The 57,671-nt window shown below is 68.8% G+C and carries 49 protein-coding genes and 1 pseudogene (1 of these 50 running past the window's edge); 31 read left to right on the top strand and 19 right to left on the bottom strand.

Annotated features, from left to right (window positions below; translation table 11 throughout):
- Positions 1–247: the 5' portion of a formylglycine-generating enzyme family protein gene (locus tag NBY69_RS28470; protein ID WP_374211353.1), read on the bottom strand. 680 nt of this gene lie to the left of the window's left edge; the window shows 247 of its 927 coding nt (coding positions 1–247); its start codon is at positions 245–247; its stop codon lies off the left edge, out of view.
- An 89-nt stretch (positions 248–336) separates the two neighbouring features.
- Here NBY69_RS28470 and NBY69_RS28465 point away from each other — a divergent pair, with 89 nt between their 5' ends.
- The 6 genes from NBY69_RS28465 to NBY69_RS28440 all read left to right on the top strand — a co-directional run bounded on the left by NBY69_RS28465 (position 337) and on the right by NBY69_RS28440 (position 7,318).
- Complete coding sequence (locus NBY69_RS28465; RefSeq protein WP_250304748.1) at positions 337–906, top strand: PadR family transcriptional regulator; 570 nt, start codon at positions 337–339, stop codon at positions 904–906.
- Between the two features lie 8 nt (positions 907–914).
- Positions 915–2,669 carry a sulfatase gene (locus NBY69_RS28460; RefSeq protein ID WP_308409508.1) on the top strand — a complete coding sequence of 585 codons (1,755 nt, stop codon included), beginning with the start codon at positions 915–917 and terminating at the stop codon, positions 2,667–2,669.
- A gap of 113 nt (positions 2,670–2,782) precedes the next feature.
- Entirely contained in the window at positions 2,783–4,126 is a 1,344-nt protein-coding gene (locus NBY69_RS28455; RefSeq protein ID WP_250304746.1) for an MFS transporter, read from the top strand.
- A gap of 71 nt (positions 4,127–4,197) precedes the next feature.
- A complete protein-coding gene (locus NBY69_RS28450) occupies positions 4,198–5,400 on the top strand; it encodes a glycoside hydrolase family 1 protein (protein WP_250304745.1) in 1,203 nt (400 codons plus the stop codon).
- 473 nt (positions 5,401–5,873) lie between these two features.
- Positions 5,874–6,482 carry a hypothetical protein gene (locus NBY69_RS28445; RefSeq protein WP_250304744.1) on the top strand — a complete coding sequence of 203 codons (609 nt, stop codon included), beginning with the start codon at positions 5,874–5,876 and terminating at the stop codon, positions 6,480–6,482.
- Positions 6,483–6,835: 353 nt separating this feature from the next.
- The gene (locus NBY69_RS28440) at positions 6,836–7,318 is read left to right on the top strand and encodes a hypothetical protein (protein WP_250304743.1); all 483 of its coding nucleotides are present in this window, start codon (positions 6,836–6,838) and stop codon (positions 7,316–7,318) included.
- 337 nt (positions 7,319–7,655) lie between these two features.
- Here the strand turns inward: NBY69_RS28440 and NBY69_RS28435 are convergent, their stop codons facing one another.
- Together NBY69_RS28435 and NBY69_RS28430 are read right to left on the bottom strand one after the other, a co-directional pair.
- The gene (locus NBY69_RS28435) at positions 7,656–8,096 is read right to left on the bottom strand and encodes a hypothetical protein (RefSeq protein WP_250304742.1); all 441 of its coding nucleotides are present in this window, start codon (positions 8,094–8,096) and stop codon (positions 7,656–7,658) included.
- A gap of 838 nt (positions 8,097–8,934) precedes the next feature.
- On the bottom strand, positions 8,935–9,162 hold the full coding sequence (locus tag NBY69_RS28430) for an FCD domain-containing protein (protein ID WP_250304741.1): 228 nt from the start codon (positions 9,160–9,162) through the stop codon (positions 8,935–8,937).
- A 66-nt stretch (positions 9,163–9,228) separates the two neighbouring features.
- Here NBY69_RS28430 and NBY69_RS28425 point away from each other — a divergent pair, with 66 nt between their 5' ends.
- The 10 genes from NBY69_RS28425 to NBY69_RS28380 all read left to right on the top strand — a co-directional run bounded on the left by NBY69_RS28425 (position 9,229) and on the right by NBY69_RS28380 (position 19,366).
- A complete protein-coding gene (locus NBY69_RS28425) occupies positions 9,229–9,594 on the top strand; it encodes a flavin reductase family protein (RefSeq protein WP_250304740.1) in 366 nt (121 codons plus the stop codon).
- Positions 9,595–9,603: 9 nt separating this feature from the next.
- Positions 9,604–11,112 carry a methyltransferase gene (locus NBY69_RS28420; protein ID WP_250304739.1) on the top strand — a complete coding sequence of 503 codons (1,509 nt, stop codon included), beginning with the start codon at positions 9,604–9,606 and terminating at the stop codon, positions 11,110–11,112.
- A gap of 417 nt (positions 11,113–11,529) precedes the next feature.
- Positions 11,530–11,817 (top strand): hypothetical protein, encoded by a 288-nt coding sequence (locus NBY69_RS28415; protein ID WP_250304738.1) that lies wholly within the window; start codon positions 11,530–11,532, stop codon positions 11,815–11,817.
- Positions 11,818–11,819: 2 nt separating this feature from the next.
- Entirely contained in the window at positions 11,820–13,922 is a 2,103-nt protein-coding gene (locus tag NBY69_RS28410) for a radical SAM protein (RefSeq protein WP_250304737.1), read from the top strand.
- Positions 13,919–15,685, top strand: coding sequence for a radical SAM protein (locus tag NBY69_RS28405; RefSeq protein WP_250304736.1), 1,767 nt, complete (start codon positions 13,919–13,921; stop codon positions 15,683–15,685). Before NBY69_RS28410 ends, NBY69_RS28405 begins: the two co-directional genes overlap by 4 nt.
- Complete coding sequence (locus NBY69_RS28400) at positions 15,678–16,547, top strand: arginase family protein (protein ID WP_250304735.1); 870 nt, start codon at positions 15,678–15,680, stop codon at positions 16,545–16,547. The genes NBY69_RS28405 and NBY69_RS28400 overlap by 8 nt, the downstream gene beginning before the upstream one ends.
- Positions 16,544–17,104: a GNAT family N-acetyltransferase gene (locus NBY69_RS28395; protein ID WP_250304734.1), complete on the top strand. Its 561-nt coding sequence runs from the start codon at positions 16,544–16,546 to the stop codon at positions 17,102–17,104. Before NBY69_RS28400 ends, NBY69_RS28395 begins: the two co-directional genes overlap by 4 nt.
- The gene (locus NBY69_RS28390; RefSeq protein WP_250304733.1) at positions 17,101–17,907 is read left to right on the top strand and encodes a DUF692 family multinuclear iron-containing protein; all 807 of its coding nucleotides are present in this window, start codon (positions 17,101–17,103) and stop codon (positions 17,905–17,907) included. The genes NBY69_RS28395 and NBY69_RS28390 overlap by 4 nt, the downstream gene beginning before the upstream one ends.
- Positions 17,904–18,545, top strand: coding sequence for a hypothetical protein (locus NBY69_RS28385; protein ID WP_250304732.1), 642 nt, complete (start codon positions 17,904–17,906; stop codon positions 18,543–18,545). The genes NBY69_RS28390 and NBY69_RS28385 overlap by 4 nt, the downstream gene beginning before the upstream one ends.
- Complete coding sequence (locus NBY69_RS28380) at positions 18,542–19,366, top strand: DUF692 family multinuclear iron-containing protein (protein ID WP_250304731.1); 825 nt, start codon at positions 18,542–18,544, stop codon at positions 19,364–19,366. Before NBY69_RS28385 ends, NBY69_RS28380 begins: the two co-directional genes overlap by 4 nt.
- 40 nt (positions 19,367–19,406) lie before the next feature.
- Here the strand turns inward: NBY69_RS28380 and NBY69_RS28375 are convergent, their stop codons facing one another.
- From NBY69_RS28375 to NBY69_RS28340, 8 genes are all read right to left on the bottom strand, one after another.
- Complete coding sequence (locus NBY69_RS28375) at positions 19,407–19,811, bottom strand: hypothetical protein (RefSeq protein WP_250304730.1); 405 nt, start codon at positions 19,809–19,811, stop codon at positions 19,407–19,409.
- Between the two features lie 83 nt (positions 19,812–19,894).
- Entirely contained in the window at positions 19,895–22,936 is a 3,042-nt protein-coding gene (locus NBY69_RS28370) for a glycoside hydrolase family 38 C-terminal domain-containing protein (RefSeq protein WP_250304729.1), read from the bottom strand.
- Between the two features lie 125 nt (positions 22,937–23,061).
- Positions 23,062–24,816 (bottom strand): glycoside hydrolase family 35 protein, encoded by a 1,755-nt coding sequence (locus tag NBY69_RS28365; protein ID WP_250304728.1) that lies wholly within the window; start codon positions 24,814–24,816, stop codon positions 23,062–23,064.
- A 47-nt stretch (positions 24,817–24,863) separates the two neighbouring features.
- Positions 24,864–26,822, bottom strand: coding sequence for a glycoside hydrolase family 5 protein (locus NBY69_RS28360; RefSeq protein ID WP_250304727.1), 1,959 nt, complete (start codon positions 26,820–26,822; stop codon positions 24,864–24,866).
- A 129-nt stretch (positions 26,823–26,951) separates the two neighbouring features.
- On the bottom strand, positions 26,952–27,797 hold the full coding sequence (locus NBY69_RS28355) for a carbohydrate ABC transporter permease (RefSeq protein ID WP_250304726.1): 846 nt from the start codon (positions 27,795–27,797) through the stop codon (positions 26,952–26,954).
- A gap of 5 nt (positions 27,798–27,802) precedes the next feature.
- Positions 27,803–28,792, bottom strand: coding sequence for a carbohydrate ABC transporter permease (locus NBY69_RS28350; RefSeq protein WP_250304725.1), 990 nt, complete (start codon positions 28,790–28,792; stop codon positions 27,803–27,805).
- On the bottom strand, positions 28,789–30,066 hold the full coding sequence (locus NBY69_RS28345; protein ID WP_250304724.1) for an ABC transporter substrate-binding protein: 1,278 nt from the start codon (positions 30,064–30,066) through the stop codon (positions 28,789–28,791). Before NBY69_RS28345 ends, NBY69_RS28350 begins: the two co-directional genes overlap by 4 nt.
- 141 nt (positions 30,067–30,207) lie before the next feature.
- Positions 30,208–31,365, bottom strand: a complete 1,158-nt coding sequence (locus NBY69_RS28340) for an ROK family transcriptional regulator (protein WP_250304723.1) — start codon at positions 31,363–31,365, stop codon at positions 30,208–30,210.
- A gap of 164 nt (positions 31,366–31,529) precedes the next feature.
- On the opposite strand from NBY69_RS28340, the gene NBY69_RS28335 reads away from it, so the two are divergent.
- Complete coding sequence (locus NBY69_RS28335; RefSeq protein ID WP_250304722.1) at positions 31,530–33,638, top strand: alpha-galactosidase; 2,109 nt, start codon at positions 31,530–31,532, stop codon at positions 33,636–33,638.
- Between the two features lie 46 nt (positions 33,639–33,684).
- Entirely contained in the window at positions 33,685–34,545 is an 861-nt protein-coding gene (locus tag NBY69_RS28330) for an alkaline phosphatase family protein (RefSeq protein ID WP_250304721.1), read from the top strand.
- 323 nt (positions 34,546–34,868) lie between these two features.
- Here NBY69_RS28330 and NBY69_RS28325 read toward each other — a convergent pair whose 3' ends face one another.
- The 3 genes from NBY69_RS28325 to NBY69_RS28315 form a co-directional block, all read right to left on the bottom strand.
- A complete protein-coding gene (locus NBY69_RS28325) occupies positions 34,869–37,664 on the bottom strand; it encodes a GH92 family glycosyl hydrolase (protein ID WP_250304720.1) in 2,796 nt (931 codons plus the stop codon).
- Between the two features lie 76 nt (positions 37,665–37,740).
- A complete protein-coding gene (locus NBY69_RS28320; RefSeq protein WP_250304719.1) occupies positions 37,741–40,665 on the bottom strand; it encodes a LamG domain-containing protein in 2,925 nt (974 codons plus the stop codon).
- A 288-nt stretch (positions 40,666–40,953) separates the two neighbouring features.
- Complete coding sequence (locus NBY69_RS28315; protein WP_250304718.1) at positions 40,954–41,604, bottom strand: TetR/AcrR family transcriptional regulator; 651 nt, start codon at positions 41,602–41,604, stop codon at positions 40,954–40,956.
- A gap of 167 nt (positions 41,605–41,771) precedes the next feature.
- Between NBY69_RS28315 and NBY69_RS28310 the strand changes: the two genes are divergently transcribed.
- The 5 genes from NBY69_RS28310 to NBY69_RS28290 all read left to right on the top strand — a co-directional run bounded on the left by NBY69_RS28310 (position 41,772) and on the right by NBY69_RS28290 (position 45,628).
- Positions 41,772–41,966: a ferredoxin gene (locus tag NBY69_RS28310; RefSeq protein ID WP_250304717.1), complete on the top strand. Its 195-nt coding sequence runs from the start codon at positions 41,772–41,774 to the stop codon at positions 41,964–41,966.
- Between the two features lie 146 nt (positions 41,967–42,112).
- The gene (locus tag NBY69_RS28305) at positions 42,113–43,321 is read left to right on the top strand and encodes a cytochrome P450 (RefSeq protein WP_250304716.1); all 1,209 of its coding nucleotides are present in this window, start codon (positions 42,113–42,115) and stop codon (positions 43,319–43,321) included.
- On the top strand, positions 43,318–43,821 hold the full coding sequence (locus NBY69_RS28300) for a carboxymuconolactone decarboxylase family protein (protein WP_250304715.1): 504 nt from the start codon (positions 43,318–43,320) through the stop codon (positions 43,819–43,821). The genes NBY69_RS28305 and NBY69_RS28300 overlap by 4 nt, the downstream gene beginning before the upstream one ends.
- Positions 43,821–44,723, top strand: coding sequence for an SDR family NAD(P)-dependent oxidoreductase (locus NBY69_RS28295; protein WP_250304714.1), 903 nt, complete (start codon positions 43,821–43,823; stop codon positions 44,721–44,723). Before NBY69_RS28300 ends, NBY69_RS28295 begins: the two co-directional genes overlap by 1 nt.
- A gap of 104 nt (positions 44,724–44,827) precedes the next feature.
- The gene (locus NBY69_RS28290) at positions 44,828–45,628 is read left to right on the top strand and encodes a serine protease (protein ID WP_250304713.1); all 801 of its coding nucleotides are present in this window, start codon (positions 44,828–44,830) and stop codon (positions 45,626–45,628) included.
- Positions 45,629–45,823: 195 nt separating this feature from the next.
- Here NBY69_RS28290 and NBY69_RS28285 read toward each other — a convergent pair whose 3' ends face one another.
- Both NBY69_RS28285 and NBY69_RS28280 read right to left on the bottom strand, forming a co-directional pair.
- Positions 45,824–46,111: a hypothetical protein gene (locus NBY69_RS28285; RefSeq protein ID WP_308409510.1), complete on the bottom strand. Its 288-nt coding sequence runs from the start codon at positions 46,109–46,111 to the stop codon at positions 45,824–45,826.
- A complete protein-coding gene (locus NBY69_RS28280; protein WP_250304712.1) occupies positions 46,108–46,467 on the bottom strand; it encodes a hypothetical protein in 360 nt (119 codons plus the stop codon). The genes NBY69_RS28285 and NBY69_RS28280 overlap by 4 nt, the downstream gene beginning before the upstream one ends.
- A 175-nt stretch (positions 46,468–46,642) precedes the next feature.
- Here NBY69_RS28280 and NBY69_RS28275 point away from each other — a divergent pair, with 175 nt between their 5' ends.
- Genes NBY69_RS28275 through NBY69_RS28265 form a run of 3 tightly spaced genes read left to right on the top strand, consistent with a single transcriptional unit; the run spans position 46,643 to position 47,928 of the window.
- Complete coding sequence (locus tag NBY69_RS28275; RefSeq protein WP_250304711.1) at positions 46,643–47,485, top strand: helix-turn-helix transcriptional regulator; 843 nt, start codon at positions 46,643–46,645, stop codon at positions 47,483–47,485.
- On the top strand, positions 47,467–47,679 hold the full coding sequence (locus NBY69_RS28270; protein WP_250304710.1) for a DUF397 domain-containing protein: 213 nt from the start codon (positions 47,467–47,469) through the stop codon (positions 47,677–47,679). Before NBY69_RS28275 ends, NBY69_RS28270 begins: the two co-directional genes overlap by 19 nt.
- Positions 47,680–47,718: 39 nt before the next feature.
- Positions 47,719–47,928 (top strand): DUF397 domain-containing protein, encoded by a 210-nt coding sequence (locus NBY69_RS28265; RefSeq protein ID WP_250304709.1) that lies wholly within the window; start codon positions 47,719–47,721, stop codon positions 47,926–47,928.
- Positions 47,929–48,009: 81 nt separating this feature from the next.
- On the opposite strand, the gene NBY69_RS28260 is transcribed toward NBY69_RS28265, so the two are convergent.
- Positions 48,010–49,002 (bottom strand): GlxA family transcriptional regulator, encoded by a 993-nt coding sequence (locus NBY69_RS28260; RefSeq protein ID WP_250304708.1) that lies wholly within the window; start codon positions 49,000–49,002, stop codon positions 48,010–48,012.
- A 160-nt stretch (positions 49,003–49,162) separates the two neighbouring features.
- On the opposite strand from NBY69_RS28260, the gene NBY69_RS28255 reads away from it, so the two are divergent.
- The 3 genes from NBY69_RS28255 to NBY69_RS28245 all read left to right on the top strand — a co-directional run bounded on the left by NBY69_RS28255 (position 49,163) and on the right by NBY69_RS28245 (position 52,218).
- On the top strand, positions 49,163–49,753 hold the full coding sequence (locus NBY69_RS28255; protein WP_250304707.1) for a cysteine hydrolase family protein: 591 nt from the start codon (positions 49,163–49,165) through the stop codon (positions 49,751–49,753).
- Between the two features lie 253 nt (positions 49,754–50,006).
- Entirely contained in the window at positions 50,007–51,134 is a 1,128-nt protein-coding gene (locus NBY69_RS28250; protein ID WP_250304706.1) for a hypothetical protein, read from the top strand.
- 160 nt (positions 51,135–51,294) lie between these two features.
- A complete protein-coding gene (locus NBY69_RS28245) occupies positions 51,295–52,218 on the top strand; it encodes an MBL fold metallo-hydrolase (RefSeq protein WP_250304705.1) in 924 nt (307 codons plus the stop codon).
- A gap of 43 nt (positions 52,219–52,261) precedes the next feature.
- Here the strand turns inward: NBY69_RS28245 and NBY69_RS28240 are convergent, their stop codons facing one another.
- Both NBY69_RS28240 and NBY69_RS28235 read right to left on the bottom strand, forming a co-directional pair.
- Positions 52,262–54,499, bottom strand: a complete 2,238-nt coding sequence (locus tag NBY69_RS28240) for a LamG-like jellyroll fold domain-containing protein (RefSeq protein WP_374211352.1) — start codon at positions 54,497–54,499, stop codon at positions 52,262–52,264.
- A 205-nt stretch (positions 54,500–54,704) separates the two neighbouring features.
- A complete protein-coding gene (locus NBY69_RS28235; protein ID WP_250304703.1) occupies positions 54,705–56,096 on the bottom strand; it encodes a hypothetical protein in 1,392 nt (463 codons plus the stop codon).
- A gap of 220 nt (positions 56,097–56,316) precedes the next feature.
- Here NBY69_RS28235 and NBY69_RS28230 point away from each other — a divergent pair, with 220 nt between their 5' ends.
- Positions 56,317–56,511 carry a cupin-like domain-containing protein gene (locus NBY69_RS28230; protein WP_250304702.1) on the top strand — a complete coding sequence of 65 codons (195 nt, stop codon included), beginning with the start codon at positions 56,317–56,319 and terminating at the stop codon, positions 56,509–56,511.
- Between the two features lie 409 nt (positions 56,512–56,920).
- A pseudogene (locus NBY69_RS28225) lies at positions 56,921–57,671 on the top strand (hypothetical protein); the annotation flags it as partial.

The following is a 57,671-nucleotide window of genomic DNA, read 5'->3' as shown; positions in this document are numbered from 1 at the left end:
CGACGAACGTCTCGAACATCGCCACGGTGACCGCCGTGACGTCGATGGCGAACGGGGCGACGCGCACCGCGTGCACGGGCTGTTCACCGTCCGCCGGATAGCCCTCGTCGAAGGCGTCCCCCATGAGGAACTCGTCCCCGGGGAGGGTGACTTGGTCGTGTGCGATCGGCACGCGGGCCGGCGTGGGCAGCGATCCTGTCGAGCAGATCCGGGTTTCCGGTACGCAACATCCCATTGACGTCTCCATGACGTGAGTATATGAATTCTCACCTAGGTGAAACTGCACATAGAAATGAGGCGTCGCACACAGCCTCCGTACTCAGGGAGTCCACGTCCGTGAAGTTCGAGTACGTCCTGCTGGGCCTGCTGGCCCGTCGTCCCTACAGCGGGTACGACCTGCGCAAGTGGCTCGAGATCGAAGGGCAGTTCCTGTGGGCGCGGGCGCACCACAGCCAGATCTATCGCAAGCTCGGGCAGATGGAGGTGGACGGCTGGGTGCGGCACGAGGTCGACGCGCGCGAAGGCCGCCCGGACGCCAAGGTGTACCGACTCACGGAGCGCGGGCGCGAGGTCCTCCTGGACTGGGTGCGCTCGCCCTACGAGCCGCCCAGCCGCTTCCAGGAGATCGACTTCCTCGCGCGGTTCAGCGTCGCGGCGCCGCTCGACAAGGACGCCGCGATCCAGCTTGTCGGGACCGAACTCGACCACCGCCGCGCGCAGATCGCCAAGAACCGGGACCGCGACCGCACTCTCCTCTACGAGGACCCCGCACCCGGCCTCGACCAGGACCTCGACCGGCAGGTCCACGACGCTCTTCACATGCTCGGCGCGGCCGCCATGGACCGCTGGGTCGCCTGGCTGGAGCACACCCTGCGCAGCCTGACAGAAGGGAAACCCGTCCAATGAGGGCGATCATGGTGATGTTCGACAGCCTCAACCGGCACATGCTGCCACCGTACGGAGGGGACTGGACCCACGCTCCGAACTTCGCGCGGCTCGCCGAGAAGGCCGTCACCTTCGACAACGCGTACGCGGGATCGATGCCCTGCATGCCGGCCCGCCGCGAACTCCACACCGGGCGGCACAACTTCCTGCACCGCAGCTGGGGACCGCTCGAACCCTTCGACGACTCGATGCCTGAACTCCTCAAGCAGAACGGCGTCTACACCCACCTCGTCAGCGACCACCCGCACTACTGGGAGGACGGCGGCGCCACCTACCACGGCCGCTACAACACCTGGGAGTTCTTCCGCGGGCAGGAGGGCGACCCGTGGAAGGGACAGGTCGCCGACCCCGAGATACCCGACGACCTGAAGCGGGTGCGCTTCGGTGCCGCCTACCGCCAGGACTGGGTGAACCGCCCCCACATGGCGACCGAGGACCGGCACCCCCAGACCCTCACCTTCGACGCGGGCCTCGACTTCGTCCGCACGAACCAGGACGCCGACCGGTGGTTCGTGCAGATCGAGACCTTCGACCCGCACGAGCCGTTCTTCAGCCACCAGCAGTACAAGGACCTCTACCCGCACGATTACGAAGGACCGCACTTCGACTGGCCCGACTACAAGCGCGTCGTCGAGACCGACGGCCAGGTGGAGCACGCCCGCTTCGAGTACGGTGCGCTCCTGTCGATGTGCGACCACTCGCTCGGCCGGGTCCTGGACACCATGGACGAGCTGGAGCTGTGGGACGACACCCTGCTCATCGTCAACACCGACCACGGGCTGCTGCTCGGCGAGAAGGGCTGGTGGGGCAAGAGCGTCCAGCCCTGGTTCAACGAATTGGTCCATCTGCCGCTGTTCGCCTGGGACCCGCGCAACCGCGTCGCGGGCGAACGGCGTTCGGCGCTCGTGCAGACCGTGGACGTGGCGCCGACCTTCCTCGAGTTCTTCGGCGTCGACCGCCCCGGCGACATGCAGGGCGCACCACTCCCGGTCGCCGAGGACACCCCGGTGCGCGAGGCGGGCCTGTTCGGTATCCACGGCGGACACGTCAACGTCACAGACGGCCGCTACGTCTACATGCGGGCGCCCGCCTCATCCGACAACGCGCCCCTGTACGAACACACGTTGATGCCGACCCATATGCGGGGCCGCTTCTCGCCCGCCGAACTCGTGGACCTGGAGCTGGCCGAGCCGTTCGACTTCACCAAGAACGTGTGCACTCTGCGCGTCCCGGGCCGCACCCTCGTCAACCCGTACCACCACGGCACGCTCCTCTTCGACCTGGAGACCGACCCCGAGCAGCACACCCCGCTGGTCGACGACGCCGCCGAACTGCGCATGGCCACCTTGCTGGTGGAGCTGATGCGCACCAATGACGCCCCACCCAGCCAGTACGAACGCCTCGGTCTGCCGGCCCACGGCCCGGTCACCGAGAAGCACCTCCTGGTACGGGCCCAGTGCGAGCAGGCCGAGCGGGCCGCCCAACCGCTGCCCCGTGCCGAGGACTTCCCCGAGGGCCGTCTCTCGCTGCGTACGCCCCTCGTAGCGCTGATCTCCGACCCGGTCGCCGTCGAAGTGCTGCGCAGGCACCTACCAGGCGTCGCCGACTCCGAGCTCCTGCAGATGATCGGGGCGACCCCGCTCATCGATGTCGCCGCGATGGCGGGCGCGCTGTTCCCGCCGTCGAACCTGCGCCTGGTGGCCGAGGAACTCGCTCAACTCTGAGGCTCTTGCGGCTACTTGAGCCGGTGACGGGGTTGCCTCCCCGTCACCGGCGATTGCCCTCTCCCTCCCGCCGATCTCCCGCCAAGAAGAACGCAGAGAAAAGAGAAGGCGCGATGCCTGAGCTTAGCCAGAGCACCGTCACGCCCAAAGCCGAGGCCCGGGTCGAGGGGCGTTGGCGACAGCTGTCCCTGCTCGGCGGCACGATGCTGGTCGACAGCACGGAGGCGAGCCTGGTCAGCAGCCTCTTCCCGCTGATCCGGCAGTCCCTCGGGGTTTCGCTGGGCGCGCTGGGGATACTGACCGCCGCAGCCAAGATCGTGGGTGCCTTCACCGGCCCCTTCTGGGTGTGGGCGGCGCAGCGCTGGTCACGCAAGAGCGTCCTCGTGGTGGCCACCGGACTCTGGGGCGTCTGGGGCGTGGCCGCGGGCTTCTCGCAGAACTTCACCCAACTCCTCGTTCTCTACACCGTGTTGGCGGCGGGCTATGCTGCCGCCAACCCCATCGTCACCGAGCTGATCGGCGACCTCTTCGGCGGCTCGTCCCGGGGCCGCGCGGTCGGCGTGGTCTACGGCGCGGTCTCCCTGGTCACTGCCGTGATCGGCCCGCTCAAGGGTCAGTTGGCCGACGCCGACGACGGCTGGCGCTGGGGCCTGTGGGGCATCGGCATTTTCAACATCCTGCTGGGCCTCGCCCTCTGGCTGGGGTTCCACGACCCGGGACGCGGCGCGGCCGAGGAGCAGCTCGCCGACCTCGACCACACCACCCGCGACTGCCACGCGAAACTCACCTGGACCCGGGCGCTCTCGCTCCTCGAGATCCGCAGCCTGGTGATCCTCCTCGTCTCGCGCCTCCTGTCCGGACACCTCCTGGTGGGCACCTTCGGCGTGGTCTTCCTCGTCGACGTCTACGGCTTCAGCACCCAGAAGGCATCCATCGTGCTGCTGCCCTTCGGCGTCGGCTACTTCCTCGGAACGCTCCTCGGCGGCGTCGCCGCCGACCGGGCTACCCGGCGCAGCCCGCGCCACGGACTGGTCGCGGTTCTCCAGGCGGCCCAGTTCGTCTTCGCCCTCGTCGCCTACTTCGGCACCCAGTTCGACTACGACAGCATTGCCCTGTTCTGCGTCTTCTTCGCACTCATGGGCGCGACCCAGGGCATCAACCCGAGTGTCAACCGCCCCATGATCATGGCCATCACTCCACCCGAACTGCGCGGCGCCGCGTTCGCCCTCTACATCTCCATCGTCGAGGCGATCGCCTGGGCCGCCTACAGCCTCGGCGCCGGCTTCCTCGGCGACGCCGTCGGACTGCGCACGGTCTTCCTGTGGGTCCTCGTCGTCCTGATGCTGATCAACGGCGCGTTCCTGACGCTCCTTCACCGCTCGTACGCCGACGACGTGGCCCGCATCCAGCGGGAACTGCACGCGCGCCGCGAACAAGCCCTCGACCCCACTGCCTGACGCGTGCCGGGGGGCCACTGCCCCGCGGCGATCGTTCCCACACACGGCCACACAGAAGAGAGAACCAGCTCATGACAGAAGCGCGACGTCTGCCCGAGGGATTCCTGTGGGGCGCCTCCACCGCCGCCCACCAGATCGAGGGCGGCAATACCAACAGCGACTGGTGGGAGTTCGAGCACAGCGGAATCCCCTACGTCAAAGAACCCAGCGGTGACGCCTGCGACAGCTACCACCGCTGGCGCGAGGACATGGACCTGCTGGCCGAACTCGGCTTCACCGACTACCGGTTCAGCATCGAATGGGCCCGCATCGAACCGGCCCCGGGCGAGTTCTCGCACGCCGCCATCGCCCACTACCGGCGCATGGTCGAGGGCGCCCGCGCACGGGGCTTGCGTCCCATGGTGACCCTGCACCACTTCACCGCACCCCGCTGGTTCGCCCAGCGCGGCGGCTGGGCCGCCGCCGGATCGGACGAACTCTTCGCCCGCTACCTCACCGCAGCCGCACCCATTTACGCCACGGACGTGGCACACGTGTGCACCATCAACGAGCCCAACATCCTCGCCGTCATGGCAGCCGCCCAGGCCGCCCTCGCCTCAGGGCAGGCGGTCAACTTCGCCGAGGACCCGCCGGCCCCCGACGAGGCCACCACCGAAGCCCTGATACGGGCGCACGCCCGCGCCGTCGAAACGGTCAAGTCCCTGGCACCACCGGTGAGTACCGGCTGGTCCGTCGCCAACCTGGTGTGTCAGCCCCTGCCCGGAGCCGAGGATGTCGCCGCGGCATTCCGCCACCCGCGTGTGGACGTCTTCCTCGAAGCGGCCCGCGGTGACGACTGGCTCGGAGTGCAGGCGTACACGCGCACACTCATCGGCCCGAACGGTCGGCTGCCCGTACCCGAGGGCGCGGAACGCACCCTCATGGGCTGGGAGTACTATCCGCAGGCGCTCGGCCATGCCCTGCGGCACAGCGCTTCCGTCGCCACCGGTACGCCGCTGATCGTCACCGAGAACGGCATCGCGACCGCCGACGACGCCCGCCGGATCAATTACACCACCGGCGCTCTGGACTCCCTGGCCGCCGCGATGCGGGACGGCATCGACGTCCGCGGCTACTTCCACTGGAGCGCCCTGGACAACTACGAATGGGGCCGCTACGCGCCGACCTTCGGCCTGATAGCCGTCGACCGCGAGACCTTCGTCCGCACCCCCAAGCCCTCGGCCGCCTGGCTCGGCGCCATCGGCCGCACCCGCGCGCTGCCCGGTACGGCGTGAGGGCATTGAGCGGGCGCGGCGGCAGCCACACAGTCGGACCGGAACGGGGAACGGGCGTGTCCAGATCTTCGCCGGAGGGGGCCGGTGCCACAACGCTCGGCTCGTCCTCGACGTGGGCGTTGTTTGCGCATGTTTTGTTCCACATGTCTCGCGATGACGCATCATGTGGAGTGCGTTGCCATCCTTGAGCCGGTCACAAAGGGCGCCTGACCTGCGGTTTCGCCGAGTGTGCATTATGTGCGCTGTGGGCGTTACGGGCGATATCTTGACGCATATTCGACGCACGTGAGGCCCTTCTGACGCACGGTTGACGCACATCGGCCCAAGATCTGACTGTTCGTCAGGTGTGTGAAAGCCGCCTCCGCGCCCGGATGACTTGGTGCTCGGAGGCGGCTTTCGCGTACTGACAGAGAGACGCGGGGCGGACTTGGGCATCGCCCTCGCCCTGAACCTGGGAATGCCACACTCATCCCATGGCTGAAGGCGACACGGATTTCTTCCCCGGCTGCGGCCCCGCCAGCAGGATCGCCGTCTCCCTCACCGTCGGAACCCTGCAGGCTATTCGTGGTCGGGTCGGCAAGCGTGGCGTATCTGCGTACCTCGAAAGGGCCGCACAGCGCCAGGTCGAGCGCGACAGCTTGAACGACCTGATCGCCGAGTTCGACCAGGCCAACGGCCCGGCCGACCCCGAGGTCGTGGCTGTCAATCGAGCCAAGCTCACCTGGAATGCTCCCTCAACCGAGACCAGGACAGCCACGTTACCGGCGCCCTCATCTTGGACAGCGAGGGCTTGGCGCCGCTCAGCGGGCACAACACCATCCGCACGGCTCGTGTGTAAGGCGAAGGCGCCCTTGCGCCAATGGCTTGCTGTGGAGTGGGACGAGAAAGACTTCCCTCGCGGAAATAACCCTGCGGTCCGCGACGTCGCCGTCTGGCATCGTGGTCGTGAAGGGGGAGTGGTGGAGCTGAAGCTGTTCAACACGAAAGGTGGCCTAATCGAGGCAATGCCGCATCTTGCTGAGGTCGAGGCAGATGTGCGGGCCCTCATCGAGGCGCACATGGACACGCCCTGCCGCAAGTAGAGGAACACCTCGGCTGGATCCGGGAGTCGAGCCTGGCCCGGGCAGTGACCGGCCGCCAGATCTGGGAACGCAGGGCCGACCTATACCCGAGCCTCCCCACAGACCTCGGCGAGACCCTCCTGGCTCGCTCATGTGAGAGCCGGGAGGGGTGGAGGGACGTTGGTTCCCGAAGGCCCTCAGATGTCCCGGAATTGTGAAGCTGCTGCTCGCGCACGAGCTGCGCAGCGAGGCGCTGCGCATCCTCATTCCCGCGGTCACCGCCTACACCGCTCCAGTTCCTCAACGAAGGTGAGGGAGACAGCGTCCAGCTCGCGGGCAGTCAACTTCCGGGCTTCGACCCGGTGGAGCTGGCCGTGACGGGCGGCGTGGGCTGGCTGGAGTCCCGGCGGCAACGGCCCGCGTCGGAGCGGTCGGCCGAGGAAGCCGGGGCGGCGGCCTCTCCCGTCGCGCCTCCGCGGCCTGCGGCTTCGGCGACGGGAGCCGTGCGCGATCCGGGGTGGGACGAAGTCGTCGACTACCTGGTGGAGGAGCCCGGGCTCGCCGAGCTGGTCGAGGCGCTGTTGCGCTCCGCCGTACCCGCTCCCGAGGCCGGATTCGAGCTCGGCGAAGCCGCCTGGCCCGCCGAACTGGCCTGGCCCGCCCACCTCATCGGAGTCGTCCTCGCTCCCGAGGAGGACGAAGCCGCACGCGCTGAGGCACGGGACCGCGACAACGCGTACGCGGCAGCGGGGTGGACCGTACGGACCGCGGTGGAGTGGGGCGCCGGGGAAATCTTCGGCTCTGGGCGGCTGAGGCACCGCGGTGAGGGCCGCATCAGCCGCTGCACGGGAAGCTGAGGAGACTGGCTGACCGCGACCGGCTGCACAATCGCCCCGACGGGAAGTGGCCGGCCATACGGTCGACGCCGACGCCCGTGTCGTACAGGGCGTCGGCCTCGGCGTGAAGGAATGGCGGCGGCAGCGGGACGTGCTCCAGGCCGCGGAGCACGCGCTACGTTTCCGGTTCGGCCCCGTCATGGCTGCGGCAACTGGCGACACCGACCCGAGCTGGGCACGGTCGAGCGATGTGGGTCAGCTCGTGTCAGGGCGGGTCGGTGTGGGTCAGCTCGTGTCAGGGCAGGTCGGTGTGGGCCGGCTGTTCAGCTCTGCGCAAGCGCGCGCTGGTGATTCCTGGTCAGCGGCGGCCGGTGGCCAGGGTGACGAGGAACTGGCCGCCGCCCGGCTCGATGTCGGCGGTCACCGGTAGTCCCGGTACGAGTCGGGAGAACCGGTCCACCAGCCAATCCGCTGCCTCCTGGGCGTCCCGCATGGTCGGACAACGGCCCACCATCTCGCGGCCCCCCTTGCGCTCCAGCCTCCCGGCAACGGTGATCAGCGGCGCGGGTTCGACCACGTACAGGCGGTCCGGCCAGGCGATGACCGCCTTGACCGCACCCTTGCGGGTGTTGCACGCGCGGTGCGCGAGCCGCTCGGCGACCTTGGCCTTTCGGTCGGCGGTCCGGCTGTCGACGCTGGGCCCCCGCGGGTCGTTCACCGACTCGTCGGGGTCGACCGCCTCGTCACACACCCAGCACCGCCAGCCGTCGCGCTCGGCCACATCATCAAGGAGACTCATCCGAGCAAACTAGCCTGCCCGGCTGCCACCCCGCGCACCAGGGCCCGGCAAAGTCTTGACATCGGCCAACGATGCTGCAATGCCTGTAGGCCACACGGGACCGGCGGAATCCCTCACGCGGGCAGTTCGACCGTCTGTGACATGCGGAGGGGGGCCGCGGTGGCTGCGACTACCTGCTCGGCTGTCGGCCGGTGGACTGCCCCTGGATTCGCCGGAGTTCGGCCCGGTGCGGGAGGCGCTCGACGCGCGCTCGGCCGTGGTCTTCATCCACCCCCGGTACGACGCCCTGCATGGGCATGGGGAGTGGGGACTACGGGTCGGCGCCCGCCCTCGTCGTCCGACGGAGGTGGGCGTGGCCCCGTGCCGTCTGGTGGCGGCCCGGATTCCGCTGCGCTACCCCCGGGTGCGCCTGGTCACCGCGGTCACCGGAGGCACCATCCCGCTCCTGGCGCAGCACTGGGACGCCGTCCCTGCGCGCGACCCGACCCGAGCTGTACGAGGAACCCGGCTGCGCCATGCGGCGCTTGCGGCGCTTCCGGTACGACACCAGCCTTCAGGAAGACCCTCGGATCTTCGACGTCGTACGGGGTTCGGTCGGCGTCGACCGACTGGTGCTGGGAAGCAACAACCCCCGTGCCCGTTGCCGGAGCGGTCGACTTCATCACGTCCTCGCTGCTGCTGAACGATGTGGAGAAGGCGCAGATCCTCGACCGGAACGGGGCGCAGGTTCTTGAGGGGGGCTTGCCGAGCTGAGGAGCTTGCCCCCGCTTCCCGGTTCGATCGCAGGCTTCGGGGCGTCCGGGTATCCCGGACGTCGTGAAGCCATGCGGGCCGCAGGTCAGGCCGAGGCTGCGGAGGGCGACGCGCAACGCAGCGGGTCACCGGTCGCTTCGTGCAGGGCGCCCTCGATGTGCTCACGCATCAGCCGTGCGGCGCGCTCCGCGTCATGGGCCAGGGCGGCCTCGGAGAGCTCGTGGTGCTCCGCCGCCATGCGGGCCACCGTGCCGGAGTAGTACGTGGCCACCCATCGGTGGTGGATCGTGGTCTCGTCCCGCATCCGCTCCATGATCTCCAGGATGCGTGCGGCCCCGTCACCGTCGTCACCACCGTCGAGCAGGGAACCCCCTTCGGCATGACGGTGAGCGCCTTCGCCCGCCGCGACATCGACCGGATCACCGACGCGGCCTGGGAACTCGACCAGGGGCTACCGCGACTCCCTGCCGCTCCTGGATGGCTGGTCTGCGACCTGGACCGCGCAGGGGAAGGCGGCGACCACCTGCTCCTGATCGGCACCGTCACCTCGGCCGACTCCCGTACGGCTGCACCGCTGGTCTATGGCTACCGCACCTTCGGCACGCACTCGGGCTATGCGAGGGACGGCCTGGGCACGACCGCCTTGACCTCGATCGAGTGGGAGACGACCATGAGCGGCGCCGCCGACCGGGCCATCCGGGCCACTGGTCACGGATGCTGTGCGGCAGCAACTGAGGTGAGGTGAAACGGAACCGTGACGCTCGACAGTTTCAGCGACCGCCACCACGGCCGAGCCGTCTTCGCGACGATGACTTCCGATGACCGGGCGGCGATCGGCACCGTGCGCGATGACCTCCGCGCCGCGGGCTATGACGAGGCCGGTGTCCGGGCGTTGCTGGGGATGCCGGTGCTCGACCTCCACCCCGCGGCGTTCCACCACCTCGACAAGCATGTCCTCGGGGCGGACCCTCTCGCGGCCGCGGTCAGGCTCTTCCTGCTCGACAGGGCCGTGGACGAACAGGCCGGCAGGGCCCTCCTGAGCGAACCTTCCCTGGACGTGCTGCTCTCGCTGGGGGTTCTGGACGAAGCCGACGGTGGCTTTCGTTCCCAGGTCCACATCACGTGCGTGAACGACCTCCTGCTGGCGACCGATACGGGTCGCTACTCCGACTGGTGGACCGGCGCCGACGATCTCAGTGACCGTGTCATGTACATCGGTTACGACAGTGCAGGGCTGGCCAACGTCGCGCCTCGTAGCAGGGCGAAGCGGACACTCGACCTCTGCTCGGGAAGTGGAATCCAGTCACTGGTCGCGAGCGGGTACAGCGACGAGGTCGTGGGCGTCGACATCAACCCCCGGGCGATCCGGTTCGCCCGGTTCAACGCCGCCCTCAACGGCATCGAGAACACGACCTTCGTCCTCGGGGATCTGCACGAACCCGTCTCGGAACGGGAGTTCGACCGAATCGTCTCCAACCCCCCGTTCGTGCCGGAGGTTCCCGAGGGCGCTCACCTGCTCTATCGGGACGGTGGACCGGACGGGGAACGGCTTCTCGTGCAGATCGTGTCCGGGGCCCGCCAGGTCCTGGCCCCCGGCGGGCTGATGTCCATCACGACCGACCTGTTCAACCTCGAAGATCTGCCCCGAAGGATCGGGGAGTGGCTCGGGGCCAAGGACGGCTTCGACGTCCTGGTTCTCGTCGAGCGTCAGTTCCGGGTCTGGGCCTACGCGGACACCCATGCGTCACACGCCCCGACGACCAGGGAACGGACGGAGTACGCCGCGCGCATGGTGGACGCCCTGGGTGACGCCGGGATCAGCACCGTCCACACCGGGTACATCGTCGTTCGCAGGCAGCCCGGCGGCGGTCCGCGCCCGGGGACTGTCCAGACCGTCAGCATCGCCGGCCCCGTGACGCGGCCGACGGGCTCCCATGTGGTGGACCACTTCCGGTTCCTCGACCGTGACCTGGACGGACACACGGATGGCATCCTGCGGCCGAACCCCGCCGTTCACCTCGTGTCCTCGGCGCCGCCCGGCGGTCCCGAGACTCACCAACTCGTCGCGCCCCAGGACGACTACGTGGCCGACATGGACATCAGCGACCTGACGAGGAAGCTGTGGCAGGCGACAGCCTCCAGCGACGTGCACTGGGGCGTCATCCGGGGCAGTGCGCTCGAGTCCGTCGCCCGGGAGCTCGTGCGGCAAGGCGCCCTCACTCTGGGCGACCTGCCCCCGGCCGGGGGCTCCCGCGACGACTGAGGCGGACAATCCCCGAAGCGGCATCACCTACCGGCCGGAGGCCCGATCGTTCCCTTCGGCTCCACCGCTAGGAACGGTGTTTGTTTTCGGACGATTGCGGTGGCGGGAGTACCGGTGGCCGCATCGGTCCGCACGGCTTCGCCGCCGGCTCGGCCGCCGCTCACGCCTTCACGGTCCACTCGTGACGCGGAGACGCGCGACCGGCGTGACCGGTCCGCCGGTCCGCTTGCCCGACCTTCGCGGAACTCCGCGAAGCCGCCGGAAAACTAGGCTGACTTGATTCTCTATCAACCCAAGTGGTGCAGCCAGTAAGCGACTTGACGATCAATCATGCCCTTGTGCGCTTTTTGAGGTGCTGCTATCAAGGTCCCCTGTCGCTCAGCAGAGCGACTCGGAAGGCGACAGAGAGGAAGCACCATGAGTGACGAACAGAAGCCGTCCAGCGGTGAGAAGGGCAAGAACAAGATCATCCGAACGGCTGCCGCGGCTGCCGCGACCGTCGCTGTCGCCGCCGCTGTGACGGCGACGGGTGCCACGGCCGCGTCCGCGAGCGCCCCGGCGCAGGACGGCCGGTCCACCTTCACGGTCCAGCAGCTCGACGACATGCTGGCGTCCGCGGACCTCGAGAACGCGGACAATGTGCGTGTCGTGAAGGCCCTTGAGATCGCGCCTGGTTCCATCTCCGCAGTGCAGTACGACCGCTGAGTATGACTGTCCGGATCGAGGACCTCCTGCCTCGCGCCGTCCGGGAAGTCCTCGACCGGCAGGACAAGGACTGGACATCACGTTCGGCGCACGCTTCCGGCGACGAGTCGGTCATCTACCTCACAAGCTGCGGGACGACCGACATCACTCAGCCCTACCACAGCCTCTCCTATCTCGCCGGTACGCTGGACGACTCGGGGCATTCCTACGTGGTACGGGATCTCGCCATCGAGTTCTGGCACTACATGATGTCGCCTCCGGTCGTCGAGCAGCTGCGTGCCGTCTGTGTCCGGCGGCTCGAAGCCGAACCCGAGGAGGATTCCCTCCTGCCGTTCTTCATCGACACACTCGATGACAGCCGGCGTTTCCAGCGGGCGTTCGCGACCCTCCGCGACGAGAAGGCTTTCTACGAACTCCCGGCATATCTCGATGCCGTGCGCGAACTCAGTCTGCTCCCCAGGCTGATGACCCTGCTGTCCCGTTCCGCGGTCTACCGGACGTTCAGCAGCGCCTCGCCTCCGGGCATGGAGCACGATCGCATCAACCTCGTGACCCTGCGCCGCGAGATCGAGGCCGGCTTCGGCATCGATGTCGTGGACGCCTTCTACGATCACCACGCCGACCGGATCGCGGCCATGCGCCCCGGCCTGGTGGGTCTGACGATCCCGTTCATCTCCCAGCTCGAACACTCCCTGGCCCTCGCGGCCCGCCTGAAGCGACGCGGTGTCCCGGTGGTCATCGGCGGACCGATCGCCGCGAAGTTCTACAAGTACATCGACGACGTGACCGAACTGAAGGCACTCGACTTCGCCGTCGACTACCTGGTCACCGGCGAGGGCGAGACGCCCATCAAGCGTCTGGCGGACCACTGCCAGCGGGGGGCCGAACTGGGTGACGTCGACAATCTCGTCGACGTCCGGGACCCCCGCCCGCTGAAAAGGTTCTTCTTCGAGAACGTCAATGCTCTGCCGTCCCCGAACTACGGTGTGTGGGACTACGACCTGTACGCCTCGCCGAAGCCCGGTGCGCTCTACTCGCCGACTCGCGGGTGCTACTGGAACAAGTGCTCGTTCTGCGACTACGGGCTTGCGATGAACACGCCGACGTCGCCGTGGCGTACCCGTACACCGGAACGCGTCATCGAGGACCTGCAACTCGCGTCCAAGTACTCCGAGCACTTCTTCTTCGCCGTCGACGTGCTGTCGCCGGCCTACGCCCTGAAGATCTCCGAGGCGCTCATCGCGAGTGATCTGGACATCAAGTGGATGGCCGACTTCAGGCTCGAGAAGAGCTACCGGACGGAGAACACCGAGGTGTTCGCCCGTGCCGGGTGCCTCGGCGCGGCGTTCGGGATGGAGAGCACCGACCAGGACGTCCTCGACATCATCAACAAGGGCACGGAGGTCCTCCGTCTGGAGTCGCTGGTCGGCTCGTTCGCGGATGCCGGCATCCCCGTGCAGTTGATGGGCTTCACCGGACATCCCGGGGAGACACGCCGCCAGGCCCAGGTGACACTGGACACCGCGGAGGCGCTGCTCGAATCCGCCGCGACTGTCGCGCTGGGGAAGTTCGGGCTGACCCCGGGGGCGGACATCGCTCTCAGGCCCGATCATTACGGGATCGATGTCCACTACGACCCCTCCGGCGACCCGGCCATTCCGTGGGAGCTGGACTGGAGCCACCGCGAACCGGTCGACGCCTACCCCGAGGACGACTTCGAGCACGCGCTTCGCCTGGTCAGAGGATTCCCGTACCCGTTCCTGGGTGCCACCTGCACGTTGCACAGCCTGCTGTACTTCGAGAAGTGTTCCCGGGCGCCGTTCCCCATACCGCAGTGGGGATATGCGCAGACCTGGGAAGCGTTCGACGTCATCCCCTTCTACCACTCCCACAGTGACCACAACGGAACCACGCTCTTGAGCGGACTCACAGGGCGCGCGGTCGTCCTCGAAGGCGAACGGGCGAAGCTCTTCGCGACCCTGTTCGACCGCGGTGGATGGCTGCGGATCGACGCGCGGGGAGGCCTCTCCCGGCAGGTACAGATCCTGCTCGACTTCCTGATCAAGAACGCGTTGGCGATGTTCCTGCCGGCGGAGACAACATGACACAGCCCAAGCTCCTTGTCGTCGTTCCGCCGCAAGCGGTGAGCATGCTCAACGGTCCGCCGCTGGCTCCCCTGCTGCTCGAGTACGCACTGGCGCCCCACGGTGTGGACGTCGAATTCTTCGACGCCAACCTGTGTTTCTTCGACTGGCTGCAGAGCGATGTCGTGCGGGCTGCTGTCACATCCCGGCTCAAGGCACTCACCGCCGAAGAACTCTCGCACGACGCGCTCGAGTCGGGGGACCTCACCCGGATCGGCCGGTACCTGTCCTTCCTGGAGAGCGACTACTGCCGTGGAGGGAAGATCAGTGGTGCCAGGGCGGGAGTCGACTGGAACGCCGTCCACGAACTCCTCGTCAACCCCAGGTCAGAGGTGCCCGACCCCGAGTTCCGCGACCTGTGGCTCAGCAGGGCCATGGACGAGCTCTGCCAGGAGATCCTGCGGCGCGAACCGGACCACATCGCGTTCTCGACCCTGTTCCATACGCAGACCGAGGCGGCGGCCGAGCTGTGCGGGAGACTTCGCGGCGCCGGATTCGACGGGCGGATCGTGCTCGGGGGAGCGGCGATCAAGCTGACGGACGACTTGGCGCTCGAACAGCTCATGACCGTCTGTGCCGCCGACCTCGCCTACAAGTACAGCGTCTACGGGGAATTCCCCAGCCTGGCGGCATTCGTGCGCGGAGAGTGCCGCGCCGACGAAGTGGCGAACGCGACCTACCTCGACGCGGCGGGCGCACTGCGCCATGCGAAGGCGAAGGGCGGCACCTTCCGCACGATGGTCCGTGCCCTCTCGTACGACCTGGTCGAACGCTCGGAATACCTTGAGGAGCGCATCTATCCGGTCCTGGTCTCGGAGGGCTGCTACTGGGGGAAGTGCGACTTCTGCGACTACCCGTTCCTCGCCTCCCAGGACCCGTTCAAGGTCAGTGCCTTCTTCCGGCAGGCCACCGACGTGGTGCACGACATCGGTGAACTCGTCGAGAAACGCGGGGTGTCGCGGATCGACCTGATCTCGGACGCCGTGCCGATGGGTTACTTCCGTCTGCTCGCCGACGCCGGCGCGGGTCGTCCGCGTGAGCTCGGAGCACGACTCGAATGCTCGATCCGTGCGGAACCGAAGGCGAAGGCCCACCACTTCGAGGCCATGGCCGAGTGCGGCGTCGACCTGGTGACGATCGGCGTCGAGTCGCTGGCGGACGAAGTCCTCGAAGGAATGCAGAAGGGCAACACGTACACCGACATCCTGCGGTCGATGAGGCTGGCCCGTGAGCAGGGCATCAAGGTGAAGGCCAATCTCATCTTCGATCACCCGAGGATGCAGCTGCGTCACGTCGAGGAGACCCTCGAGAAGCTCGACGAGATTCTCCAGTACGTCGAATCGCTCGGCATTCATTCGTTCGGGCTCACCCCCCACGCCCCGCTCGCGTTCACCCCCGAGAGCGCCAACCTCGTCGTGCTCAACGGCCAGAGGACCACCAACGACCACGGTGAGCATCACCTTCGGTTCGTGCGGACCGATATGACGCCCGAGCTGGAGACGCGACTGTCGGATCTGCGGACGGCTGTCGAGACGGCCGCCTATCAGCTGGAGATCGCGCGCGCCGGTGGCCGGAAGGCTCCGGATCGGCGGAAGGTCATTCGTCTTCCGTACCGGTGGGACGGCGACCGTGCGGTCAGGGACACCGTCGCGGACCTGAGCCTCAGCATCCCGGGCGAGTCCGCTCCCTTCTCGTACTTCGTGAAGGGTGGCGCCGATGGGTGAGGCGTCCGACGATCCGGACGGCACCGGACTGGTGGGTTTCGGGGGCGCAGCGGTGACTCCCCTCGGTGGGCTCGCGAGCGCCCCGTCCGCGGCGGCCTGCTTCTTCGGGGTCGATCTCGACATCTCGCGGAGGTTCGGCGACAACTCCGACGGGGCTGCCACCTTCGTCCGGCGCTGGTCCGCCCGGATGCGGCCCTGGACCCGCCGGTACCGGCCCTCTGCCATCGATGTGGGCATCCTCTCCGGCGACGCGGGCGACATGGTCCGCGGAATCTCCGAGATCTACTCGACGGTCTTCGCGGCCGGGTATGTCCCCGTCGTCATCGGAGGCGACCACACGGTCAGTTATCCGGTGGCCGTCACCGCGGCCGCACGGCACCAGGATCTGACCTACGTCTACCTGGACGCCCATCTGGACCTGGGTTTACATCTCGACGGATCCGGCGAGGTGCACAACGGTAACTTCGTGGCGGCGCTCGCCGCCGGTGGCGCCTTCCGCGAGGTGGTCAATGTGGGCGCGAGGGCCTGGACGACCTACGACGATCCCTACGGCCCCGGCGGCCCCGTCACGGTCATCCGCGACGTCGACCCGGGGGCGCTGTCCGCGCTGAGAGGCAGGAAGGTGCACGTCAGCCTGGATGTCGACGTACTCGATCCGGTGTACGTCCCGAACACGGGGAGCAAGGAGCCTTTCGGAGCCTCCCCGGAGCAGGTCAGACGCGTGATGGCCTGGATCGCGGACAACTGCACTGTCGTGAGTGCCGACGTGTCGGAGCTCGTGCCCGATCCCGCCCACCGTGAGACTGCCGAGATCGCGATGCGATGTATCCATGAACTCGTCAAGGAGCGAAAGACGCGATGAACGAGAGGCAAGCGGCCCAGGTGACCGATGCCGCCGTCGAGTTGCGGCCCCACACGTCGGCGAGCCTCGAACCGCTGCTGCGGTGGAAGAACGACGCCGAGATCCAACGGCTCAGCGACGACGGGACGCACACGTACACCCGTGAGCAGGTCGTCGCGACGCTGGAGCGCTGGATGCGTCCCAGCGACGACATCGTCCACCTCGCGATCGGGCTCGCAGGCCGTGCGGAGCCGATCGGCTTCCTCCACCTGGCGCTCATCGAACGGGCTCACCGGCGGTGCCGGCTGGGCATCGTCATCGGCGAGAAGGACCTGTGGGGGTGCGGCTACGGGCATCTGGCGGTCGTGCAGGGGGTCGACCACGCCTTCGACGTGCTCGGTCTCGACCGGATCACGGTGGAGGTCTTCGCCGACAACCCACGTTCCCTGCGGCTGTTCGAGCGTGTGGGCTTCGTACGCGAGGGCGTCATGCGGGAGAACATTCTGCGCGACGGACAGCGCGTCGACGAGGTGATCTTCGGACTGCTGCGGCACGAATGGAAGGGCGGGAAGAATTGACCAGGATCGGGATCAGCGTCTCCGACTTCGTGCCCGCTCTGGGACACCTGGACGACACCGTGTACCGGCGGGTCTCCTATGTCGAGTACGGCGGTCACCACCCGCCGGCGAACGACCCCGGCATGCGACACCTCTTCGAAGAGGGCATCGTCAGCGACATGACCCGGCACCTCGTGTCGGTCGAATTGCCCGACGTCCTCGACATCGAGGACGAGGCCAGGCTGATCGCGGAGAACCACGCGGGAACCGAGCCGCGCTACATGGTGACCGACTTCGGTTTCTGGAGGCTGGGCGGGCGAGGCGAGCGAAACCTCTGGTTCCGCCCCGCTTTGCTCGACCGCGAGGTCGCCGGACGCATCGCCCGCAACGTCCAGGGGCTGTCGGCGAAGCTGGGTGCCCCGGTCCATGCCGAGAACCCTTTCAGCCTCACCCACGGCGGCGATCTGAGTCCCCGCGAGTTCATGCAGGAACTGGCCGAGCGCGGAGCGACGCTCTGCTTCGACATCGGGCACTTCTACGCCGCGTGCGTCAACGAGGGCCTGGATGTGGAGCGGGAGGTGGACCGGGTGCCGTTCGAGGCGGTCCGGGTGGCGCACATCGCCGGATTGAGCGAGGTCGGGTACGGCGACCGGCGGCTGCTGCTCGACAACCACAACGTCCCACCGCTGGGGGGTTGTCTTGAGGTGTTACGGATCGTGAAGAAGCGCACCCCGAAGCTTGGTTGGGTGACCTACGAGGCCGAACTGGCTCCAGCAGAGGTCCAGCACCGCGGTCTCGACGCGATTGAGAGGGCAATGGCATGACCACGTCGGAAGAAGTCGGTCGCGACGTGCCGGAGGCCGACTGTTTCCGGAGTCTGGTCCGGCGGCCCCCGCACGACGAGACGACGACGGAGTACCTCGCCTGGGCTCGCCTCATGGCACAGGTCGTCGACGACCTCTCCCGGTGGGCGCCCAACTTCGCGGTGGCCGTGGCGTCCTCGTTCAGATCCCTCGACGGACTGCGGCCCTACTGCGAGTCCGGGGAGTACGAGAACGCGTACACCGAGCCCCTCGCCCACGCCGTGAACTTCGTGCGCCACTTCGTCGCACAGGAGCACCCCGCATGGTTGAAGGACCTCGCCCGCTGCGAGATGTGGTCCAGCCCCATGGCGCAGAATCTGGACGACGCGGAGCGGAAGGCCGTGAAGGAGGCCCTCGGCATCCAGGAACGAGGGGGCAAGGAGTTCGTGATCGTGGGCCACGACGTCCTGGAGACCCTCCAGCACGTCACTGGTTACCGCGACATGACATTCGTCCGGTCCGCTCCGTTGATGTGGCTGCTGCGCGTGCCGCCGCTCGACGTGACGCCCTCGCCGGATCCGCGTCCGGGCGTCGTCGTCTTCCGTCGGCACGACGACAGCGTCTCCATGTCCTACGTCCCCGCGGGGGGCGCGCGGTGATCGGCGGCGTCAGCATCGGAGTCGCCGTCGAGGCCGCATGTGATCAGTACGCACGCGGAGAAACCTCGGGAGGCTGGGTCACCGACTTCGTCGAGTACGGCGTCCACACGGCCGCCGGGGTTCCGGACTGGGTGGTCGAGACCCGGCGGGCGCTGGGCTCCGGGCTGACACTTCACCCTCTCGACATGAACATGGCCCAGCCGGAACAGGGTGCCGGACCCTGGGTGGAGTCGCTGGCGTCCCTGGTGCGGGAGCACGAGGTCACGGCACTCGTCAGCGATGCCGGCTTCTGGTACCTCGACCGGCGCCGAGGCACGTGGTTCCGTCCCCCGGACATGAACCTGGCGGCGTCACGGTGCGGGGAGAGCGCCGCCGCGATCGCGGCGGCGTGCGGGGTTCCGTTCCGGGTCGAGAACCCGCCACTGGAGTGGCTTCCGAACTCCCCGTGCCTGTGGTCGTTCCTGGACGAGGCGTCGGACCACGAAGGCGTACAGATCTGCCTCGACCTCTCGCACGTCCTGCAGTTCGAGCGCAATGTGCACGGACGCAGCCCCGTCCTGCCCCGCTCCTTCCCGTGGGAGCGGGTCGCGGAGATCCATCTCGCCGGATATGTGAGGGCCGAGTACGGGGGCCGGCCCGTGTACCTCGACCAGCATCTCGCCGACATCCCGGCGGAGGAGTACCGACTCCTGGCCCAGGTCGTCGAACTGCGCGGTACGGAGACCCCCTTGGGTATCTGCCTGGAGATGGAGCCGCGCGAGCCGGGGGCCTTCGTGGCTGCGGTCGACAACATCCACACGGCGATCGGCGCCGTAGCCTGACACGGCCGCTGCCGTCTGCTGTGCAGATCGGCCTTCGCGTTCAGCCCAGTGCACCGCCCATGGCCGCGAGGAGCAGTCCGAGAGCAACAGCGCTACAGGCCGGCGCGAGTGTGATCGCACCCCGATTGCCGGACCGTCGGGGACGTTGTCCTTGGGCGGGCGCGGCCGGGTTCTCCGTTGCGGTGTCTGTGGTGGTGTCCGTGGTGGTGTCGACCGTTCTGACCAGCAACGCGCGGCAGTGAGCTGCCAGTTCGGTCATGTTGCCGTCGAAGGGTGCGGTGGTCTCGGCGCGGGCCGGGGCGGTGGTGCCGCCTTCGAGTAGTCGGCCGGCACGGATGTGTACGTGGCGCGTTCCGCGGGCTGTCAGGCTGGTCCACTTCCCGACGTGCTCGCCGCGGATGACGGCGCCGCCGTGTTCCCGGTAGACGGTGTGCTGGCGCCACAACAGGTCGGCGGGTTGCCGACTGATCGTAAATGGGACACCGGCTGTGGCCTTGTTGCCAGAGTCGATGTCCCCCTCGAACGCGGTCAGTTACCCGCCCCGGGCCTCAGCCGCAGCGTGAGGATCTGGAACGGGCGGAGCGCCAGGCGTATCTCCCGGCCGTCCGCCTGTACGGCGTCCACGCCCTCGCCCGGGGCGGGTTCGCGTTCCAGCAGGTCGGTCGCGACCGCCGACGCCAGCGGGAAGCCGGTGGTCAGGACGGTTCGGGCGCGTCCGCCGTGGGCCTCGTAGAGGCGTACGACGATGTCGCCGGAACGGTCGTCGGCAAGTTTGACCGTCTCGACGACGACGGCCTCGCTGTCCGTGCTGACGAGCGGCCGGACCTCGGCCGAGCCGGGGAGGCTGCGCTCCGGCTGGTTGAACGCGTAGCCCTCGCGCACGGCGTCGGCGATGTCGGCGCCGATGACGAACCCGTAGCGCAGCCGGTGGTGGCCCTGGTCGGCGTCCGGGTCGGGGTAGCGGGGAGCGCGGAGCAGGGAGAGCCGGAGGGTGGTGGTGGTGCCGCCGTCGGCGCGGACGTCCCGGGTGACCTCGTGCCCGTAGGTCGAGTCGTTGACCACCGCCGCACCCCACCCCCGCTCGCCGAGATGCAGGAAGCGGTGGGCGCAGATCTCGAACTTGGCAGCGTCCCAACTGGTGTTGGTGTGGGTGGGGCGCTGGACGTGTCCGAAGGGGATCTCCGCACTGGAGTGGCCGGCCCGTACGTCGAGCGGGAAAGCGGCCTTGAGGAGCTTCTCCCTCTCGTGCCAGTCGATCTCGGTGTCGATGTCCAGACGCCGGGAGTCCTCGGGCAGGGAGACCAGCTGCTCGATGCGGGAGTCGCCGAAGGTCCGCACGATCCGGACACCGCCGTCCTCCGCCCGGACCGAGTCGGCGTCGAGGAGGTCGTGCACGGTGTTGCGGTAGAAGGCGTCGATGTCCCAGGCGTCGTACTCGTTGGGGAAGTCCTGGTGCAGTTGGAGGAGGTTGGCGGCGGCGCCGGGGGCCAGCGCTTCGCGCTCGGCCGCGATGTCGTACGCCGAGGTCACCAGGCCCCGGGCATCGATCCGGACACGGACCAGGCCGTTGTCCAGTACGAAACCGTCCCCGCAGGGGACCGGTGCGACGGGCCGGACCGGCGGCCGGGGCCGGAGCGTGGCGCCGAGGGCGGGGACACCGTCGCGGGCGAACGGAGCGGAGTTGAAGACCACGGGCAGGCTGCCCTCGCCTGCCAGGGCGCGCTGGGCGGCGTCCGTGAGCGCGCCCAGCTCGGTGGTGACGGCGGCATAGGTCTCCTCCGCCTCCCGGTGCACCCAGGCGATGGAGGAGCCGGGCAGGATGTCGTGGAACTGGTGCAGCAGGACCGTCTTCCACAGCCGGTCCAGGGCCTGGTACGGGTACGCGAATCCGGTGCGCACGGCGGCGGTCGCCGACCACAGCTCCGCCTCCCGCAGCATGTGCTCACTGCGCCGGTTGCCCTGCTTGGTCCTCAACTGGCTGGTCAGCGTGGCGCGGTGGAACTCCAGGTACAGCTCGCCCTGCCACACCGGCGCGTCGGGGTATTCGGCATGGGCCCGCTCGAAGAAGTCCGCGGGGCTCTCGATGACGACCCTGGCCGAGCCCTCCAGGTCGGCGAGCCGCTCCGCCCGCGCCAGCATCTCCCTGGTGGGGCCGCCGCCGCCGTCTCCGTATCCGAACGGGAGCAGCGAGCTGTTGGCCGCCTCCTTGTCCTGGAAGTTGCCGACGGCGTGCGCGAGTTCGGCTCCGGTGATCTCGGCGTTGTAGGTGTCGACCGGCGGGAAGTGGCTGAAGATCCTGGTGCCGTCGATGCCCTCCCACCAGAAGGTGTGGTGCGGGAACTTGTTGGTGGTGTTCCAGGAGATCTTCTGGGTGAGGAACCACCGGACCCCGGCCAGCTTCATCAGCTGCGGCATGGCCGCGTGGTAGCCGAAGGTGTCGGGCAGCCACATCTCCTCGGTCTCTACGCCGAACTCGTCGAGGTAGAAACGCTTTCCGTGGATCAGCTGCCGGGCGAGGGACTCGCCGCCGGTGATGTTGGTGTCGGGCTCCACCCACAGGCTGCCGACGGGGAGGAACTGCCCCTTCTGCGCCTTCTCCAGCACCCGGGAGTAGACCTCGGGGCGTTGCTCCTTGAGCCACGCCAGTTGCTGGGCCTGGGACATGGCGAAGAGGAAGCCCGGGTGGTCGTCCATGAGATGGGTGACGTTGGAGAGCGTCCTGGCGACCTTGCGGACGGTCTCGCGCAGCGGCCACAGCCAGGCGGTGTCGATGTGGGCGTGCCCGACGGCGGACATCCGGTGGGCGCCGGGGGCGGCGGGGGCGGCGAGCGCCGGGCGCAGCACCTCGCGGGCGGCGGTGGCGCTGCCGGCGATGTCCTGCAGGTCGACCACGTCCAGGGCCCGCTCGATGCTGTGCAGGAGCTGCCAGCGGCGCGGGTCGGCCTCGGGCAGTTCGCGCATGAGCCCCCCGAGGACGTCCAGGTCGTGGGCGAGTTCCGACACCTGCGTGTCGAAGACCGCCAACTCCAGCCGGAGCAGCTGGTACAGGGGTGCGTCCGCGGAGCCGGCTCCCGTCAGCCAGGAGGGGCGGTCGCCGGTCCGGGTGGGGATGTGGTCGTCGTTCAGGTTGGGATTGGCGGCTGCCTCGACGTAGTAGGTGAACTCCTCGCCGCCGACAGCCGGGTCGGCGACCGGAATATAGGCGTTGCGGGGGTTGAGGGCCTTCACCACGCTGCCGTCCGCCCGGTGGACCAGGCCCTCGGTGGAGAAGCCCGCACCGGTGACGTTGAAGCCGAGGTCGATGACTGCCTCGACCCGTAGACCGGCCCACTCCCGCGGGACCGTGCCGCTGATCCTGAACCAGCTCGTGGACCAGGGCGGCCCCCACCGGTGCCCGAGCGCCACGGGCTCGTACGGCGCGGCCAGGCCGTCGGACACGGAGACCGGTTCGCCCGGCGCGTTCCAGATCGCGATCTCGACCGGGACGGTACGCGCGTGGACCGCTGGCCTGATGCGCTGGTTCAGCACCCGGTCGAGCCGCTGCTCGGTGAGGCGTCGCTTGCTGTGCACGGATTCCTCCGTCGTCGGTTCGGTGCGACCGGTCGGGCCACCGGCCGGGGCGTACCGGCAGGTGGCCCGACCGGGGGGTATCGGCAGGTGGACCGGCCGGGGTGGCCCGACCGGCCGCACGGACGTCAGTCCTCGACGGGTCCCAGATCCGGGGTGCCCCGCAGCTCCACCGTGCGGGTGGTGGCGCTGTGCAGTTCGAGGACCGTGATCTCGTTCCGGCCGGCGTTCAGGACCGGTGCGGGGACATAGAGGGTGGTCTGCGGTCCTCGGGACCAGTACCGGCCGAGAGCGAAGCCGTTGATCCAGACCTGGCCCTTGGTCCAGCCGTCCAGGGCGATCCAGCCGTCGGCCGGCTGCTCGATGTCCAGGTGCCCGCGGTGGAACGTGGGGCCGACCGGGGGCGAGGCGGGATCGGACGTGGTGAAGGACAGCCCGCCGAGATCATCGAGGGGCAGCGGCCTGCTGGACCAGTCGTCCGGGGCGAGTGAGTTGACGGTGACCTCACCGAGCAGTCCCTTGCGGTCGTGCATGCCCTGGCCGTAGTTGACCCTGCCCTGGTTCTCCACCAGCACGGCCAACCGCGCGCCGCTGCGGGGCGAGTGGAAGGCGAGGCTGTGCTCGTGGCTCTCACGCTCCAGTACGCCGACGGGCTGGCCGTCGACGAAGACCTGGGCGCGGTCGCGCACCTCCGCGATGCGCAGGACGGTCGGCCCGGCCGCCGGGAGCTCCGTCTCGTACAGGACGAATCCGAAGGACTGACCGAGCTGCTCCATGATCTGCGGGCGGTCGGCGTGCACCGCGCTGCCGAGCCGGTCGCGCTGGTCCAGCAGGCCCGCGCACACGGCGAGTTCGGCGGTGGCCGGAGCGAGCTTGGGCGCGGGGGCCGGTACCGGCTCCTCGGGGACGGGCGCGTACCGGGCGATGACCTCGCGGAAGGCGGCGTACTTGGGGGCGGGGTCGCCTGCCTCGTCCAGGCACGCGTCGTAGTCGTACGAGGTGACGGTGGCGCGGTAGGTGCCCTTGTCGTTGGCGCCGTTGGTGAAACCGAAGTTGGTGCCGCCGTGGAACATGTAGATGTTGACCGAGGCGCCGGCCGCGAGCATCCGGTCGAGGTCCGCCGCGGCGTCGGCCGCGCTGCGGGTGACGTGGGTTCCGCCCCAGCGGTCGAACCAGCCGATCCAGAACTCGCTGCACATCAGCGGCCCGGACGGCTGATGCGTGCGCAGGGCGGCGAGCCCGGCGTCCACCCGGCTGCCGAGATTGACGGTGCGCAGGACGCCGTCGAGGCCGCCACGTTCCAGGTCTGAGGGCTGGTCGCAGGTGAACAGCGGCACGTCGACTCCGTGCCGGTGCAGCAGCTCCGCCAGATCCTCCAGATATGCGGAGTCGTTGCTGTAGGCGCCGTACTCGTTCTCCAGCTGTACGGCGATGACCGGGCCGCCCTGCGTGGAGAGGTAGGGAAGGACGGGCGGCAGCAGGGCGCCGAGGTACTCGTCCACCGCCTTCAGGAAGCGGGGGTCGCAGCTGCGCAGTTCGATGTCCTCGTCGGTGAGCAGCCAGGACGGCAGGCCGCCGCCCTCCCACTCGGCGCAGATGTACGGGCCGGGGCGGAGCAGGACGTGCAGGCCCTCGGCGGCGGCCAGTTCGAGGAACCGGCACAGATCGAGACCTCCGTCCAGCCGGAACTCGCCCGGACGGGGCGAGTGGAGATTCCACGGGACGTAGGTCTCGACCGTGTTCAGCCCCATCAGACGCGCCTTGCGAAGCCGGTCGGCCCACTGCTCCGGATGGATCCGGAAGTAGTGCAGCCCGCCGGAAATGATTCGCAGCGGTCGGTCGTCGAGACGGAAGCCGTCTACGGCAACCTCGAGTCGTGGCATTGCCTTGGTCTCCTCGATGATGGGGCTGATGGAACGGGTGCGGTGGGTCAGCTCAGCGGACGGCAGAGCAGCGCGTCGGGCACGCCGCCGTGGTTCCACTGCCAGGTGAAGGCGACACCGGCGACGTACTCCTTGTCGGTGCACTGACCCTTGTAGTAGCCGGGGGCCCAGTCGCTCTGGACCGAGCCGCCCGACGCGGGACGGTTGTCGCTCTTGTCGAACCAGACGTTGCGGCCGGTCAGCGGCAGCGGTGCGGCGGACGGCGCGCAGAGCAGGCCGGCCATGGCGTTGCCGCTGACGCTGTAGCCGACGGCGAAGGTGTTGTCGGGGCACTGGAGCTTGTTGTAGCCCGAGGCCCAGTCGCCGTGCGTGACGTAGCGGTCGTCATGGACGGCCACCCAGTCACCGGTGCCCTTGGCGGGCTGGTTCGCGTCGGTGCACAGCCCGCGCTTGTCGCTGCGGCCGAGGCCGATCAGACGCTGGCTGTCGGGGCAGTTGCCCTTGCGGTAGCCGGGGCTCCAGTCGCCCTGGGCGAGCATGTGGGAGGAGACGTTGTGGTCGCGGAAGTCGAGGTCGAGCATGTTCCAGTGGTCGACCTGTGCGACCGGACCGGAGACGCCGGAGGCGTTGACCAGCTTGTTCCAGTCGGCGGAGCGCCAGTCACCGGGGTCGCTGAGGCTCTGCCGCTTGCCGGTGGCGTCGTAGGAGATCAGGGCCCAGTTGTCCTGCGGTTTGCCGTTGGCGTCGGTCCATCCGACCATCGGCCAGATGGCGAAGTCGGTGTCGTTCTGGACCAGGATGTCGGTGAAGTTGTCGAACCAGGTCTTCTCCTTGGCGTCGTCCGATCCCCGGCCGGCCGCACCGAACTCGCTGATCCAGACGGGGGCGGTGAAGTGCTGGCCGGCCTGGGTGACGAACAGGGCCTCGTCGTTGACCAGTTGCTTCAGCTGGTCGAGCGGGAAGTCCTCGTACGGCCAGTCGTTGGTGTGGCCCGGTCCACTGGCGGCGCCCGTGTAGTTCGGCCCGGTGTAGCCGTAGAAGTGCGCGGCGTAGACCAGCTTCCCCGAGGCGATCAGGGTGTTGGAGAGGTTGCGGACCGGGGTCAGCATCGGCCGGCCGTAGTTCAGCCCGTCCAGCGGGATGCCCTGCCAGTTGATGCCCTCCATGATGATCAGCATGTCGGGGTCGGCTCCCAGGATGCGGGTGCCCGCCAGCTCGAAGGCCGCGTACGCGTCGTGGTCGTCGCCCATGCCCCAGTTGGGGTCGTCCAGGGTGTCGCGGCGGATCTCGTTACGCAGGTCGGCGCCGACGACCCGCTTGTTCGCCTTGTAGCGGTTCACCAGGGAGACCCAGTCGTCCTGCCACTGCTGGGCGGTCTGGCCGCTGTTCCAGCGCTCGTTGCCGTCCAGGCCGCAACAGAAGCGGTAGGTGGTGGTGTGGTTGTTGAGGATGACCGCGAACCCCTCGGCGGTCAGGGCCGCCACCACCGCGTCGTACACCTGCAGCGGGGTCTTGCCCTTGAGCTGCGGGTTGGCCGCGACGGCCGAGTCGGGCACGATCGTGGAGTCGTGCAGCATCGCGTTGGCGAACGGCAGCCGGATGCTGTTCAGTCCGAGTTCGTGGAAGTCGTCCGTGATCTGCTTCAGCGGCGCGCGGTCCAGGCCCAGCGGGATGTTGTGGGAATCCTGGTCCGCCTGGTGGTTCGCGGGGTCGTTGACGTCGCCGCTGCCCTCGTAAGTGCCCTGGGCGCCGGACCAGTTGCCGGCCTTCAGCTTGAAGCGGTTGCCGTTGGCATCGACGATGTACCGCCCGCGGGTGCTCAGCGGCCCCGTCCAGGAGGCTGCCAGCTGCGGTCCGGTCAGGGGAGTTGCGGTGCTGGTGCTGGGGGAAGGCGCTGCGACGGAAGCGGAGGTTCCGGTGAGAACGAGGGTGGCCGCGGCTGCCGTGGCGGGCAGGACGCGGGAGAAGAATTTCCTGACGGCGGGAGCCGACCTAGCGGATCTCATGCTTGTCCCCTCCAAGGGTGGGGTGGGTGTGGGGGTTGGATCTCCAGGTGGTGCGGCCCGGACCGAACGGTCCGGAGTCAGGTGGCTCCGGACCGGTGGTCCGGAGCCAGGCGCGGCTCGGTGGCTCTCTCAGCCCTTGAGCCCGCTGGTGGCGATGCCTTCGACGATGTAGCGCTGGGCGACCAGGAACATGGCCACCAGTGGCGCGATGGTCACGACGGCCCCGGCGAACAGTCCGGGCAGGTTGACGGTCTGTGAGGTGAGGAACGTCGACAGGGCGATCTGGGCCGTCCACGAGGACGGGTCCTGCCCGATGACCAGCGGCCACAGGAAGGCGTTCCAGCTGTCGATGAAGGCGAGCGCGCCGAGCGAGGCGAGCATCGCTCCGGACGACGGCAGGGCGATCCGGCGGTAGAGACCGAGCCAGCCGAGCCCGTCCAGGCGTCCGGCCTCCTCGATCTCGCTGGGGAACTGGAGGTAGAAGTTACGGAACAGCAGAACGGCGAAGGGGTTGAACAGTCCGGGCGCGATGATCCCCCACAGGGTGTTGACCCCGCCCATGGAGCCCACGACGACGAAGGTGGGGACGAACGTCACCGAGCCCGGGATCATCAGCGTCGCCACCACCAGGGCGAGCAGAACGCCCCGTCCGGGTACCGGGATCCGCGCGAGGGCGTACCCGGCGGCCGACGCGAGGAGCGTCGACACCGGGGCGGTGATCCCGGCGATCAGCAACGAGTTGCCGAGGGCCTGGCCCATGTGCAGCGCGGGGTCGCTGAAGAGCGAGCTGAAGTTCTCCCAGTGCATCGACGACGGCCACCAGGTCCAGTGCGGTGACGTCAGACCCTGCGTGTCCATCAGGGCATTGCGCAGCATCAGATAGAAGGGCGCCAGGAACACTGCCGTAAGCAGGCCGGCCAGCACGCCACGCACGGACCGGCGCAGTACCGGCGGCAGGTGTCGGGCGGTTGTCATGTTGCTCACTCCTCACCCTTCCCGAAGCCGGTGATCCGGCCCTGGATCAGGGTCACGCAGACGATGAGGGCGGTGAGCACGAAGGCTCCGGCCGACCCGAGGCCGTAGTTCTGGGAACCCATCGCGGTGTCGTAGAGATAGCCCAGCGGGGTTCGGACCGGGGCCGCCGCCCCTCCGGACTGCCCGCTGTTGAACAGGTTGTAGAACTCGTCGAACGCCTGGAAAGCGGCGATGAACTGCAGCATCAGGACGGCTACCGAGGTGTTGCGCAGCATCGGCAGGGTGATCCTGCGCAGCAGTCGCAGGCCGGTGGCGCCGTCGAGGGCGGCGGCCTCGTACATCTCCTTCGGGATGCCCTGGAGCCCGGCCAGGAAGAGCACCATGTAGAAGCCGACCTGGAGCCAGAGGCGGAGGGTGACGAGGGCGACCCAGTACAGCGGCGGCGAGGTGGTCTGCAGCCATGGTTCGACGTCCATGCCGAACCAGCCGCCGATGGTGTTGGCGATGCCGCTCGGCAACCCGTTGAACAGCGACATCTTCCACAGCAGGGAAGCTGCGACGTAGGAGACGGCAGCCGGGATCAGGAAGGCGGTGCGCAGGACGGCCCGGCCGCGCCGGATGCGGTGCACCAGCAGCGCCAGCCCCAGCGAGGCGGCGAACGTCAGCGGCACGATGAACACCGTGAACAGCAGGATCTGGCCGAGTGACTTACGGAACACCGCATCGGAGAACAGCGTCTGGTAGTTGTCCAGGCCGACCCAGTGCCCCAGGGCGATGGTGCCGCGGGCCTCACTGAGACTGAGCAGGAAACTCCAGCCGATGGCAACGTACTTGAAGAGGCCCAGGCCGATCAGCAGGGGCCCGGCGAGCAGTGCGAACGCTCCCCAGGCACGCCAGTCCGTGCGGGAACGGCGGAGGGGGGCGGTGCCCCGCGGCTCGGCCGCGGGGCACCCGACACGCTCGGGGTCAAGCGTGGATGGAGGTGCGGACGTCATGATGCGCGCTGCTTGTCGATGTCACTCTGGGCCCGCTTGGCCGCGTCGGCCAGGAGCTTGGCGGCGTCGCCCTGCCCGCTGACGATCTTCGCCGCGGCTGCGGCGAAGAGGTCGCTCACGGTCTTGTTCCAGGTGCTGGGGTTGTTCCTGCCGTACTTGGCGCCCAGTTCGACGGTCTCCTTGGCAGGTCCCTGGCTGAGCTTGCTGGCGGTGGCGGCGACGGACTTGCGTGGCGGGACGTGGAGGCCGTAGCTCTGCGACCAGTCCTCCTGGAGGTCGGTCTGCTGGACCCAGAGCCACTGGACGAACTTCTTGGCTGCTTCCACGTGCTTGCCCTTGGCGTTGACGCAGGTGCTCCAGCCACCGACGCGCACAGCAGGCTTGCCGCCGGACTTGAAGGCGGGCCAGGGCAGGACGCCGAAGTCGTCACCGAGTGCGGTCTTGATGGCGGGCATCGACCAGAGGCCGCCCCACTGCATCGGGACGACGTTCTGGGTGAGGGCCGAGGGGTCCCACCAGTCGGTGGTGAATCCGAGCAGCAGGGACTTGTCGTCGTGGAGGCGCTTGAGCCCGGCCACGGCCTCGGCGGCCTGGGCGGAGCCGAAGGCCGCCTTGCCGTCGTGGGTGACGAGGTCGCCGCCGTTGGAGAACACGGACAGGATGGCGCTGTCGCCCAGACCGTCCTGGCCGACGAACAGCCCCTTGGTCTTCTTGGAGCTCAGGGCCTTGGCCGCTTCGACGAGCTCGTCGAAGCTCTGGGGCGGGGTGATGCCGGCCTTGGACAGCGTGCTCTTGCGGAAGTAGAGCATCATGATGTCGTCGAGGGTCTTGACGCCGTAGAGCTTGCCCGCGACGGTCACCATCTCGAGGGCGCCCGGGTTGAAGTCGGACTTGGCGCTGCCGTAGAGGTCGTCCAGCTCGGCTATCTGGCCGCTCCGGGCGAAGCTCTCGCTGAAGTCGCCGATTTCGAAGACGTCCGGGGCGGCATCGGTGAGCAGGGTCGCGTTGAGCTTGCTGGTGTAGTCGCCCGGGGTCCAGGTGACCTTGACCGCGATGTCCGGGTGGGCCTTGGTGAACGCGGTGGCGTAACGGGTGAGGGCCTGCTGGGTACCGGCCTCGCCGTAGGCGTGGGACCAGACGTTCAGGGTGGTCTTCGCCCCGGAGGAGCCACCACCGGTCGGGTCGGAACTGCAGGCGACCGCTGCTCCTGCGACGAACAGGACGGATCCGCCGAGGAATCCCCTGCGGCTAAGCTTGGCTCTCTGTGCGCTCACTTCGGGTCCTTCAGATTCAGAGGGTTGGGCGTACGTGTTGTTGTCCGGCGTGGCCGGTGTCCGGAGTTCACCGTTGGCAGACGGTGGAGGACATTCGGCTGTGCCGGACACTTGGGCCGACGAGCAGGATGGTGTGCCCGGTCAGGGGAAGAGGGCCTGGATGCCGACGACGGCGGCTCCGCGGGCCCACTCCTCCCAGGGGAGCGGACGCAGGGTCAGCGGGCATTTCGCCGCTGCTTTGAAGCAGTTCGCCGCGTAGGCGTCCTTGATGTGCGGTCCGAAGAGGTCGAAGGTGTCGAGCCCCTCGCCGGTGACGACGACGCGCTCGGGACCTACGAGGTTCACCAGTGTGGCGATGCCGACGCCGATGGCGTGGCCCGCCCTTGCGAAGGCGGCCTGTGCGGTGGGGTCTCCACCACGGGCGAGCTGAACCGCGCCGTCGAAGTCCAGATCCGGTTGGCCGGTGGTGCGGCGTACGGCAGTGAGGACGGCGTCGCTGGATGCGATGGCCTCGACGCAACCGACCTGGCCGCAGTGGCACCGCGGTCCGGCCGGGTCGATGCTGATGTGCCCCATCTCCCCGGCGACTCCGTACGCCCCGGCGACCAGCTCACCGTTGATGACGATGCCGGAACCGACCCCGGCTCCGATGCAGACCAGCGCGAAGTACTCGGTGCCGATGCCTTCGCCGAACCAGTGCTCGGCGGAGGTGATGGCCTTGACGTCGTTCTCCACGGTGACGGTCAGGCCGGTCGCCGCGGCGAGGGTATCGGCCAGCGGTACATCGCGCCAGCTGGGGAGCACGGAGTAGCGAACACGCCCGCGGGGGCGGTCCACGTCGCCGGAGACCGCGATGCCCAGGTGCCGGGTGCGGGCCCGGTACTCGGGTTTCGTGTCGAGGAGTTCGGAGACGAGCTCGGCCAGTAGCTCACACACGGAGACCGGGTCGCGGTCGCCCAGAGGCCGGCTGGCGGTGGTCCGCATCTGGGCCCGCAGGTCACAGACCGCGCCGATGAGGGTATCGGCACTGATCTTCACACCGACGATGAACTCCCGGTCGGGAGTGACGGCCAGCGGGTTCACGGGGCGTCCGGCCCCTGGAGCGGTGCGCTCCGGGGGGAGCTCGTGCAGGTAGCCGTCGTCGATGAGTGGTCGTGCGGCTTTGGTCACAGCGGTCGAGGACAGCCCCGTCCGGCGGGCCAGCTCCACCCGGCTGAGCGGGCTCTCGGCCAACAGCAGGGCGAGGATGGCGGTTTCGGCCGGTGCGGTGACCAGTGGCCGAGAGTGGTTTGGAAACACGGCCGAAACCTACGATAAATAAATAACTTCGTCCAGTATTGATTTTCTTGTTCGGGCGGTTCTACGCTCTGGCCCAACTCCGGCCACTTCAAACCTTGTTCGCCGTGGACGGTTGCCCGGTCCTGGCCGACGCTCGACACCCCTCTGGAACTTCTGTGCCTCCCATGCCCTCATCCGTATCCTTCGACGCCGCCCGCGAGCTGGCGGTCCTCCGGACCCCGAACAGCGTCTACGCTGTGCGTATCGGCGCGGACGGCAGCCCCCGGCATCTGTACTGGGGGGAACAGCTCGACGCCGACGCCCTTGGTGAGCTGCTCGTGGCCAACTCGCCTGCTGCGAGCAGCTTCGAGTCGGACGCGGCCCCGGACGAACTGGCCCCGCAGACCGGTGCGCGGTTCGGGCCGGCCGGCCTCCAGGTACGGTTCGACGACGGCACCCGCGGGGCTCAGTGGTCCTTCACCGGCCACACGGCCCAGGACGGCGAACTCCGTCTGCAACTGGCCGATCGCCGGTATCCGCTGGCCGCCGAACTGTGCTATCGCGTCCGTCCCGGAAGCGACGTCGTCGAGCGCTGGGTGGAACTCACCCACACCGGCGCCGACGGTTCGGGGCCGATCACCGTGGACCGGCTGGACTCGGCTTCCTGGTCGCTGCCGGCCCTGCCCGACTACCGGCTCAGTCACCTGGTGGGCGGCTGGAACAGCGAGTTCCAGCTGAACCGCGACCGCCTCCCGGTCGCCGAGACCGTGCTCACCAGCCGCCGCGGTGTCACCAGCCACCATGCCAGTCCCTGGCTCGCTCTCGACGACGGCACCGCCGGCGAGGAACACGGCGAGGTCTGGAGCACCGCTCTGGCCTGGAGCGGGAGTTGGCGCATCACCGTGCACCGCGACCCGGTCGGCCGGACCACCTGGACCGGCGGCTTCGGCCACGAAGGGCTCAGCTGGACCATCCAGCCCGGTCAGAGCCTGCACACACCCGTCTTCGCCGGCCTCTACACCCGCGACGGCTTCGGCGCCGCCAGTCGCGCCTGGCACACCCACATCCGCGACACCGTGCTGCCCGATCCCGACCGCGACCGGCCTGTCCTCTACAACTCGTGGGAAGCCACCGGCTTCGACGTGGACGGGCCCCGCGAGCTGGGCCTGGCCCGGCTGGCCGCACGTCTGGGGGCCGAACTCTTCGTCGTCGACGACGGATGGTTCGGCAGCCGCAGCAGCGACCACGCGGGCCTCGGCGACTGGACACCCCGGCCCGAGGCGTTCCCCGACGGTCTGGGCCCGCTGTCCGACGAAGTGCACCGCCTGGGCATGGAGTTCGGGCTGTGGGTGGAGCCGGAGATGGTCAACCCCGACAGCGACCTCTACCGCGCCCATCCCGACTGGGTCGTCCACGCGCCGACGCGGGACGCCACCGAACTGCGCAACCAGCTCATGCTGAACTTCGCCCGCCCGGAGGTCGAGGCCTGGGCCCACCGCACCCTGGACCAGCTGGTGCGCGACCACGGCATCGACTGGTTCAAGTGGGATGCCAACAGGGTCGTCACCGAAGCCGGATGGGCCGGTGCCCCGGACCCCGACCGGCTGTGGATCGATCACACCCGCGCCGTCTACCGGATCATGGACCGTCTCCGCGCGGACCACCCCGGCCTCCGCATCGAGGCGTGCGCGGGCGGCGGCGGACGGGCCGACCTCGGCGTCCTTGCCCGCACCGACCAGGCCTGGACCTCCGACAACACCGATCCCGTCGACCGGATCGGCATCCAGCACGGCTTCAGCCAGCTCTTCCCCGCCCAGGCCATGGCCGCCTGGGTGACCGACAACCCCAACATCACCACCGGCCGCAGCACCCCTCTCCAGTTCCGCTTCCACTCCGCCATGGCCGGAGCGCTCGGCATCGGCGGGGACCTCACCACCTGGTCCGAGGAGGAGCTCGACGAGGCCACCGCGCTCGTCACCCGGTACAAGGAGATCCGCCCCCTGGTCCAGCGCGGCCACCAGCACCGCCTCGAAGGCCTCGGCGGAGTGACCGCCGTGCACTACGCGTCCCAGGACGACACCGAACACGCCATCCTCGCCTGGCGCCCCGCGACCCGCTACGGCCACCCGGCCCCCACGCTCGCACTTCCGGCCCTGGACCCCGCGGCCCACTACCTCGACATCGACGAGGACACCGTCCACAGCGGCGCCGTCCTGTCCGGGCAGGGCATCGACCTGCGGCTGCCCGCCGGGGACTACTCCAGCCGCCTGATCCGGCTGCGCCGCACCGTCTGACGCTCCGCCCCCTCTTCCGCACCCGAACCACGAAAGAACCGAGAACATGCCCACACCCCGTGTCCTGGTCGTCGGCATCGACGGCGTCCGCCTCGACCTGCTGCCCCTGCTGGACACCCCGCACCTCGACGAACTCGCGGACGACGGCTTCCTCGCGCCCGTCGGCATCGACGACGACACTCCGACCATGTCGGGTCCCTGCTGGACCACGATCGTCACCGGTGTCGGCGTGGCCAAGCACGGGGTCTGGGGCAACAACTTCACCGGCAACCGGCTCGGGGTGTTCCCCGACTTCACCACCCGGCTGGCCGCCGAGCAGGGGCGGCGGACCTTCGCGGCCGGCGGCTGGGAACCCCTGTTCCTGGCCCGGCAGGGCGGCCCGGTCTTCGCGGCCCCGAGCAGGCTCGCCTACATCGCCCCGCGCGAGGACACCCCGCAGGCCTGGGAGGAGTGCGACCAGAGCGTGACCGACGAAGCCGCACGGATCCTCAGCTCAGGCGAAGACCTGGACGCGTCCTTCGTCTACCTCGGCGCCGTCGACGAGACCGCCCACTACCTCGGCTGCGGCCCCGAGTACCGGCGCTCGATCGAGACCGCGGACCGACGGCTCGGACAGCTCCTCACCGCCGTACGCGAACGGCCCGACGCCCGTTCCGAGGAGTGGACCGTCATCGTGGTGACCGACCACGGTCACCGCGAGGAAGGCGGCCACGGCGGACGAAGCGCACTGGAGCGCACGGCCTGGATCGCCGCGAACGGCCCCGGCATCGACCCCTCGACCCCACCGGACAGCCTCCGGCACGCCGATGTCGCCGCCCACGTCTACGCCGCCCTGGGCATCGGGCCCGACCTGCACTGGACTCTCGACGGGGAGCCCTTCCGGTCCCTCACTCCGCAGATGGCCTGACGCCGACCCGACCCGCGATTTCCGCGCCCGTGGGATCGAATGCAGGATGGGCCGGATCTCAGCTGACCCGCAGACACGTGGGGCGTCGCCCCCGGCCGGGGCAGGCCGGGGGCGACGCCCCACGCTCCGGGGTGGCGCTCGAATCCGGCGCGAGGCGCCGGTAGTTGCCGCCACGCACCAGTCACGTGCGTGATTCGTACCGGTCCGGCGAATGGCTCAGCCGTGGATCGCTCGGGCGCCGGGCCGGTCGGCGTGGTCGGCGTTGTCGCGGTGGGCTCAGCCGGCGTCCGCGGAGGGAGCCGGCACCGGCGGGCTGCCGGACCTCACCTGTCGTACACCTCCAACTCGTCGAGCGCCCAGCCCCATCCCTCGGTGGGGCGTGTCCCGGTCTTGGCGTTCGTCCAGTCGGTGACGTCCAGGAGCACGTAGCGAGCGTTCACCGGGGCGAACGAGTACGCATGCGTCTGACCACATGTGGTCACCCCCTTGTCGGCGCAACCGGTCGTGCCCCCGGAGTCCGCCTCGGCGGCCACCGTCGTCCAGTTCTCGCCGTCCGTCGAGACCTTGAGGCTGTACGTCTTCGGGTAGTTCTCCCAGTCGGGATCGACCACCATCCGCCCGACGGACGTGGCCGCACCCAGATCGACCTTCAGGCTCCACGGGGCGCTGTCCTTGGACTGCGCCATGGTCGAGGGGTCGTTGTCGACCGCGTCCTCCACCGGCTTGCCCCAGCCAAAGGCCGACGTGCCGTTGATCATGGTGACCGGCTTGCCGAAGGCCAGGTCGGGGTCGGCGGCAGGCGGAGTCGAGGTGGCGGCCCAGGCCTGCGGCGCGGAGTTCATGGTGAACTTCAGGTTTCCGCCGTGGACCAGGTCGGCGTGGTTCAGGAAGGGCTTGGTGATCTTCCGGCCGTTGAGGGACAGCGACTGGACGTACGGCTTCGTGGCCGCTCCCGGCGCGCTGATCACCAGGGGACGGGACGTGGCGGGCAGGTGCAGCACCGCCTTGTCGAAGAACGGGCTTCCGACTGTGTACTGGCCTGAGGCGGGGTTGGCCGGGTAGATGCCGAGCGAGGAGAGCACGTACCAGGCGGACATCTGCCCGCAGTCCTCGTTGCCGCTGAGCCCGTCGGCGCTGTTCGCGTAGTTGTCATGGGCGATGCGGCGCACCTGCTCCTGCGTCTTCCACGGCTGGCCGGCGAAGTCGTACAGGTAGGCGGCGTGGTGGCTGGGCTCGTTGGTGTGGTTGTTGTGGCCGCCGGCGAAGTAGCTGTCCAGCCAGGACGCGAACTTCTCCTTGCCGCCCTTGAGGTCGATCAGCCCGGGGATGTCGTGCATGACGTCGGTCGTGTACACCCACTGGTCGCCCTCGGACCAGCCCCCGTTCGCCCAGGATCCGTCGAGGTTGCGGGCCTGCATGAAGCCCGTCGCGGGGTTGAACAGTTTCTTGTAGTTGTTGCTGCGTTCCAGGAAGAACTTCGCGTCGTCGGTCTTGCCGAGTTTCTTGGCGATCTGCGCGACCGCCCAGTCCTCGTACGCGTAGTCCAGCGTGCGGGACCCGGCCTCCGACGTGTGGTCCGCTGCGACCCAGCCGTTCTGTTTGTACGTGGTCAGGCCCGCCCTTGCCTCCACGGGTGTGCCCTGCTCGCGGTCGTGGAAGTCCAGTTCGGTGTCCCGGTCCGGCGGTGTCATCGCGTCCTTGCGCACCGCCTCGTAGGCCAGCTCGCGGTCGAATCCGGAGAAGCCCTTGGCCATGTCCTCGGCGATCATCGAGTCGGCGTTCGTGCCGACCATGATGTTGGTCTCCGTCATGTTCTTCCACATGGGGAGCCAGCCGCCCTGCTGGTAGTCCTGCAGCATCGAGGTGACCATGCCGTTGATCCGTTCCGGGGCGAAGAGCGTCAGGAACGCGTTCTCGGCCCGGTAGGTGTCCCACGTCGAGTACCCCGTGTAGCTGACGCCGGAGTGCACCTTGTCGTCGTAGGCGCTGTAGTAGCGGCCGTGCTCGGACATCTCCGACGGGTACTGCAGGGCGTGGTACATCGCGGTGTAGAAGACGGCCGACTGGTCGGGCGTCGAGCCCTGCAGATCGACCCGGTCGAGCTTGTCGCTCCACTGGGCGCGGGTCTTGCCGACGGTCTGCTCGAAGGTCTGGTCGTCGGGCACTTCGGCGGTGAGGTTGGCCCGCGCCTGGTCGACCGAGATGAACGAGGTCGCGATCCGGACCTGGACCGTCCGGGTACCGGTCGGGAAGCGCACGTACGCGGACAGGTCGGCGTCGGTGCGATCGGCCTGGCCCTCGTACTGCGTCGCGCCGGTGGCCGTACCGTGGCCGGTGAACGGGGTGTCGAACCGGGCGACGAAGTACCCCTTGAAGTTCGACGCCTTGAACGGACCGAGGTTCTTGTCCTGCCGGTCGGGGTTGTAGCCGGTGATCTCGCGCGCGCCGGGATCGACGTGCACCTGGCCGGTGATGCCCGAACGGGTGGCCTGCAGAACGAAATTGGGGGCGGCGCCGTGCGGGTAGGTCATCCGCAGGAACCCGACCCGCGACGTCCCCGTCATCTCCGTCCGGAGCGTCTGCCCCGCTCCGGCCTGCATGTTCACCGTGTAGAGCGCGGGTGAGGTGGTCTCGTCGGCATGGCTGAACGCCAGCCCGCGCTCGGCCGTGGCCGTCTTCACGGCACCGACCCCCGGCATGCCCACCACATAGCCGGAGTCGCCCATCCAGATCGCCGGCTGGTGCGTCCCGATGAAGCCCGTGATCTTTGTGTCGTCGTGGTGGTACGGGGTACGGCCGACGGAATTGTCGCGGGTCATGGGTGACCATCTGGTCATACCGAACGGCGGAGCCGTGCTGGGGATCATGCCCCCGTACTCCGTACTGCTGCCGCCGGTCGTCCCGATGAGCGGGTCGACCAGGCCGACGTTCGACACCGTGTGGGCCGCCCGGCCGGTGGCGGACGAGACCGTGCGGGCCGCCCGGCTGGTGGCGGCGAACGGAGGGGTGAACAGGGCCACGAGCGCGATCACGAGCACGACGGCCCAGGCCAGGGGCGCCGACCGGGGGAGCCGGTGGCGCGACGAGGCCCCGGAAAGACCGGGTCTGACAAGGTGCATGGCACATCTCCCTCTATGACGTTGCCGCCGGAAACCGGACGGAGTCTCTCGGTGCGGGGGGCCGTTGCCGGACGGCTCAGGTGAGCGACAGGCCTTCGGGACGGCTGGTGATCGTGTGGTTCCTGCCGTTGAGGACGACTCCGGAGAGCGTCGCGGTGATTCCCCGGGGCATCGTCGCGCTCCGCAGCTCGGCGGTGGCGTCCTCGGGGGCGTAGCCGAACAGGTCACTGATGACGGTCTGTGAGAAATTCCCGCTGGCCATGGAGTTGAACGTCTGCCATTGGTCGACCGGGGCGATGGCGGCGCGGTAGTCGGTCGTTGCGTCGGAGAGGGTCAGGGCGGAGCCGAATCCGGTGCGGCTGCCGCTCCAAGCCGCCCCTTCGATGTCGAACGCCCGGGAGGTGACCGACTCGGTGGTCTTCGTGCCGTTGCCTTCGGCGAACGGCAGGCGCAGTACCAGGGAGCTGTCGTCGGCGCCGGTGGCGGGGGTGGCGGCCCGGTACTGGGCGTCGATCTCGGCGGCCGACAGCGCCCGCGCGTAGATACGGGCCTCGTCGACGCTGCCACTGAAGCGGCGGGAGGAGTCGGCGGGGCAATTCCCCACAACCACCGGGGTGTTGGTGGAGGACGTGATGCCTCCGGTGGCCGACCGGGTGGCGTGGGCCGTTCCGTCGATGTAGATCCGGACCTGTTCGCCGTCGTAGACACCCGCGACGTGGTGCCACCCCGACGGGGGGACCGTGGTGGTGGTCAGCGTCTCGACGAAATGGCCGTCGAGGGCGAGGACGAACGAGATCGTGCCGTCGGCGCCGCCGCGGAGCGCGTAGCCCGCGTCCCGGCCGCCGTCCCAGGAGTCCTTGGCGATGATGCTGCCCTCCCAGGGGTTCTCCGGCCAGCTGGAGGGGTTGATCCATGCGGAGACCGTCACCGCTCCGGCGGGGTTCAGGGCGGGCCGGTCGGTGACCCGCACCCCCGCGTACTGGAGTAGCTCGTGGGACTGGCTGAAGGGACCGTTCCTGGTCACGCCCGCGCACCGTTCGAGCATCGACAGGAACGCCGGGTAATCGCCGAACCGGGCGAAGGTCTGGGCGGTGAGGGACGGCCAGGCGTCGTAGGCGCCGCTGGTGCCGTGGTCGGTACGGGCGACCGGCGCCTGGGAGTCGGAGAGGGACAGGGCGCGCATCCAGTCCCCGGCCAGCAGTTCGTCGGTGACGAAGCGCTTCATGTCGGTCTTCTGCTCCTCGGGCAGCGACGCGGCGAGCAGGTTTCCGGCGATGCAGAAGTCGAGGACGAAGCGTACGGCGACGGTGGTGCCGTCCTCGTGCCTGCAGTTCCAGACGCCCGTGCCGTCGACGTACAGCTTGAGGACCTCGCTGCGCAGGGCCTCGGCCCTGGCGGTGAGGTCCTCGGCGGTCGCCGCGTCGTCGGCACGGGCGAACAGGCCGGCGGCCTGCTGCATCATCCACACATTGCCCGCGTTGAACGACGCCACCTGGTGGACGTATTTCGGCAGGACCTCCATGAGGTTGTGGTTCTCGCCGTAGTCCGCCAGCGACTGTCCCTCCGGGACCAGGCGTTCCCAGTTGGTGGCGATGGACTTCAGATGCGCGAGGACGGTCCGGCCGGCGACCGTGGCCTTGAGGAAGGACGTATCGCCGCTGTAGTTCACGTAGTTGAGGACCGTCGTGAAGACACTGAGGTCGTTCGCGCTGTACCAGGGGCCGACGGTGTTGCCCGTGATCCATTCGACGGCGTACCCGACCAGGAGGTCCTTGGTGAGCCAGTGGCTGACCTTGTCCCTGAGCATCCGCGGATCGAGCAGTGCCAGGACGGCGGAGACGTACGAGGTGTCCCAGTAGTAGGTGGTCGTCACCGCGAACTCGGGCGCCGCCGTCACGTAGATGCGGTCGAGCCCCTGGAAGGTGCCGGGTCCGCCGGGCCTGCCGAGCACGGTGGAGAACTCGGGGCCGAGGTTGGTGCGCTCGCACGCCAGCACCGACAGGATGCTCATGTAGTACAGGCGGGCGACGGCGGAGTCCCCGGTCTTGGTCCGCAGGACGGGCAGCGAACCCGAGTAGTGATCGTTCCCGGGTGTGAAGGCGTCGTACCAGCGCTTCTTCCAGCTCTCGGCGGCCGTGTCGAAGGCCGCTCGGAAGGCACGCAGCGTGGTGGTGCAGGCGTCCACCACGCCGTTGGCCTCGTCGGCGTCCTTCAACGGGAGCCCTGTCGAGGTCTGGCCCACCGCCATGACGATGCTGATCGTCACCGACTTCCCGGCGGCGACCGACCACTGGGCACGTCCGCCGCCCGATGCCGTGGTGAGTGCGGGTTCCGGGGTGAACGCGAATGCGGTTACGGCCGAAGAGGCGCTGTCGGAGATCAGCAGGGTCGAACCGGAGATCTTGCGTGCGGTGAAGGTGTGGTCGCCGCCGGGCCGTGGCGTGTCCCACTCCCAATGGGCCGGAAAGGCCCCGTTGGCGATGCGCGGATCGGTGTCGACCGACACCGTGACCGGCGCCGCGGTGGGGTTGGAGACGGTGATGTGCAGCAGCAACTCGTTGCGCTCGAAGGCGAGTCGGGTCGCGGTCCGGACGGTCACCCCCGAGTCGGTGGTCGCCCTGCGCGTGATCTCGTAGGCGGACCAGCGCGACTCACCGGCCGTGACCGGGACACCGTCCACGCTCAGTGCGCAGGATTCGCCACCGTCGTCCAGATAGGGCGGAAGAGTGAAGTAACTGATTCCCAGCACATTGGGGGAGGTGCCCACGGCTCCCCAGAAGTTGCTGACCGCAGGGCAGTGCCGTACTTCCCGTGCCGACAGCCAGTCGCCGGCCAGCGAGTCGAGCTCCGGCGGCCGACCGGGCGCCGCCGAACTCCCGTCGGGCAGCGGGGGATTCCCGGTCTTCGGAGCAGGCGTGTGCGCGTGTGCCGTGCCCGCCGTGACGGCGGCGATCCCGGCAGCCGCCGAGGCGGCGAGGACGGTACGTCGGGTGGTACTCATGCCTGTGCGACTCCTTTGACGGAGGATGACGAATGACGGGGGATGACGAACCGGTCTTGCGTCTGTTCCACGTCCGCATGTCGAGGACCACCGCCGTCACCGGGCGGTACCCCCCGCGTGTTGGGAATTGTGACAACGTTGTCGAACGTGTCGCATTCTGGTGCCACTTGGTGAAGGCGTCAATAGGTTGCCGCCGAGGTTCAACTCGGCCGCCGTCTCGTGGTGTTCAGCCGTCGTAGGTCCTTTTCGCACCCGCCCTTGTTCAGCCGCGACGGCCTTCCCCGGCCCTCACTTCGCCCCGTCGACCGTGGACAGCGAGCGCGTGAGTTCCTCGACGAAGCTGTGTACGTCGCCGAGCTCCCAGACCTGGCCCCCGGTCCGGTCCAGCAGCAGGCGCCCGTGCACCGAGGACCAGACCGACATGGCAGCCGCTTCCGGCGTCTGCGTCAGCCGCATCCCCGTCTCGGCGAGCCGCGCCACCGCGCTGCGCCAGCGTGCCGCGACCCGTGCGGTCTCCTGTTCGTGCAGCGCCCGGTCGGTGAACATCACGCGGAAGCTCGACGGTTTGCGCTGGGCGAAGTCGCAGTACGCATGGGCGAGCTCCGCGAGGCGTCGGCCGGCCGGTTGGCCGACCGAGGCCACTTCGGCCCGGTCCATCTCGTCCAGCAGCTGCTCGAAGAGGCACTTCAGCGCGGCCTCCGAGAGGGCCTCCTTGTCGGCGAAGTGCCGGTAGATGGCCGGGGCGGTGATGCCCGCTTCCCGTGCCACCTCCCGGAGCGACAGGGGCATCGGCCGCATGCGCTCGTCGTCGGCGATCAGCCGGAGCATGGCCTCCAGGATCTCGGTACGGAGCCGGTCGCCCTCGCCGCGGGCGTTGCGGGGTCTGCGTTCGGCCGGTGCCGGAGCGTGCGGTGCGGGTGGGTCTGGGCTTTCGGGCATGCCTCAAGCCTTGCACAGGGGGCACGGTCGGCCGGGGTGCGCGCCAACTCCTAGGAACGGAGCCTGTCTTGTCTGGCCAACTCAGCTAAACGCATGTAAATATACGAGCGTTAACTTAATGTCGTGCGGCGGCCGACCGCCGCACGCCGCCCGGACAGGAGCCCCCCATGCGCATCACGATCGACGAAGAGAAGTGCTGCGGAGCAGGTCAGTGCGTGCTGGTCGCCCCCGAAGTCTTCGACCAGCGTGACGAGGACGGCGTCGTGATCCTGCTCGACGCCGAACCGCCGGCCGAGCAGCACGCGGCCACCCGCGAGGCAGCGGCCGTCTGCCCGGCAGCCGCCATCGAGGTCCACGCCTGACGCAGCCGCCCGGATGCGTCGTCGGCGGACCGCACGCTTCGGGGCCCCCGCCGGTCCCTCGCGACCTCCCGCGGAGCGGGAGTGCGACGCGCGAGCACCGCCTCGGCAGGCACAGCAACCCGCCCCCACAGGGAGACTTCATGAGCATGGAAAGTCCATCGCCCGAGGCGCCCGCCTTCCCCTTGCAGCGCGGCTGCCCGTTCGCCCCGCCCGAGACCGCCAGTGCGTTCCGCGAGAGCGGCACACCGCGCCGGGTGACCATCTGGGACGGCAGCGAGCCGTGGCTGATCACCAGGCACGACCAGATCCAGCAAGTGCTGGGCGCTCGTGGGGCGTTCGGTGCGGACGTCACCGACCCCGGCTTCCCCAACACCTCCAGCGCTCAGCCCACCGTCGAGGGCGAGATCTTCTTCCGCAAGGACGGCGACGAACACCTGCCGATCCGCCGCATCCTCAACGCCGACTTCACCGTGAAGCGCGCCGAGGCACTGCGCCCGCGCATCGCCGAGCTGACCGAGCAGCTCCTCGACGAGCTGGAGGCGAAGGGCGAACCGGTCGACCTCATCGAGGATTTCGCCCTCGCGGTGCCGACCGTCGTCATCTGCGAGGTCCTCGGCGTTCCCTACGGTGAGCGGCATGCCGTACACGAGTCCTCGAAGAAGCTCGTGCAGTTGAGCCTGCCCATGGAGGAGAAGCTCGCGGCCCACCAGTCGCTGCACGAGAACCTCGCCCGGAACATGGAGCACAAGCGGACCTCCCCGGACAGCGGACTGCTCTCGCGTCTCGTCAACACCCACGTCGACGAAAGGGGCGACCTCACCTTCGAGCAGGCCGTCCGGCTCGGCACCCTGGTGATCGGCGCCGGTCACGAGACCACCGCGAACATGATCGGCCTGGGCATCCTCGCCTTCCTCCGCGAGCCCGGACAACGCGCCGTCCTGATGTCGGACCCGGCGAAGTACGCGAGCGGCGCGACCGAGGAGATGATGCGCTACTGGAGCATGGTCCAGACCGAGCCCCGCCGCGTGTGTCTGGAGGACACCGAGGTCGGCGGTGTCCTGATCAGGGCCGGTGAGGGCATCATCTGCAACCTGCCGGCCGCCAACCGGGACCCCGAGGTCTTCGCCGAGCCGGAGAAGCTCGACATCACCCGTACCGACCGGCGGCACATGGGGTTCGGATTCGGTGTCCACCAGTGCCTGGGCCAGAACCTCTCCCGGGTGGAGATGCAAGAGGCGTGGCCGCGCCTCTTCCGGCGCCTGCCCGGCCTCCGGCTCGCCGTCGACGTGAGCGAACTGCACTTCCACGACGACGCACTCACGTACGGCCTCGAACGCCTGCCGGTGACGTGGTGACCCGCGAGGGCACAGGGACGGCCGGCCCCGGCGACGGGAACACCCCCGACCCGCCGGCAGACCTCGCCGAGCGCGGCCGGGCGGTGATGGCCGAGGTCATGTGCGCCGAAGTGCCCGACTCCGTGGGCGAGCCGGGCTCGCTCGGGGACCTGGCCGCCAGACACATCTTCGGCGATCTCTGGGACCGGCCGGGCCTGTCCCGGCGCGAGCGCCGCATCGTCACCCTGACCCTGCTGGCCGCGCTCGGTCAGGGCGGTCCGCACGCATCGCTGCACATCAAGGCGGCACTCGCCAGCGGTGACCTCACCGAGGCCGAACTGCACGAGATGAGCGTGCAGATGGCGTACTACGCGGGCTGGCCCCTGGCCACTTCCTTCGGCTGGGCCGTCGACGAGGCCACCGGGCGGTCCGGCACCTCCGACGCGGTGCGAGACCTGGCAACCGGCCCGGCCGGGCGCGCTACGGCCGGCCCTGACGGACAGACCGAGGACGGCCGTTGATGACCCCACGCCTGTACGACAGGACCGCCGTGGTGGTCGGTGGCGGCCAGACCCCCGGCCTTACCACCGGGAACGGCCGCGCGGTCGCCCTGGCCTTCGCCCGCGAAGGGGCCCGCGTCCTGGTCGTCGACCGGGATCTCGAATCGGCCGAGGAGACGGCCGCGTTGGTGCGTAAGGCCGGTGGCAGTGCTGTTGCGCACCGGGCGGACATCACCGTCGAGGAGGACTGCGCCGCCATCCTCACCGCAGCCCTCGACAGCCTCGGGCACGTCGACATCCTGCACAACAACGTCGGCGTCGTGCCGTTCGGCCGGACCGAGATCCTGCCGGTCGAGGAGTGGCGCCGCGGCTTCGAGGTCAACCTCACCGGCATGTGGCTCACCTGCAAACACGTCCTGCCTCACATGCGGGAGCGGGGGAGCGGGGCCGTCGTCAACATCTCCTCCATGGCCGGGCTGCTCGCCGGTGGGGACGCCATTGCCTACAGCACGTCCAAGGCCGCGGTGCACTCCATGACCCGCAGCCTGGCCCTCGAATACGCACCGCACGGCGTGCGCGTCAATGCCGTCGCCCCCGGCATGATGGACACCCCCATGGGAGTCGACGCCGTCGCCCGTGCCAGCGGCGTGGACCGGGCGGACGTGGCGGCCGGACGGGCGGCCATGGTCCCCATGGGCCACCAGGGAACCAGCGAGGACGTCGCCAACGCGGCTCTGTTCCTCGCGTCGGACGAGTCCGCGTTCATCACCCGGCGCCGTGCTGCCGGTGGACGGCGGGTTCATCCTCAGGGCGGGAACCCACTAGGACCTGTCCGGCCGGTCTTGTCGGACCGGCCCGGGGCACCCCGGGACCGGCAGGACCGGCCCAGCGCGCCGATCAGGACCTTCCGCGTAGTCCTGTAGTCCTCATTCGAGTGACAGAACTGTGCTTCGTGAGTTGGGAGTTGGTGGAGGGCTGTAGAACAGCCCTCCACGGCGGCTGAGTGCGGATGGTCCCGGGAGGGCCCGTGAAATGGTTCAGGAAGCTCGCGGTAGTCATGTCGGCCGCCGCGCTGGCGGCGGTCGGTCCGAGTATCGCGCCGGCGCAGGCGATCGTCGGAGGTGCCGACGTCCGGCGTGGCGAGTTCCCGCACATGGCGGGCCTGGTGGACAGGGGTTCCGGTCAGGTCTTCTGCGGGGGCTCGCTGATCAGCGACCAGTACGTGCTGACATCCGCGAGCTGCCTGCGGGGCAGGACACCGGCCACCACCGCTGTCCTCCTCGGTGATGTCGATACCGCGACCGGTACCGACACCCCGTACGCGCGTCTCTATCCGTCCGGGCGATGGACCGTCAACCCCGCCTTCGATGCCGCCACCGACCGTAACGACATCGCCCTCATCCGACTCGGCAGCAAGGCGGAGCTGAATCAGGGGGTGAGCCCCGTGCTGCTCGATACGAGTGGTCCCTCCGACCATGTGGGGCAGACCGCGGAGGCTGTGGGCTGGGGCACTCGCATCTTCGGCGGACCGCAGCCGACCAAGGTGCAGAAGGCCGCTCTGCGCGTCATCTCCGTGCAGCAGTGCAGGAATACGTACGGCGACAAGCTGGACGCCTCAAGCCAGATGTGCACCTTCGCCGCCAGAGCGGGCACCTGTCAGTACGACACCGGTGGCCCCCTGGTGATCCACCTCAACGGCAGGCTGCACCTCGTCGGGCTCATTTCCTACGGGCAGGGCTGCGCCGGCGGTTATCCCGACGTGTACACCCGCGTTGCCGCATACAGGCATTGGATCGAGCAGATCGTCGGCTCGCTCCCCGCCGGCTGAGGGCTGTCCCGGGCCCGCGCCGGTCAGGCGCGGGCCCGGGACGTTCAGTTCGGCCGGGCCCTCGTCGCGGTCAGGGGTAGACCCTGCCGCTGCACGGGTCCAGGCCTGCCTTGCTGAGGCAGACCTGGTACCAGGTCGCGCTCTTGCCGAAGTAGGCGTTCCCTCAGGCGCTGTTGTGGCTGCTCCGGCCCGGTGTCACAGTCCTATGCGGGTGTGGCTGCGGGCGTTGGTCAACGCAACGCGGGCGCTGAGCAGTTCGGCGGGGCTCAGCCTCCTGACCCGGTCCGGATCGGCATCCCATTCCCGGCCGCCGCCGAGCGGACGCAGCTGGAGGTACGGGCCCACCCGGCCCATGACGACGCCGACACGGCCGCGAACCGGGTCGTGGACGGTGTCGCCCACCGCCGGGGCCACCGCCGGGCCCACTGCCGGAGCCGGGCGGGGCGTGTCCGGCTCCGGCCCCGGTCCGGGGCAGTCCGTCACCGACCGGTTCCCTTCACGACGACGGCGGCGAGCGCCAGCGCGACGGGTGCGGAGCAGACCCCCAGGTGTACGAGGGCGTACCGGGCCTCCCTTCTGTGCTCGGCCTCGCGCTCCTCGTCGTGCGGGGCGGCTGCTCCGTACCCGTGGACGACGTCGTCCCAGGGGGTACGCACGTCCATGGCGGGGAGCTGGATGTCGGCCCGGCTGAGGGCGGCGGCGAGTGTGTCGCGGGCATCGAGTGCCTCCTTGGTCCTGTCCGTCTCCTCCCGCCATTCGACCGGCGGTACGGGAACGTCGGCGGCGCGGGTGAGGCTGCCCTGCGGTGTCCTGCGGGGGAGGGGCGGCCTGGGCGTCATGGTGACTTCCTTCGGTTGGTCGTAGCGCGGATCCGCTGCCCCGGCCACGGGTCGTGAACTACCGTGCGTGAGGGGCTCATTACGAGAATGGCCTGGTCGGGGTCGCGGCTCACCGACGGCAGGGGCTGTTGCCCCGGCGGGAGAATCAAGTTCCACACGTTCCACGGAGGGTGCGATGCCGACGAGGCGGACGGTCACAGGCCGCAGCAGGGAACCGCGTGCGCGGTTCGCGGAGGAGCTGCGGGTGCTGCGTACCGGGCGCGGCCAGAGTCTGCGGCAGCTGGGCGACCGGCTGGGCTGGGACTGGTCGTTGTTCGGAAAGATGGAGAAGGGCGAGACGGTCGGCGGCCCGGAGGTGGTCGAGGCGCTGGACCAGCACTACGGGACGCCGGGGCTGCTGCTGGCGTTGTGGGAGCTGGCGGTGAGTGACCAGACGCAGTTCCGGGAGCGGTACCGGCGGTTCATGACGCTGGAGTCGGAAGCTACGAGCTTGTGGCACTTCGCGGTGAGCGTGTTGCCGGGGTTGTTGCAGACGCCCGACTATGCGCGGGAGCTTCTGGCAGCGGGTGGCATCAAAGGCGAGGCTCTGGACCAACAGGTCGAAGCCCGGATGGGGCGACGGGAACTGCTGGCGGGTGAAGATCCACCGCAGTTTCGGACGATCCTGTCGGAAGCAGTGCTACGGACACCGTTGCGGGACCGGGGGCGTTGGAGGGAGCAGCTGGAGTACCTGCTGGAGGCGGGGCAGCGGGATGAGCTGACCGTTCAGGTGGCTCCGTTCAGCGTCGGGTTGCACGGCCTGACCAATGCTGACGTGATGTTTCTTCGTTTGTCCGATGGGCGTACCGTGGCCTATGCCGAGAACGGATACCGAGGTGAACTCATCGAGGAAACTGTGGCAGTTGATCGGCTGCAACGTGCGTACGATTCGGTGCGTGACCTGGCGCTCCCACCGGCCGAGTCGCGAAAGTTCATTCTGCGCATTCTGGAGGAAGTACCGTGCGATCACTCGACCTGACCGCAGCGAATTGGCGCAAGAGCAGCTACAGCAACCAGGACGGCGGCCAGTGCCTGGAGGTTGCTGACGGCTTCGCCGCTGTGGTTCCCGTGCGTGACAGTAAGAACCCGCATGGCCCCGCGCTTGCGTTTGCGACAGACGACTGGGTGTCGTTTGTCTCCGCCGTGAGGGATGGCGCGCTGGGCGCCTGCTGAGTCGCGGGAGTTCGTCTTGAGCCTGTTGGAGGAAGTGACGTGCGATCCATCGACCTGAGCACCGCGTTCTGGCGCAAGAGCAGTTACAGCAACCAGGACGGTGGCGCGTGCATCGAGGTGTCCGACGACTTCGCCGCCGTCGTCCCGGTGCGTGACAGCAAGAACCCGAAGGGCCCTGCGCTCACGTTCACGGCGGACGGCTGGACGTCGTTCGTCTCCGCCGTGAAGGATGGCGCGCTGGGCGCCTGAGACGTCGACCGTACGAGGCTGCCCCCGCTGACCAGGCAGGTCAGCGGGGGCAGTTGGCGTATCCGCCCCCTCCGACACTTCTCAGCCGGAGTTGGTCCGGAAACGGAGCCGGTACTCCGTAGGCGTCGTGTCCAGCCGTCGGCGGAACGCCCGGATGAGGGTGTCGATCGTGCCGAACCCGCAGGCCGTCACGATGCGTTCGAGGGTGACATCGGTCGATTCGAGTTGGTGGCGCGCCAATTCGACGCGCACCGACTCGATGTACGCACTCGGGGGCATGCCGAGTTCGGACTTGAAGATCCGGGTGAGCTGGCGCTCGCTGACGTGGGCGTACGCGGCGAGGTCTGCGACGGTGAGCTGTTCGCCGATGTTGCGCATGATGTGGTGGCGGAGGTCCTCTATGCGCCGGGTCGTGGAAACGGGCTCCAGGGGAACGCTGAACTGGCTCTGCCCACTCGGTCTCTTCAGGTACATCACGAGCTGCCGGGCGACGCGCAGCGCGACGGTCTCGCCGAAGTCGTCGGCGACGAGGGCGAGGGACAGGTCGAGGCAGGCGCTGATCCCCGCGCCGGTCCAGACGTCGCCCGAGCGGATGAAGATCGGGTCGGCGTCCACCTCGACCAACGGGTGTTCGGCAGCGAGCTGTTGCGCGGTCGACCAGTGGGTGGTGGCGCGTTTGCCGTCGAGCAGCCCGGCGGCGGCGAGGATGTGGGCGCCGACGCAGACGGACGTGACCCTTCGTGTCCTGGCCGCGAGTGTCCTGACCCGGCTGACCACGGTCGGGTCGGTGAGGGCGTGGACGCGGCCCTGGCTGTCGGTCTCGACCGAGCCAGGCACCAGGAGCGTGTCGATGCTCTTCGTGGACGCCTCGTCGAAGGTGATGTCGGGGAGGATGCGCACGCCCGCCGAGGTGGTGACGGGGTCCATGGTCTCGGCGGCGAGGACGACGTGGTAGCCGGTCGTACCGTCCGTCTCGCGTCCCAGGAGGGCGAACACCTCCGGGGGACCGGTGACGTCGAGCAGGTCGACGCCCTCGAAGAGAACGATCACGATGAGTCGTTCGACCGTGCTCATGAGGTCTCCGCCCGTCGGTAGAAGCGATGTCCGGATCTGCATGTTAGACGTCATTGCCGACACTCACCGCCGGTCGTAGCGTCGTGGACGTAGCTCACCGCGCGGGTGAGTCTGCGACATCCCGCATGAATCCGGCACGAAACCTGAGGCGGTAACTCCCATGGCTACGACGACTCTGCGCGAACTCAACGGGTTCGACGAGACGCCTGCGTCGCTCGCCGATGCGACCCTGATCCTGGTCGACTACCAGAACACCTACGTCGGCGGTGTGATGGAGCTGGAGGGCTGGCAGGCCGCACTCGACTCCGCAGCCGCGCTGCTGGTACGGGCCCGGACCGCCGGCGCGACGGTCATCCACGTCATCAACGACGGCGGCGAGGGCACCCCGTACGACATCCGGGCCGAGATCGGCCAGATCCACCCGAGCGTCGCCCCGATCGAGGGCGAGGCCGTCGTCGTCAAGAAGGCCCCGAACGCCTTCGTCGACACCGACCTGGGCGGGCACGTCGACGCCGCCGGTCACAAGGACGTCATCGTCGTGGGGTTCATGACGCACATGTGCGTGACGTTCACCGTGGAGGGCGCGTTCCTGCGGGGAAACCGGCCCACCGTGGTGGCCGACGCCTGCGCGACGCGGCCTCTGAAGTCGGCGGGCACCGAGCTGGCCGCCTGCCAGATCCATCACAGCGCGCTCGCGACGATCGCCGATCTCTACGGGGTCGTCGTCGAGTCCGAGAAGTCTCTGGCCTGAGCGCCGAGGCCGGGGCACCTGGTTGCTGAGCGCGGTCTCTGCCGGTCTGTCAGTTCCCACGCTGAAGGATTCTCGCAGGAGCCGCGCTCGGCCAAGTCCTGGTGATTCAGGGCGAGATCGCCCGCCAATTCCACACCCTCAACCCCACACCCCCACCCCCCCCACTAAGGAATGACCCCATGCACCACGCCGTTCATTTCCCCCACGCCATGACCGCACGCACGCCTTTCGAACCTGTACGGAGAGACAGATCATGGCCACGCGCAGAGTATTTCTCAGCAGCGCTTCCGCAGTCGGCGCCGCAACCCTTTTCTCCGCCACACCCTCGGCCGCCGCCGTTCCGGCTGCCGCGACCGTGGCGGACGCGGAGAGACAGGCACGCGACGCGATGCTGGCGGTCAACGCCGGAATGCGATCGAACTATGCCGTGCTCAAATCCGACCTGATCGCATACCTGAGTCCCGTCGTCGTCGTTCAGAACGACGCCAAGGGCGGCAAGTTCACCCTCGTTCACAACGGCACGCAGGAATCGGTGAATCCGGTCTCCGAGGTCTTCGAGCTGGCGAAGTCGATCAGCCATGTGCCGCTGGGTATTTTCTCGACCATCGCGCCGTACCTGAGCGACAAGGTCCCCAACCTTCCCCATGCCGACCGCATCGATCCGCACGACCTGAAGATGGTCGCGTTCAAGGGGACCGGTACCACGGGCTGGATCGCCCCGCTCCAGGATTTCGCCGCCACCCTCGCCACCGCCCGCCGGCAGCTCGACCAGGCGAACCTCCCGCAGGAATTGGTGACGTCGTGCACCGAACTGCTCGATGCCGCAATCACGTTCATCAATGCCTCGGTGGCGGACGAGTCACTGGACATGAAGTCGTTCGAGGACTTCTCCGGCCGTGTGTACGGCAATATCCGCACCAATATGAAGCATGCGGCCGACGCGCAGATCGCCGGTGTGCAGGACATCATGAAGAAATGGCGGGCCAAGATCGGTGAAGAGGGCTGGCAGGACCTGTACACCGTCGTGCTGTCGCAGTGGACGACGTCCGTCCTGAATCAGAATTCGATCATCATCAAGCCGTGCATGAATCCGGCCAAGGTCGATACCCACCTGATCGACCTGGCGACCGTCGAGACGCCCAAGGACCCGATCTTCGTCGCTCTGGACAATCTCGCCCGGATCGTGCAGGACAACATCGCGGCCGAGATGGTCTTCCCGGTGGACCAGGAGATAGCCGACGCGCTCAAGGGCAAGCAGGACCTGCTGTCCGACGAGATCCTGGACCAGCTCGGCGCGGTGGCCGCCGGGGCGCGAACTGCCTCTGCCACGACCGCCGGTGACGCCTGCCCGTTCCGGAAGAGGACGGCAGCGCAGGTGTGACGCGTGGCCTCCTTCGGCCGGGGGCGGTGCGGATCGCCGCCCCCGGTCGAAGGAGGCCGTCCCCGGGCGAGGGAGCCGTTCGTTCCGTCCCGTACGCCTCGGGGGCCGACCTGCCCTCGGGGCGGCCCCACTCCCCCCAACGAGAGAGCTGGTACTCCCCATGAACCGTTCGACGTTCCGCCACGCCGCATCGGCGACCGTCGCAGCCGTCGCGAGCGTGACCCTCCTCGCCGCCTGTGGCGGCAGGAGCACCGCCGACGCCGCATCGGCCGCATCGAGCCCTGGGCCCTCGTCCGCCGGCACCGGCGCGTTCACCGTGACGCACATCGGCGGCCCGACCACGATCCTGGAGGTCGCCGGTACCCGCCTGCTGCTCGACCCGACCTTCGACGCACCCAAGAAGTACAAGAGCGGCCTGCAGAAGACGCACGCCCCCGCGCTCGGCATCGACAGGATCGGCAGGATCGACGCCGTACTGCTCTCGCACGACCAGCACGACGACAACCTCGACGACACGGGCCGTGAACTGCTCAAGCACGTGCCGGTCGTGTTCTCCACGCCCGGTGCGCAGCAGCGCCTCGGCGATCACGTCACGGGCATGAAGAGCTGGTCCGCCAAGGAGCTGAAGACCGCCCACGGCACCGTCAAGGTCACCGCCGTTCCTGCCCTGCACGGTCCCGACGGGGTGGACCGCGGCAAGGACGGCGAGGTCACCGGCTTCGTGCTGAGCGGCAAGGGTGTCCCCGTCACCTACATCTCCGGGGACAACGCCTCGGTCGAGGTCGCCGAGCAGGTCGGCGACCGCATCAAGAAGGAGATCGGCCCCATCGACACGGCGGTCCTCTTCGCCGGTGCCGCCCGTACCCCAGCGATCCTGCACAACGCCCCGCTGACCCTCACCTCCAGGAACGCGGCCCTGGTGGCGAAGGACCTCGATCCCCGCAGGGTGGTTCCGGTGCACACCGACAGCTGGAACATCTACTCCGAGGACCTGAACTCCCTCGTGGAGGCGTTCCAGGACCAGGGCATCGCAGGGAAGCTCGTCGATCTGAAGCCGGACGGCACCAGGAAGACCCTGGCGTAGGGGCAGCTGCCGTCCGGGACCGTGGCGGTCGGTGCCTGCGCGGCTACGTGGCACTCGCCAGCTTGTAGTGGGCGGCGACCTGCGCGCTGGTGAGCACCCGCGCGTAGACGGCGGTCTCGTCCAGCTGGCCGTTGAAGAAGTCGCTGGTCGGCCTGGAGGGCCAGCCGGTCAGGGTGTCGCCGCCCACCCGCCAGAAGCCGCTGTAGTCCTGGTTGGTGGTGATCTTGTTGGACGTCAAGAGGTGCCCGTCCACATAGAGCGTCATGCCGGACGAGCCCTGCGCCGCGACGACCTGGTGCCACTTGCCGTCGTTGTAGGCCTTCGGGCTGACCAGGGTCTTGAGCGTGCCGCTGCGGACACCGAAGACGAGCTTGCCCGCGTTCGTCATGTACACGTGCTTGTCGTACTGCTTGCTGGTGCTCAGGGTGTTGTCACCGAAGCCGATCAGCTTGCCGCCCTTGGTGCTGGTGGTCTTGAACCAGGTCTCCAGGCTGAACGTGGTCGGGTGGGCGTACCGGTGGTCGCTGTACACCAGTTGGTTGCTGCCGTTGAAGCCGATCCCGGTGGACGGGCCCTTCACGGCGGAGGGCGTCTTGCGCAGCGAGGGGCCGTTCACCATGACGCCCGAGCTGTTGGAGCTCGACGTGTCCGCCGCGAACGGGGCGGTGCGGTCGTCGTAGCGCCAGTACAGCTTGGCACCGTCGGACAGTACGGCGGCCGGGTAGTGCTCGGTGGCAGAGGGCACGGTGACGCTCGCGGTCGCGGACAGGGCGCTGGTGTTCCCCGCGGCGTCGGCGGCGGTGACCCGGTACGTGTACGTCTTGCCGGTGGCGACGGACGTGTCGGTGAAGCCGACCTGGGGGCGCGACCACTCCAGCGAGTCGGCCTGCACGGTCTTCAGCGGGGTGCTGGAGCCGTTGCGGTACACCTTGTACGTCAGCTTCGAGTCGTCGGTGTCGAAGGAGGCCCGCCAACGGACCTGTACCCCACCCGGCTTGAGGGCGGCGGCCGAGACGACCGGCACGGTCGGCGCGCCCTTGTCGCCGGTGGAGGCGAAGCGGGTCAGGCCCTGGGCCGGGGAGCCGTTGACGGTGGTGAACTCGCCGCCCGACCACAGGTACGAGGTGGCACCCGAGGTGGCGATGGTCAGCGCGCGGGGGCCGATGCCCTCACCGATGCCGTCGTTGGTGTCGGGGAGCCAGCCGAGCTTGCCGGTACCCGTGGTGGGCTCCGCCAGGAAGTGGCGGCGCCTGCCGTTGGGGAACTCGCCGACACCGGAGCAGTCGTGCGCGTGCGAGGCGCTGTAGAGCACGCCCTTGTAGGACTTCACGGCCTGAGTGGCGCCCAGGCAGGTGTCACGCCAACGCTGGGCGAAATTGCTGGTGTTGAGAGCGATGCGGCCGTCGAACACCCCGGAGCCGGTGCCCTCGTTGCCCGTGTAGATCCCGGTGGCATCGGTGTCGATGGTCTTGACCACCGAGTTCTTCTCGATGAAGCCGGGGTACGACTTGGTCACCGCGCCCGACTTCGCGTCCACCACGGCGAGGGCGTGCGAGTCGGTCCCGTTGACGGTGAAGAAGTCACCGCCGAGCACGGCCTTCTTGCCGTCCGGGGTGAGCGCGACGGCCCGGCCCGGCGCGTCCGCGTCGGCCTTGAAGGGCAGCACCGAACCGTCGGAGGTCTTGACCGCGGCGTAGCGCTGGTGCTTCTTGCCGTCGACGGTGCTGAAGTCGCCGCCCGCGTACACGGTGTCGTTCGTCACCGCCAGCGCCCGGACGGTGGCGGGGAAGCTCGCCCGGAACGAGGCCCGGGGCTTGCAGGTGGCGATGTCGATCGCGGCCAGCGACGACACCTGGGTGCCGTTCACCGCGCCGAAGTAGCCGCCCGCGTACAGGGTCTTCTTGTCCGGTGACACGGCGAGGGCCCGCACGGTGGCGGTGCCGGTCTTGACCGTGAAGGACAGGGCGCACTTGGTGGGCGCGCCGGTGGCGGCGTCGAACGCGGCGAAGTTGACCGCGGGCCGCGAGGCGCCCGAGGTGCCCTGCGGCGGCCGGAGCGCGGAGAAGGTACCGCCCGCGAAGACCACACCGTCGCTCTGGGCGAGCGCCCAGACGATGCCGTTGGTCTGCCAGGTCGGCAGGCTGTCCGCGGTGAACGCCACGGGGGGCGTGATCGCCGAGGCCTCGGGCGCCGAGGCGACCACGCCGAGTCCGGTCGTGGCGATGGTCAGGGCGAGGGCGCCTGCCAACCCTCGCGATCTGTGCAGCAAGCCCGTGTGCATCGAGCCCGTGTGCCTGAACCCCGTGCGCATGAAACCCCCAGGGAGAGAAGAGCGGAACGCCGGGAAGCCCTCGACGCGGACGGTCCGGTCCCGGAGTCCGCGGACGGGCTGTCCGGGAGAGGAGGAATCCCGCACCTTGACGAGGTTAGAACGGATTAATCACTCCCAACCGACAAACTGAGCAATCCCGTTGGTGAACTTCCGCTTACGGCGGGCCGACGGTTCGCCCTGGAGGAAGCGGGGCCACATAGGCCGTGTACGCGGTGAGCTGCTGTGCGCCCGGGAGCCGGTGCGGGGTCCAGCCCCGGGCGTAGTCCGGTGGCCGCTGCCCCACCGGTACGAGAACCGCGGTCGGCCGCCGGGCGGCGGTCCCGGTGATGCCCCGGACCGTGGTGTTGGCGTTGTTGCCCGCGGTCGCGGCGGAGGCGCAGCCCGCGTAGTAGCCGATGGGGATGGCGTTGTCCCCGGTGACCAGGCAGGGCGGGGTGACGCCGAGCCCGTGCAGGCCGGTCGCGACCCGCGCGTAGCCGTCGTGAGCGGCGGCATTGCGGGTGACCGTGTGGGACAGCACGACGTACTGGCCCACCAGATGCCCCATCAGTACCAGCGTCACCAGGCCGGTCGTGACCGGCCGCAGCCGCGGCCTGCCCGCCCCGGCAGCCAGCCACCACAGGCATTCGGCGACCGGCAGGGACAGCAGGGCGTATGCAGGAAGCAGGAAGCGCGGTGCGGCGTAGTTGATCAGCAGCAGGTACGGCACCGCCATCGACACCCCGCACAGCGTGGGCAGCAGCACGGCCGGCAGGCGGCGGGCCCGCCGGGCGACGGCCACCCCGCCCGCGGCGAGCAGCGGCAGGGCGAACCACCACAGCGACTCTCCCTTGTTCGTCCACGGAACATCGCACGGCCGGCACAGTGTGCGTCCGCTCAGCGCCCTCAACTGGTCGGTGAAGGCCAGGTTCCAGCTGATGCCGCCCTCGACCAGGCCCGAGGTGTGCAGCCGGGCCACCACGCCCCCGTACCGCAGGTACGACTCCACGACCCATTCCGCCCCGCCCGCCACCAGCCCGGCGGCGAGGGCGGCGAACACGGCCGGGCGACGCCACTCACGGACCAGGAGCGCAGCGAGGACCAGCGGCAGGGCGAGCCAGAATCCGTCCGGCGGGCGCAGCAGCACCACCGCGCCGAGACAGAGCGCGGTACCCAGCAGGGCCCAGCGGTCCTGCGGGCCGGAGTGCGCGGTGGTCACCACCCGCAGGAAGAAACCGGCGCAGGCCAGTGCGCCGAGCGCGACCCACAGATTGGGCATCGCCTGCGGCCCGTAGAACTGGGTGATCCACAGCCCGGCGAACAGCACGCCCGCGAGCGCCAGCCGCAGCGCGGGCTGGAACCGGCGCCAGACCCAGAGCGCCCCCAGCAGACCGGCGCCGGACAGTACGGCCAGGTAGCAGCGGAGCGCCACGGTCGAGGAGGTCAGCACCGCTACGGGCGCCACCAGGTACGAGATGCCACGGGCGCGCGGCGCACTGAAGAACGCCGCAGGCGCGTGCGAACCCACCTGGCTGACATAGACCGCCTCGTCCCAGCCAAGACCCAAATTCGGTCGTACGAAAAGGAACTGGCAGGCAGTGAAGGCCACAGCGACCCCCACCAGCCATCCGGTTCCCGCGCGGGACAGGACCGCGGGGGAAGATTCTCCCAGGTTCCCGATTCTCTGTTCTTCGGAATGTGTCCCCGTCATACGCGCACCGTACAAGCAAGTACGAGATCTGACCTGGAACGAGTGCCGGGCCGCCTACCCCTTTCCTGGAAATCTGGTGAACAGCCAGCTGGATCTCGCTACCCCCGACCTGCTGCGTTTTCCCTGGCTGCGCGGGGCGAAATTCTTCCATGCGCGGGTCCGTCCCGGTGATGTCCTCTTCATTCCGCTGAGGGCCCGGGATTTCGTTGTGCACGGCCTGTTCCACCGGCGGGAGGACACCCGGTTCTTCTTCAGCCCGGCTTCGGAGTGACCACGATCGAGGTCGACGACCCTCATGTGATGCACATCGACGCCACCCTCGCACCGCTCGCGGTGCGGTACGCGGCCGACCGCATCGCTGTGGCGCCGGATAGCCGCCGGATGAGCCGGCGCGTATCGAAGGTTGTACCGGTGGCGTTTCCTTTTGCTCTTCACAGGCGATTTCTGGTGCGACCTTTTGCTCTTCTTGGGCAACAACGGACATCGGCAATTGTTCGCGGCGGTCTTCCGTGCCACGTTACGTGCGCCGAGCCGGGCCGCTGACGAGCGGTCTCCGGCAGTGGCGTTCCTCGAATCCGACGCGTCCTGTGCAGCGGAACGAGTGCGTCCTTTTCCGGGCCGCTCTACGTACGGATACACGTCGGCCTTCTTCTTCTGTGGAGGTATTGGTGCATTTTCGTTTGCTCGGAAGTCGCTTCGCCCTGTCGGCGCTGGGAGTGGCGCTGTGCGTCGGTGTGACCGCGCCGGTGAGCGCGAGCGCGGACAGTGGGGGTTCTGTCCTCGGGGCCGTCACGCAGAGCGGATCCGGTCAGAGACCCGAGGGCCAGGCGGGCCAGGCACTCCGGACCGATCCGAACACACTCACGTCGGCCCAGCTCACCCCGCCTGCGCTCACCAGGACCGAAGTCATGTCCCGGGCGGCGAGCTGGGTCGACCTCGGCCTGGTCTACAGCAACACCGCGTATTACCAGGGCTACCGCATGGACTGCTCGGGCTATGCGTCGATGGCCTGGAAGCTCGGCACGTCGCTGGTGACCGGCACGTTCAACTCCTCGGGCGTCACGGAGGACATCACCAAGGCCGAACTCAAGGCCGGGGACGCCCTCAACAACCCCGCCGCCGGTGCGCAGGGCCACATCGCCCTGTTCGAGAAGTGGACCGACTCCTCCAAGTCCGCTTACTGGGGCTACGAGTTCAGCGGATCGGGTGTCCACCACCGGAAGATCCCGTACCCGTACTTCTCGGGCCACGGCACCTTCCACCCGGTCCACAACAAGGCCATCGTCGATGTGTCCGACCCGGGCATGACGAACCTCGCCGCAGTGGGCGATCAGACCGGTGACGGCATCCCCGACATCATCGCCACCAAGGTCTCCAACGGAAAGCTGTACCGGTACTCCGGCCCCGACTACAGCGGTGCCACCCGGGTGG

The organism is Streptomyces sp. A 4/2 (assembly GCF_940670765.1).
Classification (GTDB): Bacteria; Actinomycetota; Actinomycetes; order Streptomycetales; family Streptomycetaceae; genus Streptomyces.
Note: the sequence above shows the minus strand (reverse complement) of the source record. Positions and strands in the feature narration are given on the sequence as shown.

Bases quoted from the DNA above. Each gene is read 5' to 3' on its own strand.
- NBY69_RS28460 (WP_308409508.1), top strand. From the start codon at position 915: ATGGTGATGTTCGACAGCCTCAACCGGCACATGCTGCCACCGTACGGA.
- NBY69_RS28455 (WP_250304746.1), top strand. From the start codon at position 2,783: ATGCCTGAGCTTAGCCAGAGCACCGTCACGCCCAAAGCCGAGGCCCGG.
- NBY69_RS28450 (WP_250304745.1), top strand. From the start codon at position 4,198: ATGACAGAAGCGCGACGTCTGCCCGAGGGATTCCTGTGGGGCGCCTCC.
- NBY69_RS28445 (WP_250304744.1), top strand. From the start codon at position 5,874: ATGGCTGAAGGCGACACGGATTTCTTCCCCGGCTGCGGCCCCGCCAGC.
- NBY69_RS28435 (WP_250304742.1), bottom strand. From the start codon at position 8,096: ATGAGTCTCCTTGATGATGTGGCCGAGCGCGACGGCTGGCGGTGCTGG.
- NBY69_RS28430 (WP_250304741.1), bottom strand. From the start codon at position 9,162: ATGGAGCGGATGCGGGACGAGACCACGATCCACCACCGATGGGTGGCC.
- NBY69_RS28425 (WP_250304740.1), top strand. From the start codon at position 9,229: ATGACGGTGAGCGCCTTCGCCCGCCGCGACATCGACCGGATCACCGAC.
- NBY69_RS28415 (WP_250304738.1), top strand. From the start codon at position 11,530: ATGAGTGACGAACAGAAGCCGTCCAGCGGTGAGAAGGGCAAGAACAAG.
- NBY69_RS28410 (WP_250304737.1), top strand. From the start codon at position 11,820: ATGACTGTCCGGATCGAGGACCTCCTGCCTCGCGCCGTCCGGGAAGTC.
- NBY69_RS28405 (WP_250304736.1), top strand. From the start codon at position 13,919: ATGACACAGCCCAAGCTCCTTGTCGTCGTTCCGCCGCAAGCGGTGAGC.
- NBY69_RS28400 (WP_250304735.1), top strand. From the start codon at position 15,678: ATGGGTGAGGCGTCCGACGATCCGGACGGCACCGGACTGGTGGGTTTC.
- NBY69_RS28395 (WP_250304734.1), top strand. From the start codon at position 16,544: ATGAACGAGAGGCAAGCGGCCCAGGTGACCGATGCCGCCGTCGAGTTG.
- NBY69_RS28385 (WP_250304732.1), top strand. From the start codon at position 17,904: ATGACCACGTCGGAAGAAGTCGGTCGCGACGTGCCGGAGGCCGACTGT.
- NBY69_RS28365 (WP_250304728.1), bottom strand. From the start codon at position 24,816: ATGCCACGACTCGAGGTTGCCGTAGACGGCTTCCGTCTCGACGACCGA.
- NBY69_RS28360 (WP_250304727.1), bottom strand. From the start codon at position 26,822: ATGAGATCCGCTAGGTCGGCTCCCGCCGTCAGGAAATTCTTCTCCCGC.
- NBY69_RS28355 (WP_250304726.1), bottom strand. From the start codon at position 27,797: ATGACAACCGCCCGACACCTGCCGCCGGTACTGCGCCGGTCCGTGCGT.
- NBY69_RS28350 (WP_250304725.1), bottom strand. From the start codon at position 28,792: ATGACGTCCGCACCTCCATCCACGCTTGACCCCGAGCGTGTCGGGTGC.
- NBY69_RS28335 (WP_250304722.1), top strand. From the start codon at position 31,530: ATGCCCTCATCCGTATCCTTCGACGCCGCCCGCGAGCTGGCGGTCCTC.
- NBY69_RS28330 (WP_250304721.1), top strand. From the start codon at position 33,685: ATGCCCACACCCCGTGTCCTGGTCGTCGGCATCGACGGCGTCCGCCTC.
- NBY69_RS28325 (WP_250304720.1), bottom strand. From the start codon at position 37,664: ATGCACCTTGTCAGACCCGGTCTTTCCGGGGCCTCGTCGCGCCACCGG.
- NBY69_RS28320 (WP_250304719.1), bottom strand. From the start codon at position 40,665: ATGAGTACCACCCGACGTACCGTCCTCGCCGCCTCGGCGGCTGCCGGG.
- NBY69_RS28315 (WP_250304718.1), bottom strand. From the start codon at position 41,604: ATGCCCGAAAGCCCAGACCCACCCGCACCGCACGCTCCGGCACCGGCC.
- NBY69_RS28310 (WP_250304717.1), top strand. From the start codon at position 41,772: ATGCGCATCACGATCGACGAAGAGAAGTGCTGCGGAGCAGGTCAGTGC.
- NBY69_RS28305 (WP_250304716.1), top strand. From the start codon at position 42,113: ATGGAAAGTCCATCGCCCGAGGCGCCCGCCTTCCCCTTGCAGCGCGGC.
- NBY69_RS28295 (WP_250304714.1), top strand. From the start codon at position 43,821: ATGACCCCACGCCTGTACGACAGGACCGCCGTGGTGGTCGGTGGCGGC.
- NBY69_RS28280 (WP_250304712.1), bottom strand. From the start codon at position 46,467: ATGACGCCCAGGCCGCCCCTCCCCCGCAGGACACCGCAGGGCAGCCTC.
- NBY69_RS28275 (WP_250304711.1), top strand. From the start codon at position 46,643: ATGCCGACGAGGCGGACGGTCACAGGCCGCAGCAGGGAACCGCGTGCG.
- NBY69_RS28260 (WP_250304708.1), bottom strand. From the start codon at position 49,002: ATGAGCACGGTCGAACGACTCATCGTGATCGTTCTCTTCGAGGGCGTC.
- NBY69_RS28255 (WP_250304707.1), top strand. From the start codon at position 49,163: ATGGCTACGACGACTCTGCGCGAACTCAACGGGTTCGACGAGACGCCT.
- NBY69_RS28250 (WP_250304706.1), top strand. From the start codon at position 50,007: ATGGCCACGCGCAGAGTATTTCTCAGCAGCGCTTCCGCAGTCGGCGCC.
- NBY69_RS28245 (WP_250304705.1), top strand. From the start codon at position 51,295: ATGAACCGTTCGACGTTCCGCCACGCCGCATCGGCGACCGTCGCAGCC.
- NBY69_RS28240 (WP_374211352.1), bottom strand. From the start codon at position 54,499: ATGCACACGGGCTTGCTGCACAGATCGCGAGGGTTGGCAGGCGCCCTC.